This window comes from Paraprevotella xylaniphila YIT 11841 (genome assembly GCF_000205165.1).
GTDB classification, from domain to species: Bacteria; Bacteroidota; Bacteroidia; order Bacteroidales; family Bacteroidaceae; genus Paraprevotella; species Paraprevotella xylaniphila.
Map to the genome: position 1 here is coordinate 142,753 of NZ_GL883837.1, position 57,671 is coordinate 200,423.

The following is a 57,671-nucleotide window of genomic DNA, read 5'->3' on the forward strand; positions in this document are numbered from 1 at the left end:
ATGGCTGAAGCATTGTGCCTGAGCCGTTCAAGCCTGCTACGTAAAATCAAGACATTGTTCAACATGTCTCCGATAGACTTCATCCGGCTGATTCGCCTTAAGAAAGCAGCCGAGCTTATTCAGGACGGGAAATACCGGGTAGGAGAAATCAGTTACATGGTAGGATTCGGTTCACATTCCTATTTCAGCAAACTTTTCTTCAAACAGTTCGGCATGACACCCAAAGATTTCGAGCAACAAATCGCGAGCACGCGCAGCAAAGTCCGGAACGTACAAGAAATAAATATAGAAGATTTAATTCAAAATAATAGGGCAAATTCATAAAAGAAAGTGGAATGCGTCAAACGTAGTATTTTATGAAGTACTACTTTTGGTCGGATTATTTTTCATCCTTTACATTTGCATGGTTAACTTAATAGTTACGATGCAATCGATGGAAAATAATCCGACTTTTTTATAAGTAGTCACTAAATAAAATATTCACTGATCTATTATGAGAACAAAAGAACTATTCGGCCTGTTGCTGTGGAGCACGTTCGGCTCGTTGCAAGCTTTCGCACAAGTAAGCTATCTGCATAGCGATACTCAGAATGCTGCCTGGACCGTAATGCCCGAAGAAGAAGTAGGAAAAGACATGTTGCGCCTTACGCAGAACGGCTACCAAAATCCCAAGGCCGTCAAAGCAGTCGTGCCGGGCACGGTTTTTACGTCATACGTGACTGCCGGCCAAGAAAAAGACCCTAATTTCGGAGACAACATACAGAAAGTCGACCGAAAGAAATACGACCGCAGCTTCTGGTACCGTACGGAATTTAAGATTCCATCCGATTTCGACAAAGAAATCATCTGGTTAAACTTCGACGGAATTAACCGCAAAGGTCAAATTTACCTGAATGGAAACCATTTAGGAAACTTAGACGGTTTCATGCACCGCGGACATTTCAACGTAACCCAATTAGTAGACCGCAACGGTTCCAACACATTGGCCGTACTGGTGGATATTCCCCGTACTCCTTTGGCCAATCAGGGAAGCCCCAATTACCTTTCCAGCGGCGGATGGGACTGGATGCCTTACGTTCCAGGACTTAATTCCGGTATCACCGACAAGGTTTGGTTGGAAAATACGGGCAAAAGCACGATTACCGACCCTTGGATGAGGTCGAAACTCGTCTCCCGTTCCCTCGCAGAGCTTACCCTTCAGGCCGAAGTCACCAATAATGGCGGCTCACAAAGCAAAACTACGGTAAAAGGTACCATCACTCCGGGTAACATCACCTTCAGTCAGGAAGTAGATTTGCAAGCCGGAGAGACCAAAACCGTCAAATTCGACAAGCGCTATTTCCCGCAAATGGTAGTGAACAACCCTAAACTTTGGTGGCCCAACGGTTACGGAGAACCTCATCTCTATACCTGCCGTTTGGAAGTGGTCAATGACGGTAAGACCTCGGAAACCGAGGAATTCCGTTTCGGTATCCGTCAATATTCATACGACAAGAAAGGCGGAGTCTTCCATCTTTACATCAATGGCGTACCTGTTTTCGTCAAAGGCTCTGACTGGGGAATGAGCGAATACATGTTGAGAAGCAACCCTGAACATATCCGCACTTGGGTAAAATTGAACAAGGAAATGAACTTCAACATGATTCGCAACTGGTTGGGTTCTGTGACCGAGAAACAATTCTATGAAAGCTGCGACGAACTCGGCATCATGATTTGGGACGATTTCTGGATTAACTCCAATCCGAACCTGCCCTACGACCTGAATGCCTTCAACAACAACATGATGGAGAAAATCAAACGTTTCCGCAACCACCCCTCCATCGCGGTATGGTGCGGTGACAACGAAGGCACGCCCGAACCGCCCCTTACGGGATGGATGGCGGAAAACATACGCACGTTCGACGGCGGAGACCGTCATTTCCAACCTTGTTCCAACAACGGTGGCCTGAGCGGCAGCGGCCCTTGGGACGCAAAAGACCAACGTTGGTACTTCACAGCTTATCCGGACTGCAAATCGGGTAGCGGCTTCACACGCGGATGGGGCTTCCGCACGGAAATCGGTACAGCTGCAGTACCCAACTATGAAAGCCTCGTGAAATTCATGCCCGAAAAAGACTTGTGGCCCATCAACGACATGTGGAACCTCCACTACTTCGGCCAGATGGCTTTCAATGCCGGGCCGGAGCGCCATACGGCGGTCATCGAGAACAGCTACGGCGGCGCGAAGGATGCAAAGGAATTCTGTACGAAATCGCAATGGGTGAGTTACGAAAGCAACAAAGCCCTCTATGAAGGTTGGCTCGACCACATGTGGAACGATGCCACAGGAGTCATGCTCTGGATGAGCGGCGCGTCTTATCCCAGCATGGTTTGGCAGACTTATGACTACTATTATGACCTGACGGGAGCCTATTTCGGCTGTAAACAGGCTTGCGAACCGGTGCATATCTACTGGAATCCCGTGACGGAGGAAGTAAAGGTAGCCAATACCACGACCAAAGACTATGAAGGGCTGACAGCCGAGGCAACCGTGTACAACATGGACGGTAAACCTGTGGCCCGTTACAGTGAAAAAGCTACCGTCAACTCGACTTCCAACGCCGTAGCCCAATGCTTCAAGCTCAAATTCAATACAGACCGCGACATTTTGTCACTGAATTGCCCGGCATACGCCTCTTCAACCAACCAAGGCGAACCGGCTTTCGTGACCGACGGCAAAGCCGACACCCGTTGGGCTGCCGTCCGTGCCGATAACGAATGGATTTATGTAGACCTCGGCAGCGAAAAGATGGTAGGCGGCGTACGGTTGAACTGGGAAGCCGCATACGGAAAGTCTTATAAGATACAAGTTTCCAACGATGCCAAAAGTTGGACAGAAGTCTACAAGACAGAAGAAGGGCGCGAAGGCATCAACGAGGTGTTCTTCCCTGAAGAAATCAAAGCCCGCTATGTACGTATGCTAGGCATAGAACTGGGTTGGTGGTTCGGTTACTCTTTGTGGAGCATGGACGTATTGAGCGGCACGAAACCTTCTGAAGGGCTGAGCGACGTGCATTTCCTCCGCCTGACCCTGAAAGACAAAGAAGGAAAGGTGGTTTCCGAGAACAATTACTGGAGAGGTAATGAACGTACCAATTTCAATGCCCTCAACCAACTTCCGGGCGTGAAACTGAACGTGTCATCGAAACTGACCCGCAAAAACGGAGAAGCCACAATACAAGCCACCATCGGACTGCCTAAATCAGCCGATGCCGTAGCTTTCGGCGTGCGCGTGCAAGCCGTCCGCACCTCCGACGGCGAACGCTTGCTCCCGGCCTTGATGAACGACAACTACTTCACCTTGGTTCCGGGAGAAAAGAAGAACATCCAAATCACTTTTGACGAGTCGCTCCTACAGGGAGGCTCTTACAAGCTTATCGTTGCACCATACAACCAAAACCTATAAACTTTATCCGGCCGGAGGAGGTGTTTCCGCACGCCTCCCCCGACCGGATGTTTTTAAATGCTTTAAGACATGAAAATCAAAAACATTACACGTGACATGGGCTTCTGTGCCGTGTTAGCTTGTGCGAGTCTGCAAACGCCGGTTATGGCAAAAGTCACATTGCCCGCTTTCTTCACGAGCAACATGATCATCCAACAGAAAACCACCATGACTTTGTTCGGAAAAGCCAAGGCGAACAAGAAAGTAAGCGTGGAAACCAGTTGGAACAACCAACACTATGAAGCCCAAGCGGACGCAAAAGGCAACTGGCGTATCGAGATCGCAACTCCGGCAGCCGGAGGCCCTTACCGCATCACCCTGTCCGACGGTAAAAAGACCGTATTGGACAATGTTATGGCGGGCGAAGTCTGGTTCTGTTCCGGACAATCCAACATGGAAATGCCTTTAGCCGGATGGGGAAAAATCAAAAACTACGAACAAGAAATCGCAACGGCCGATTACCCCGGCATCCGCCTCTTCCAAGTCAAGAAACACACCTCGGTGGCACCGCTCGACGCCTATCAGGTAGAATCCACCATGGGCGGTTGGAAAGAATGCTCACCGTCCACGGTTCCGGAGTTTTCTGCCGTGGCTTACCTTTATGCCCGCGAACTGCACCGAAAACTGAACGTACCGGTCGGGGTCATCGACTGCACTTGGGGAGGGACACCTGCCGAAGCATGGACCTCGTCCGAATCGCTCAAACAAGTCATGGGTTATCAAAAGAAAGTCGGACAACTGGAAGCATTGGGCTTCGACCGCGACAAGATCATGGCCGAATACGGAAAAGAACAGGCACAATGGAAAGCCGAACTCAGCAAAGTGGACAAAGGCTTCCAAAATGGAAAGGAGTGCTGGATTGGCAGTGACTTGGATGACAACGACTGGCAACAAATGGAACTCCCGGGATATTGGGAAGGCAAAGGACTCCCCAATTTCGACGGAGTGGTGTGGTTCCGCAAGCAAATCGACATTCCATCCGAATGGACAGGTAAAGACTTGCAACTGAATCCCGGCATCATCGACGATGAAGACATCATCTATTGGAACGGCGAGCAAATCGCCAACGGCGCAGGCTACAACGTACAGCGCCATTACACCGTACCGGGCCGTCTGGTCAAGGCAGGCAAGAACACATTGGCCATCAAAGTCAACGACAACGGCGGTGAAGGCGGCATAGCCGGAAAAGCAGAGGACATGAACCTCAAACTGTCGGACAAGGACATGCTCTCTCTGGCCGGGAACTGGAAATACCGCGTAGGCTGTTCCTTGGCCGACATGCCTCCCGCTCCGATTTATCCTGAGCATTCCTCTTTCCCTTCCGTACTTTTCAACGGAATGGTACATCCCTGTCTGGAATATCCCATCAAAGGCGTCATCTGGTATCAGGGTTGCAACAACGTGGGACGTGCAGAAGAATATGAAAGCCTCTTCCAAACGCTGATTACAGACTGGCGCAAGCAGTTCGGACAACCCGACATGCCATTCTATTTTGTGCAACTGGCCAACTACTTGGACCGCAAGTTGGTACAGGCAGACTCGCCATGGGCCGCCCTTCGTGAAGCACAATCCAAAGCGCAGCATCTGGCCCACACCGGAATGGCAGGCAATATCGACATCGGCGAGGCGCATGACATCCATCCCAAAAACAAACAAGAAGTGGCCCGCCGTTTAGCCGCCATCTCCTTGGCCGACACCTACGGGCAGAAAATACCCGCGCAAGCACCGGTTTACGACAACTACACGGTGGGAAGCGACGGCAAGGTCCGTATTTCGTTCACAATCCCCGCCATCGGCGAACGCTTTGAGCAGAACAAAGACATCAAGGGCTTCACCATTGCCGGCCCCGACCATGTGTTCTACCCCGCCGAGGCCTATACGGACGGCGACGATGTGGTGGTCTACTCGCACTATGTCAAAGTGCCGGTAGCCGTCCGTTACGGATGGGCCGATAATCCGGAGTGCACATTGCGCACACCCGGCAATTTCCCCGTGGCTCCTTTCCGTACCGATAATTGGTAAAAACAATTTTATTCAAAACATAAACCATTTGATCATTTATGAAAATCAAATCATTCTTATCACTATGCCTGCTCGCAACGGCATCTACCGTCGCGGCAGACGAGTTCATCAAAATCAACACCGACCAGATCGGCATGGTGTTGCGCGTCAAAGACAACGGCCGCCTCTACCAGTCGTACTTGGGCAAACGGTTGGCCAACGACAACGACTTGCAACACCTTCCGCAAGGCAACGAGGTATACCTCACCCACGGCATGGAAGATTACTTTGAACCGGCCATCGAAGTACACCACAACGATGCCAACCCGTCGCTGCTACTCAAGCACGTGTCGCACGAGCAAAAGAACATACAGCCGGGTGTGGACGAGACGGTCATCACGATGCAAGACGACAAGTATCCCGTCACAGTGAAGCTCCACTATGTGTCCTATGCCAAAGAAAACATCATCAAGACTTTTACTGAAATCAGCCATCAGGAGAAGAAGCCTATCCAACTGGAACGCTATGCTTCCGCCATGCTGCACTTCAGCCGCCCGGCCTATTACCTCACGGAGTTTTCCGGCGACTGGATTTATGAGGCCACGATGAGCACCACACCGCTGAACTTCGGCAAGAAAGTGCTCGACACGAAACTGGGCGCACGTGCCAACATGTTCACGCCTCCCATGTTCATCCTCTCGTTGGACAAGGAATCAAACGAAACCGAAGGCGAAGTCATACTCGGCACGTTGGGCTGGACGGGTAACTTCCGTTTCACATTCGAGGTGGACAACAAGAAAGACCTTCGCGTCATTGCCGGTATCAACCCGTATTTCTCGGAATACTCTTTGCCCAAAGGCGAAACGTTCCGCACACCGGACTTTTATTTCACTTACAGCGACTGCGGACGCGGACAGGCCAGCCGCAATTTCCACGACTGGGCACGCAAATACCAACTTAAAGACGGACAAGAAGACCGCCTGACCCTGCTGAACAACTGGGAGGCCACTTACTTCGATTTCGACGAGGATAAGTTGGTGGAACTCATGGGCGATGCCGTGAAATTGGGCGTGGACATGTTCCTGCTCGACGACGGATGGTTCGGCAACAAATACGAACGCCACAGCGACACACAAGGCTTGGGTGACTGGGACGAAACGAAACACAAGCTCCCCCACGGCATCCAGAAGTTGGTGGACGAAGCTGCCAAACGCAACATCAAGTTCGGCATCTGGATTGAACCGGAAATGGTCAGCCCCAAGAGCGAACTTTACGAGAAGCATAAGGATTGGGTGATTCACTTGCCCAACCGCGACGAATATTACTTCCGCAACCAAATGGTTCTCGACCTGAGCAACCCCGAGGTGCAGGACTTCGTCTTCGGCGTAGTAGACGGCCTGATGACCAAATATCCGGGCATCGCTTATTTCAAGTGGGACTGCAACAGCCCGATTACCAACATCTACTCTCCGTATCTGAAAGACAAGCAGACTCATCTCTACGTAGACTACGTGCGCGGCCTGTACAAGGTGCTCGACCGCATCAAGGCCAAGTATCCGAAGTTGCCGATGATGCTTTGCTCAGGTGGTAGCGGCCGTATCGACTACGAGGCTCTGAAGTATTTCACGGAGTTCTGGGCCAGCGACAACACCGACCCCATCCAACGCCTGTTCATCCAATACGGCTATTCGTTCTTCTATCCGGCCAAGTCCATGAGCGCCCACGTCACCACATGGAACAAGAACGCGAGCATCAAGTTCCGCACGGACGTGGCCATGATGGGCAAGCTCGGCTTCGACATCAAGCTCAGCGACATGAGCAGTGACGACCTTACCTACTGTCAAGGTGCCGTGAAGAACTACAAACGACTGCGTCCGGCCATCATGGAAGGCGACCTCTACCGTCTCGTGTCTCCCTACGAAGGCCTGCGCACCCATGCGGCCAACCAATTCGTATGCAAGGACAAGGACAAAGCCGTGGTCTTTGCCTTCGATGTGTATCCGGGTTATGGCGAGAAGCTCCTCCCGGTACGCCTGCAAGGCTTGGATGCCAACAAGCAGTACCGCGTGAAGGAAATCAACATGATGCCGGGCCAGGGCTCTTCGCTTGAAGGTAATGACCGCGTATTCTCCGGTGATTACCTGATGAAAGTCGGGCTGAACCTTTTCACCGGCAACAAGCTTTACAGCCGCGTGGTGGAAATCACAGCCGAATAAACATTCAATCAAAAAGAAATGGAAATCAGAAGTTATATCATAGGGGTAGCCGCTGCGACATGCAGCGCGCTACCTTTTTCGCATTGTTTCGCATGGGAAGGCAACGTGCTGGTATCCACTCCGCACACATCCATGCTTCTCCATGCCGGTGAAGGCCAAGACCTGCGCTTCGCCTACTTCGGCGACCGCATCGAAGAGAGCCAGATACACCAGATTCACGACGCATGGGACGGGCTGAACCGCACGGCATACCCTACTTTCGGCCAACCGCCCCACCAGATTTTTGCTTTGCAAGCCGTACATGCCGACGGGAACTGGACCACGGACTTGACCGTGGAAAACGTGGAGACCTCAACCCTCGACAACGCCAAACTCACGGCCATCACGCTGAAGGACAAGGTTTATCCTTTCCAAGTGAAGCTCTACTACAAAGCTTACAACGACATCGACATGATTGAGACGTGGAGCGAGATTTCACACACTGAAAAGAAAACCGTGGTGCTGAAACGCTTCGACTCCGGACATTTCCTGATACGCCGCGGCGACGTATGGGTTTCGCACCTCCATGGCTCATGGGCTGCCGAAACTCATGTCACGACCGAACCGCTCACACCGGGCATCAAGATGATAGAGAATGTGGACGGGGCGCGCAACGGCCATCTGGATCACCCTGAGGTCATGTTCTCGCTCGACGGGAAACCGCACGAGAACGAAGGACGCGTCATCGGCGCCGCCCTTTGTTGGAGCGGAAATTACGCCATCCGCATGGTGACGGACAATAATTTCGTACACCGTGTCTTTGCGGGCATCGACAGCGAAAGCTCGGAATACAAACTGGCTCCGGAAGAGGTATTCACCACCCCGAAGCTCGCCCTCACTTACTCCGGCGAGGGGCTGAGCGGTGCCAGCCGTAACTTCCACCGTTGGGCACGCCACGCCGGTATGCTGCACCACGGTAATCAGGTACGCCCTGTGCTGCTCAACAGTTGGGAAGGCGTGTACCTCGATGTCAACGAACCGGCCATGGCCGAAATGATGAAGGACATTGCCACGTTGGGCGGCGAACTGTTCGTCATGGACGACGGGTGGTTCGGCGACAAGTACCGCCGCGTGCAGGACAACTCTTCGCTCGGTGATTGGGTGGTAGACCAAAAGAAACTGCCCCACGGTATCGAAGGGCTCATCCGGGAGGCCGACAAGAACGGCATCAAGTTCGGCATCTGGATAGAGCCGGAAGCCGTGAACAGCAAGAGCGAACTGTTCGAGAAACATCCTGATTGGGCCTTGCAAGTCAAGGAACGCCCCTTGCAATACGGGCGTGGCGGCACACAGATGCTTCTCGATGTGTGCAACCCCAAAGTGCAAGATTTCATGTTCGGCATCGTAGACAACCTTTTGAGCCGGCATCCTCAAATTGCTTACATCAAATGGGATGCCAACGTGGAACTGAAGAACTATGGTTCCACCTACCTGCCCAAGGACAAACAGTCGCACATATACATTGAATACCATCGCGGCTTGAACAAAGTGCTCGAACGCATCCGCGCCAAGTATCCCGACGTGCTGATTCAAGCCTGCGGAGGAGGCGGAGGACGCGCCAGTTACGGTGTCATGCCCTACTTCGACGAGTTCTGGGTGAGCGACAACACCGATGCCTTACAACGTATTTACATGCAGTGGGGCACCTCGTATTTCTACCCCTCCAACGCCATGGCACAGCACATCAGTGCCTCGCCCAACCACCAGACAGGACGTATCGTACCCATCAAGTTCCGTTGCGACGTGGCCATGAGCGGACGCTTAGGATTGGAGCTGCAGCCTTCCAAAATGACCAAAGAGGAATACCGGCAGGCATCGCAAGCCGTGAAGGACTACAAGTCAGTGCGCGAAGTCATCCAGTTGGGCAACCTCTACCGTCTGGTATCGCCTTACGACGACAAAGGTATCGCCTCACTGATGTACACTGACGATGCGAAAAACAAGGCGGTGTTCTTCGCCTATAAAATGGAACATTTCATGAACCAGGTTATACCCCGCGTCTGCCTGCGCGGCCTCGACCCGGCCAAGAACTACCGCGTACGCGAGTTGAATGTCAAGACCGGCGGACAGCCCTGTTTCTTGAACGACAAAGTATTCTCCGGCGCTTTGTTGATGAACACCGGCATCGAAATGCCTTTGGGAAGCGACTACGCCAGCTGCGTGTTGGAACTCATTGCTGAGTAGAACCCGCGATCTTTTTCGGATAGGAAACGCATTGAATCTGGAGTTTGTACCTTTTCTTAGAGTACAAACTCCTTTTTTATTGGCATAAATAGAAGAAGAGAGGAAAAATAACGGTATATTTGTAACATCATCGTAATACGTATGACATCTTGAGTTCATATCAAATGCCTACCTTTGCCCCCAAATCAACACATTATGAAGAAAATCGCCATTTTAGCCTTGGGCTTGTTGCCCGCCCTCCCTGCCGCAGCCGACGAAGGGAAAGAAGAAAAAGCCAAAACGGATTACCGCCCGGTTGTCCACGGCACACTGCGCGGAAAATACGAATACCAACCGGAAGAAAAGGCCGGACGCTTCCAAGTGCGTACCGCCCGGGTCAGCATCGAAGGTAAAGTAGCCCCCGTAGTGGCTTACAAAGCCGAAATCGACTTGTCCGACGAAGGCAAAATCAAAATGCTGGATGCCTACACCCGGCTCAGCCCGCTGAAAGGTTTCGATTTCACCATCGGGCAGATGCGCGTCCCGTTCACTATCGACGCCCATCGCTCGCCCCACCAACAATACTTCGCCAACCGTTCGTTCATAGCCAAGCAAGTGGGCAACGTGCGAGACGTGGGAGCCACGTTGGGCTATAAAATAGACGGCTCGCTGCCCCTCACCCTGCAGGCCGGAGTATTCAACGGCTCAGGACTGACCGACCAGAAGGATTTCTGGACCAACAACATCAACTATTCCGCCAAGGCACAATGGCAACTGCCCAAAGGCTTTTCAGTCACGCTGAGCGCACAGAAAATCAGGCCGGAACATATCTCGGTCAACATGTACGACGGCGGCATCACTTACAAGTCCGGAAGATGGACGGCAGAGGCGGAATACTTGTATAAACACTATACCAAAGATGCCTTCCGGGACGTGAACGCTTTCGACGGGTTCATTTGTTACGACCTGCCACTGAAAAAAATATTCAGCAAAATCTCATTCCTCGGACGCTTCGATTACATGGGCGACCACAGCGACGGAACGGCCGACGAAAACGGGCACCTCACACTGACCGACGCCGAACGTAAGCGCATCACCGGCGGCATCACGCTAAGCATCGCCAAACCATTCATCTCGGACATCCGTATCAATTATGAGAAATATTTCTACAATGACGGAGTCACCCCCAAAGTGTCCGAACAAGACAAGATAGTCATTGAATTCATGACTCGCTTCTAACTTATTATCAACATATTACAAAACCGGAATCGTTTGGCGCAGAATGAAAATTCATTCTGCGCCAAACGATTTTTCAATCTCCTGAGATTGATTTTCCGTTCTCAGCACATCTTTTTCCGAAACTCCTTACCTCTTGAAACGCACCTCATAAAGGTCGCGCCGGCGGTCTTTCAAATTCCTTACACCGCCATAAGTATGCAGCTCGCTCAGAAGGTCCAAATCGACATCGGACACAAGAATCATTTCCGTGTTCGGCGTGGCCTCCGCCCGGCGCCCGTCAGTGGGGAAAGCAAAATCGCACGGAGTGAACACGCCGGATTGCGCATACTGTATGTCCATGTTGTGCACGCGCGGCAGGTTGCCCACGCTACCGGCTATCACCACAAAGCATTCGTTCTCGATGGCACGGGCCTGCGCACATACCCTCACACGGGAATAAGCGTTCTGCGTGTCCGTCAGGTAAGGCACGAAGAGGATTTGCATTCCTTGGTCGGCCATGATGCGCGACAGTTCGGGGAACTCCACATCGTAACAAATCAGCACGCCGATCTTGGCACAATCCGTGTCGAAGGTCTTCAGCATGCTGCCCCCGGACAGCCCCCAACTCTTGGTCTCGTCGGGCGTGACATGTATCTTCTCGTACATCTCGTAACTGCCGTCGCGGCGGCACAGGAAGCCCACGTTATAAAGGTTGCCGTCGCGCTGCAAGGGCATGCTGCCGGTGATGATGTTGATGTTGTAGCTGATGGCCAACTGCAAGAAACGGTCGCGTATCTCGTCGGTGTAACCGGCCAGTCCCCGGATGGCCTGCGACTCGCTCAGGTTGTTGAATTCCGCCATCAACGGGGCGTTGAAATACTCCGGAAAAAGGATGAAATCGCTTTTGTACCCCGACACGGCATCCACGAAAAACTCTATCTGCTCGAACAGGTCGTCTATCGTCCGGTAACCGCGCATCTGCCATTGCACCAACCCCACCCTGACCGTCGTCTTGGCAGGCAACGGCTCAGCCGTCTCCGGTTGGTAATAGATATTGTCCCACTGGAGGAGGCAAGCGTAATGCTTGGACTCCTCGTCGTTGGGCAAATAGTTGGTCATGACCTTACGGACGTGGAAGTCGTTGGAAAGCTGGAAGGTCAGCACCGGGTCGTAAATCTCCCGTTTGCGCACCTGCTCGATATACTCCTTCGGACGCATCCTATCCGCGTATTTATGGTAGTTCGGGATACGGCCGCCGAACATGATGGCCTTCAGGTTCAGCTTCTCGCACAGTTCCTTGCGGTACTCGTACATACGGCGTGCCAGGCGCAAGCCGCGGTAGTCGGGATGGATGAACACCTCGATGCCGTAAAGGATATTCCCCTTGGGATTATGCGTGCAGAACGTCTCGTTTCCCGTCACTTTGGCATACGTATGGTCTCCTTTCACCAAATCGTAATCCACGATGATGGAAAGGGCGCAACCGACAATCTTGTCATCGGCTACCGTCACCACCTGCCCTTCTGGAAAGATGCGTAACAACGTCTCTATCTGTTCATGAGTCCAAAACACATCGCTGCCGTCCGAATACACACGGCGGAACGACTGCGCCAACTGCCCGTAATCCTCTATCTGGAGCGGACGCACCTGGATTTTACCGATATTCTGATTTTCCATTCCTATTATATAATAAAGATACTTCGAGAGTGCAAAGTTACGGCTAATTTGGATGCGCTGTCATTCCAGAGGAGTTAAATCCGCCCGAAAGGATGCAAAATCCGGGTATAGGGAAGGACATACGGTTTCATTTCTCCGAAAAAAAGGCGAACTTTGCGCCATGTTTACCGTCATTTTGATTTTATGGGGCAGCGCGGCGATAGGCTACGTGCTGCGCCGCCATCCGTTCAGAGCCGTAGGACGGCTTACCACTTGGTCCGTATGGTTGCTGTTGTTCCTGATGGGATGCGAAGTCGGAGCCAATCCGGACCTGATTTCCCAATTGGGCACCTTGGGCTTGGAAGCCCTCATCCTTACCGTGGCTTCCTTCGCGGGCTGCATGGGACTGTCATGGGCTTTTTGGGAGTACCTCCAAAAACATCCGAAAAACAAAAACACGGGTCTCTCAAATTCCCTGTCAGAAGCAAGTTCCTCTCCCATTTCCCCGAAGCCCTCCATCCGGCAACAGACGGGCGAAAGCATGGTCATCGTAGGGTTCTTTGCCTTTGGAGTTTCGGGCACCCGCTTAGGCTGGATTCCCGTCCTGCCACCGGAAGCGGGATTCTACGCCCTCTGCCTGCTGTTGGGGTGCGTAGGATTCAGCATCGGGCAAAATGACGAGATGCGCCACGGCCTGCGGAAAATAGACAAGCGGCAAGCCTTATTGCCGGTCGTAACAGCCATCGGGACCTGGTTGGGGGCGATTTCCACTGCCCTGCTCATCCAACGGCACACCCCGGCTGACTGGTTGGCAGCGGGGTCGGGATTCGGCTATTATTCACTTTCGAGCATCCTTATCACGGAAATGAGGGGAGCCGAACTGGGCACGATAGCCCTTATGTACAATATCTTCAGGGAACTGGCCGCACTCATCGGCGCCCCCCTGCTATATCGCATGTTCGGGCCATTGGCTCCCATCAGCCAAGGCGGTGCCACCACGGGCGACACGACGCTCCCCATCATCGCCGGATGCTGCGGCAACCAGTTTGTCCCGCTTTCCATTTTCCACGGTTTTGCCCTCGATTTCACCGTCCCGTTTTTAGTTCCCTTTTTCTGTTCGCTGTCTTAATCCTCCAAACACAAAGGCGGGACATACTTGGATGGTATGCCCCGCCTTTATGAGGATAAGCCTGAAACCGGACCGTAATTACTTCTTCAAAACTTTCACGACCTGCGTGCCTTCGTTTCCGGCAAATTGGAACACATAAATTCCTTTCTGCCATGAAGCTGCCGCAATATGGGCAGAACCGCCGGCAGACAAAGCGTAAGTACCCACGAGCTGTCCAGAAGTGGCATATACGTCCAAACGGTTGTACGAAGACGGATAAATCACGTCGAAACCTTCTCCCGCCGCCGTTACGTCCACCCGGCCGGAGGCATTGACTGCCTCTACGGACAAAGCGTCGTCGGCAGCACTGCGATCTCCTTGGTAAATCGTCAGGTCACGCGAAAAGCCCTTATTATCCGTCAGCGTCAGCGTGGCACGGCGGCCTTTCACATTCCATGGCTTGGCCTGTGCCGTCATGCTGATAGCAAACAAATTGGATTTGCCTTCAGCTTCCACCGGCTGAGTCACTGTGAACCAATCGCCATCCGAAGAATTAGACACGGTGGCCGATACCGTCACATCATTTGAAGCTCCACCCAACCAATCTAAAATCAAATATTTCTGAGTCTCACCGTCTATGCTAAAATCATAGTTTGTGTCTTGCACAAAATCGAGGCGCGCATTATCCTTGCACATAATCATATAAGGAGTAGCCACATACTGATGAATATCAAGAGAGCTAGCATAATTGAAATCCACCACTTCGTTACCATTCTGAAGTTGCAACACATATTGGCACATTTGACCGGCATATTCCCCTTTCTTCGGCACATAATAGGCCGTATTGCGCTCAGAATCCGTAAAGTCCATACGGTCCAACTGGGAAAGCAAAGCCCACTTCGTACCGTCCTGAGGCCCGTCTATCATAACATAGAAACTGCTGTTCACCAAACATTCCGGAGTTTCGGTATTCACGGCAACTTCCCAAACCCGCAAGGTAGTGGTGGAAAGGTCACGATCCAATTTAGCTTTCACGTCCTTGAACTCTTTTACCAAGACCCATTCATCCTTTTTTGAATCGTATTCGGCCCAACTCACAGTAAAACGTTTCTTACCTAAATCCACAGTTGTCGGAGTCAACACATAAAAATGAGTTCCCCACAAAACCACAGCCCCGTCCTTAGGCGCATCAAAAAGTTCCACATAAGCCGGTTGCGTATCCGTGTCCCATCCAAAAAGCATATTACCGTTTCCCCACGGATCCGTAGGACTAAGGGCAGAATAAAAGGTATTCACAAACGGCTCAGCATCTACATCCACATTGTAAACGTAAGCCATTCCCGAAAGAGCTACCATACCCGGAAGGAACTTGGTCTGGTCTACATAATCCTGACTATACCCCATTTGATAAACAGAATCCACACCATTCATCGTAGCCGTCAGTTTCGGTGTATTCAAATATACCCCGTTGTTAGCAAAATAAGGATGCATCAATACGGTATCTTCCGAGAACTTGTCCCCATCGAAGTCCCACTCAAAAGCACTAAAAGTACCTTCTTTGGAACGGTTGGCAAAATGGAGGTCACGGTCGGGATAACCCAAAATCCCCCTACGCGCATACACAACAGAGTCATCCTCCAATATAGTCAATGCAAATCCGGGCACCAAATTATAATAGCCTGCATCTACAGAATAAAACGCACCGGGCTTAGAGGGGGTATCACGCGTCATTACATTGTACACATCCACTGCCTCCTGCGTTTGCATCACACGAGGCGCAGCCAATCTGGCACCTTTCTGATTAATGGCATTCACCGGCGAAGCAGCCCGCAATGCTTTCAGACTGGACGAAGACAAGTGCTGCTTGTGTGAAATATGCTCTCCCGCTACTGGTAATTGCGCTGCAACCGACAAAGCACAAACTGCCAACGCTGCGGAAAATGTCCCCTTTAAAATCTTATTATTCATACCTTTTTGCTTTTTACTGATTCAATACAATCTTTCCGCTCACCTTGCCGTCCGCACCTTCAATGCAATAAAGCCACAACCCGGCAGAAAGGTTTTCTAATGAAATCTGCCCCTTGGCATTTTCCAATTCCTGCGACATTACCTTGCCACCATCCAGACCGTAAACGGAAAGTGTACGACCTGCCGGTGACGCGAAATTGTAAGAAATGACATTACCACTGACTTTCACAGCCTTTTTCTTATCTGCCTGCACACCGTCTACCGAAAGAAGTTCATCATCGTTGGTCATCACCAAAGTAAAATAAACTTTATCGGATTCTTTACCGGGCACCCATGCAGAAACCTGTACGCGTTTGGTAATTGTAATATCCGTTTCACCGACTTTCCCAAAATATTCAATCAACAAGTCTTCCTCTTTTCCTGCAAACAACTTACAACGGTCATCATTCTTCAAAACCGTATAATTGTTTTCCGCACTCGTATTGATACATCCCCCAAAAGCACAAAAATCGATGGTTGACTCATCCAAAGATTTCACTTCCACAGCAACATTTGTATTAGCATCCGAAGTCAAGTATATTGGTGGGAAAAAGGCATATTGATTATCGTATTCCAAATAATCTTTATCATAGTCACCAAAATAGACCGTAGCCCCGTTCCCTATCTCCTGCGCACCGTAAGTGAGCTTCAGCGTCTGCGCCTCTATTCCCATTACGGCAAACAGCGATGCACATAAAATCGTAGAAATTTTTTTCATAATCATTTCATTTTATCTATTAATACTTAATCACTTTACTTCACACTCTACTGCTTGTAATACCCCGTCAGCTTCCGTATATACAAAACCCACGACAGAAAGATTCTCGACGTTCCATTCAGACTTAATCTGAACGCCCCGCTCAAAATCCAAGAACATGTCTTTTTGTAAGGAGACTTCTTCTCCTCCTACACCATTCACAGCACCACGGTAAACATGATTATGCACATACTTCCGATCGGTCTGACGCCCGTTTCGCTGACGAGCCACAATACCATTCTCCGTCACCCAAAGCTGAAGTTTGGCATTCACAGTCACACCCGGCTCCAAATGGACGCGGATGGCTATACTATCCTTCCCTACCACAGAATCGGCCTCAATGGAGAGCTGTACCTGGGTATCTTCAGCCAATGCATCACGTACCGTCGTCGACCATTTGGAATAATCACAAAGTCCCCCTCTACGGTTCACAACTCCCGTTGGTAATGATACATTATCAGGATTGGCCCATTGCGACAAATAGACATTGCCATCCGGTAACATCAACCCGCCTCTCGGATCCCCCTCCGGAATTCCAAAAACACTTGTTGCATGTACAGCCACAGCCACGACAGCATCTCCATATTGCTCCTTCAGACTGGCTACCACTTCATGGGCCGTAGGACAATTGGAGCAGTCCTGCCCGGTGAAGTCCTCCAACAAAACGTTACGTTTCACTTCCACATCACCCATGGAAATAAAGCGGTCTTGCTCGTCCACTTCGTCACAACCGGCCAAAGTCGCCAAGGCTACGAAAGCCCCCCATATATAGTTTTTTACCTTCATGCGTTAAAAATTAAAGTTGTAAGACATCTGGAAACCGCGCGTGGCCGGTACATAACGGCAAACACCGCCGGAACAGTTGTAGCCCGCACGCGTGCGGCCATAACCGGCCATCAGGCGGTGCGCCTTGTAATTGAAGGTCACGGAACCCATATAATAATGCACGTTGCTCTCTCCGTTGTTCCACATGTCGCTCACGGTAAACATGAAATACGGCAAAACGGAAAGTTCCAACAGCCCGTAGGTCCAATCACCTTCATCCTGCTTCGTAGCCAGATACTGGGCCTCGGCACGCAAGGTCAGTTTATTGTTGAACTGGTATTTACCTTCCGCCACCGCAATATGCGATTTAATCATGCCGTTATCTTCCTGACGGATGACCGCATCATTGAAACGTTGGTTCATGTACATCAAATTCAACTTGAAGGCTTTGGTCAGCTTCTTCTCCATCTGCACGTTGATGTCTTGATAATAGGTTTCTCCCCCCACCTTGAAGAACTTGGACTTGTAGCCCTTCGTCCCGTAAAGGGAAGTACCCACGGCAGCATCCACATCTTCCTTGTCCAATGAACGCACATGGCTGAAATTCACTTTCAGCTTCGTGCCATACTTACCGCCCAACGGGGTACGGCGTGCAAAGTTATAGCCCACTTCTCCCTGAAACGCCCATTCGCCTCCCGCAGCCTGCGTGGCATAAGGATAAAGGGCTGCCAAAGCATAAGTATGTTGGTAGGCAAAAGCAGGCATATTATTGATAAACACCGAATTGCCGTTCATCGAACGTTGACTGCGATAGGCCATGTCCTCGCTACGCTTCACCTGCAACAGGGCACTCATGCCACGCCGGGAATAAGACCCCGACAACATGAGGGCATTGCCACGATGATAGATATACCCGTTGTCGAAAGACGGGTCCTGGCTTTTCCAGGCATATTCGGCCAACAAACTGTAATCGCCTTTTTGGAAACGTGAACGCACATCAAAGGCACTCACCATCTCTGGCAGGTTCAGACGGTAGTTCGTACCCGGCACGACGATGTCCTCGTCCTTTTCATGTTTCAGCACGTAAGAACCGCCCACCATCCAAGTGATGTTCTTGTCGCGCATCCGTGCCGAATATTGTTCCAAGTTCAATTCCAAATCGGCACCGCCGACCCATGAATCCTTGCTCCAATCCCAATAACGACGTTGCAGACCGCCCAACACTTTGAACGATACCCCCTTCAAACCGGTCACATTGACCCGTGCACCACGCAGGGAATTGTCGATACCCAAGCTACGTTCCTCATAGGTCCGGAACACAAAACCACTACCGAACTGGTCATAAAAGTCTCCGGCTGTAATATCCACCCCCTTCAACTTTCCTTTCACATAGATGTGGGGCACTCCCCATCCTTTGAAATCCGGCTCAAAACCGGGAAGAGGAAATTCCGTAAATTCCAACCGGGCACCCGCATCGACATACTTGCTCATCAGATTCAAGTCGGCATAAGTATTGGTCAGCCCCCAATCACTGTAAGTTCCGGTCCCGATTTTTTCATCTTCTTCCGGAATCAACACGTCGCTTTGCACGCTTCCGTGCAAAACGACCTTACGTCCACTTTCCTGCGCATTCGCAACAAAGGCCAACAGCCCTGCTCCACACAGCGCCATTGGCTTTAAGCTTATTTTCATTATACCTTATTATATATTATAACAGATTATTTCCCGGCAATCAGCTCACGTATCTTTTCTATCAAATGACTTTCGGCACCTTCTGTATAACCGCTACGTGATTCGGCAATATTACCCTTACCATCAATGATGAACACGTGGGGAATCATCTGTACCCCCATGGCACGACGAAACTCGCTATTGGGATCAAGCAACACCTCGTATTCCCATCCTTCGCCATCCACCAATGGTTTTACCTTATTAATATTTTGGGCCTGATCGATAGAGACAGCAATGACCTTCATACCAGTCTCATCCTGCCAATCGGCATACTGCTCGCTAATGGCTTTCAGCTCCCGATTACAAGGCTTACACCATGTAGCAAAAAAACTAATCACAAAAGGTTTTCCGTCATTACTTAACTTGGAAGTATCCACGGTCTTGCCTTCCAAATCTTTTAACTGGACAGAAGGCAACTGCGCACGAACCGCTGCCGCTACAAGCAGTAGGGTGCACAAGCTAAAGAATCTTACTAAAATCTTCATCTATACAAGTTTTGATTGCAAAAATACTATTTTTTCTCAAAAAAAGCATTCTTTTAGCAAAAAAACTTTCCTAATTTTAAGAAAAATAGTTTTTTTATATATCTTTGCAGCCGGAAATCAGTTTTTTATTTCGAAAATATTTTTTATTTTAATAATTATCTATAACCAAACATGAAGAAAGGTCTATTAAAAATTGCCCTCTCAGTATTAGGAGCGGCGTTTTTTCTTTGCGCGAAAGCGCAAGGGGTTCCAGGAGCCTCCATTCATCCGTTTGTATTTGAAGATGTATCCATCCTTACTAACATTTCAAACAACGGGAAATGGGCTACCGCTCATGGTACAGAGGAAAGCAAAACGATGTTTCCCAAACTTATCGACTTAAGCTCTAACCAAGTCACGGAACTGCTTACCGGCGAAGACTACTCCAACTTGACAAGCGCGGCCTATGACGTGACAGACGACGGTAGCATGGTGGCAGGAAGCTATGACGGCCAACCGGCTATCTATATCACAGCCCAAAAACGTTGGAGCATGTTGGCCGTACCCGACAGCTGTGTAGGTGGAGAAGTCACAGCCATCACCCCCGATGGCCATTACGCCGTGGGAAGGGGCCTATACGCAGATACTTACATGGAAGCTGTCGTCATGTGGGATTTACAACAGGACGGCCTGCTTCTCGATTTATCCGGCATTCCATTTGAAGACATGGTAGGCGAAAATAACAACCAACGCCGTCTGATAGGTGTAACCCCTGATGGAAATAAAGTATTAGGCTGCATATCATACAGCTACGTAAGCCCTGCCGGCATCTTCTTTTTTGTATATGACCGCCAAACCAAGAAGTGCCAGCCTATCGGTTTCGATACCACAACAGAAACAACAGAAGAAGGCCCTCAAACGGTTTGGACACCGCGTGCCGAAGGACTTTATTTTATCAACTCAGCCAATCTCAGTGCTAACGGACGATATATCACAGGCGAAGCGTACATGGAAAATGATGCAGCCAAAGGTTACGTTTACGACATAGAAACGGATAAATTCACCCTATACAGCGATGCACAAGATGACATGCCCGGTTTTACAGCATGCAGTAATGGAATCGTGTTGGGTGCAACCCCTCCGACCAATCCTTATCGTGACTGGAGCGTGCGCGTGGGAGAATATTGGTATCCCATTTCTTTGATTCTCTCTCAACGTTATGGCATCAACTTCTCTACGGAGACTAATTTTTCTAATACAGGAACACCGATAGCCACTAGCCTGGATGGCAAAAAAATCGTTGTATTCGTAGCTCCACAAAAAGAAAATTATATTTTGGAATTACCGGAGACCTTGGATGCAGCAACCACAGATATTGACTTATTAGGTAACTACATCGTCAATCCGAAGGCCGGAAGTGAATTCTCGTCTCTTAAAACCGTCACGTTTACATTCCCCTATGAAATAGAACTATTAGGAGACAAAAGCAATGTGACCTTTACGGACGAAAACGGGAAAAAAACGGGTACGATCTTAAGTCTTAAAACGGATGACAAGGATTTGAATATCAGCTTCCGCAGCACAAACCTGCAAGCAGGAGTGAAATATACCCTGACCCTTTCTGCCGGTACTATCGCCATCAAAGGCGACACGGAACGTAAAAACAAAGAGCTCTCCGTCACTTATACAGGACGTGATAATGTTCCGGTAAAAATGGTATCTGCCACTCCGTATGAAAACACGGAAGTAAAACAGCTGAATTACACCAACAATCCTATAACCATAACGTTCGACACCCAATTATCCCTCAATGAGGACGCTATCGGTTACCTTTACAAAGACGACGAAACGACCCCGGACGGCACCTTACGTTTAGGAGTCACAGACAATAAATTATATGTGTTCCCTGTCACAGCCCGCAATTTGTTTAAGGGACACAACTACAAAGTGACGGTTCCTCGCAACGCGGTATATGACATCATGGGCAATAATGGTAATGACTCCATCACCTTGCACTACATCGGCGGATTCGAACGCGAAGTAAGTTATGACAACGATACACTCTTCGTAGAGGATTTCAACAACGGGTTCACTAAGACCATGTTGTATGAAGGAGACCATAATAAACCCACGGAGGAAATGCAAAAAATGGATTTCAACGATAGCGATAACTATCCTTGGACCATGGTACGCGATGAAGATGATCCCAATAACTATGCCGCTGCTTCCACTTCGTTGTATGACCCCGTCGGGAGGTCTGACGACTGGATGGTCACAGCGCATATCTATATCCCGGACGACAGATGTTATTTGCAATTTGATGCCCAAAGTTTCCGGGAGAATAAAAAAGATAGCCTTTATGTATTGGTTTGGGTAACTGAAGATGAGTTTTCTTCAATGAACAGCGAACGTATCGCCAAGTTCAAAGCCGAATGCGACACCATATATGCCGGCATCGAAACTCCGGGAGACTATGAAGACTTCCTTGCCGGAGACTGGACGGAACACACGGCAAGCCTACAACCTTATGCCGGCAAAAACATCTACATCGCTTTTGTCAACAGCAATGAAAACCAAAGTTGTGTATTCGTAGACAACCTTTTGGTGAGACAAGACCAACAGTTCCAAATCAGCGTGACCACAGACCAAACGGTGGTAAAAGCCAAAGAGATAAAAATCAGTGGACAAATCAGAATCACGACACCAGACCACACTTACTCGACCTTGGAACTAACCTTGAAAGATTCTCAGGGAAACATGGTAGACCAAATTAGCGAAAGCAACCTGGAACTGAAAGAAAATGATAAGTATGACTTCTCCTTCGACAAGCCATTACCCTTGGTTATCGGCCAAGAAAACGAATATACTATCCTTGTCCAATTGGATGAAGAACAAAGTGAACCTCACTATTCAGTAAAGAACCTGTCTTTCCAGACCGTTAAACGGGTTGTATTGGAAGAAGGTACCGGACAGGATTGTCCGAACTGTCCGCAAGGCATTCTGGCCATTGAAAATCTGGAAGATGTTTACGGCGACTTGTTCATCCCTGTAAGCCTTCATACTTATTCCGGTGACCCTTATGGAACTGGCTTTGAAAGCTATGCCGCATTCCTGAACATCACAGGATACCCTTCGGGCACCGTCAATCGTACCAATCAAGTCCCTGTGGGAGCCATGACTTCGGATGAGAATGGAAATGCCACCTTCACCTCTACGGCACATCCTTGTTGGTTAGACTATGTAGCTGCAGAAATGGAAATAAGCGCCGATGCAAACTTCGACATCGCAAAGGCTAAGGTAGAGGCAGACAGTACGATTAACATGACTTATAAATACCAATATGCCCTAAACGTGAAAGGACAAAACGTAAACCTCTTTACTGTAATATTAGAAGATAGCCTGATTGGCAAGCAAAGAAACTCTTATGGTTCCAACAGCGACCCACTTTTAGGCGAATGGGGCCAGGGAGGTAAATACTCTGCCGCCACCGTACGTAATTATCCTTTCGTAGATGTAGTGAGAGGCGTAGTCGGTGATACATTCTACGGCACTGCCGGTTATATCCAACCGAATGTCGAGGCCGGTAAGGAATATACGGCCGAAGCCACTTTCAAGCTTCCTGCAAAAGTCCTGAAAGCTAAAAACTGTAAGATCGTAACCATGATGATAGACGCCAACAGCGGCAAAGTCATCAATTCGGCGCGCGCCAAATTGGATGTATCGGATTTTGCTAATGCCATAGCTGACATACAAGCAGAAAAACCGAATGTCGAAATTGCAGTTGTAAACGGTGGCGTAGAGATTACCACAGATGCCCCGGCACAAATTAATTTGTATAGCCTGAACGGCACTTTAATCGGAACAGCCAAAAGCCAAGGCTTTGTCTCATTAAGCACAAACGGATACCGTGGCCTTACTTTGGTGAAAGTGACTACCGGACATCAAACTTTAGTGAAAAAAGTCATCGTGAAGTAAACTGCTTCCTTACCCTCCACATTGTACCATGCCCGTTCCTTTGGGCATGGTACTTTAGTGTTTCAGAACGAACGACAATAATTTATTAATAACAACTCTTTAAATGATGAAACAAAAACTTCTCATGCTCTGTATGCTGTTCTGCATAATGGCGGGCGCGTCTTATGCACAAACCCAAACAGCATCGGGCATCGTTTATTCTGCTGAAGACGGCCTACCGCTCATCGGCGCAAACGTGAAAGTACAAGGCACGACCATGGGTGCATCGGCCGACTTCGATGGAAAGTTCACCATCAAGAACATCCCGGCCACAGCCAAATTCCTTGAAATCTCCAGTATCGGTTTCAAGAAACAGACAGTGCCCATTAAAACGAACCTTAAAATCACCCTCCAACCGGACAATAAGGAGCTCGGTGAAGTGGTAGTGACCGGATTACAGAAAATGGACAAGCGCCTCTTCTCCGGTGCCACCGTAAAGTTGGATGCCGATAAAATGAAAATAGACGGTATGGCCGACATCAGCCGTTCATTGGAAGGACGAGCCGCCGGCGTATCTGTACAAAATGTCAGCGGTACATTCGGTACAGCGCCGAAAATCCGTGTCCGTGGAGCCACCTCCATTTATGGCAGTAGCAAACCGTTATGGGTTGTGGACGGTGTCATCATGGAAGATGCCATTGAAGTAAGCGCGGACGCTTTGGCCACCGGTGACGTGGAAACCATGATCAGCTCTTCCATCGCAGGCTTGAACGCCGATGACATCGAAAGTTTCCAAATTCTGAAAGATGGTTCTGCAACCTCCATTTACGGTGCACGAGCCATGGCTGGTGTGATTGTTGTCACCACCAAAAAAGGAAAAGCCGGACAAAGCAAGATCAACTATACTGGTGAAATCACCATGCGCATGAAGCCGAGTTACAAGAACTTCAACATCATGAATTCGCAAGACCAGATGTCAGTATACAAGGAAATGGCCGACAAGGGGTGGTTAAACTTCTCCGGCACTGGAGACAATGGTATGTACAACGCACCAAACAGTGGTGTATACGGTAAAATGTGGCACCTAATCAACTCTTACGACGCAGCTACCGGACAATTCGGATTGTCTAATACCCCGGAAGCGCGTAACGCTTACCTACGCGCTGCAGAAATGCGTAATACGGACTGGTTCGACGAATTGTTTAGTAACAATGTCATGCACAACCACTCCGTAAGCGTGTCTTCCGGTACGGATAAGGCTTCCTATTATGCCTCTTTGAGTGTCATGAGCGACCCGGGATGGTACAAACAAAGTAAAGTGAACCGTTATACAGCCAACTTAAACACCTCCTTCAATCTCAGCAAACAGCTCACACTGAACTTGCTGTCCAATGCCTCCTACCGTAAGCAACGTGCCCCGGGCACATCTAGCCAAAGCACGGACATCGCCAACGGTGAAGTGAGCCGCGAATTTGACATCAACCCTTACTCATTCGCATTAAATACTTCCCGCACACTCGACCCGAATGAATATTACACGCGTAACTATGCAGACTTCAATATCTTCCATGAATTGGACAATAACTATATCGAGTTGAACATCGTAGATTTAAAATTCCAAGGAGAATTGAAATGGAAACCGATTTCCGAACTGGAATTCAGTGCACTCGGTGCCATGAAATACAGCACCATTGCCAACGAACAGTTCGTCAAAGATGATGCCAACCAAGCCAATGCTTACCGAGCCATGGGCAATGCCATCATCCGCGACCAAAACGACAAACTGTACACAGACCCCGATAACCCTTATTCTTTACCGATGTCAGTCCTGCCAGAAGGTGGTTTCTATAAACGTACCGACTACAAGACGAAAGGATTCGATTTCCGAGCTTCCGCATCGTGGAACCGCCTTTGGAAAGAAGATCATCTAACCAATATCTACGCAGGTATGGAAACCAACGCTACGGATTACAACCAATCTTATTTCCACGGATGGGGTATGCAATATTCCATGGGTGAAACTCCATTCTATATTTACCAATTCCTGAAACAGCTCATCGAACAAGGTTCGAGCTACTACGGCATGGGAAACAACCGTCTGCGCAGTGCAGCCTTCTTCATGAACGCCAACTATGCATTCCAATCCCGCTATTCCGTAAATGGAACGGTACGTTATGAAGGTACAAATAAATTAGGGAAGAGCCGTAGCGCCCGTTGGCTTCCTACATGGAACATCTCCGGGCGATGGAACCTCGACGAAGAAAAGTTCTTCGAGCCTATCAAAGACATAATATCTCATGCAGCGTTCAAGGTTTCATACTCTCTGACAGGCGACCGAGGTCCCTCAAGCATATCTAACTCTAAAGCAATTATCTCAAGCTATACCCCGTTCCGCCCGTTCACGTCTATACAGGAAAGCGGTATGCAACTTTATCAATTAGAGAACAGCGAACTGACGTATGAAAAGAAAACTGAGTTGAACTTAGGATTGGATTTGGGCTTCTTAGATAATCGCATTAATCTGGCCATGGACTGGTACACTCGTGACAACCACGACTTGATTGGCTCTATCAACACACAAGGCGTGGGTGGAGAAACTAAAAAATGGGCCAACGTGGCTTCCATGAAATCCCATGGCTTCGAAATGAGTATCTCGACCGTGAATATCAAAAACAAAAACTTCTCCTGGAACACCGACTTCATTTTCTCGACTTACAAAAACGAAGTGACTGAATTGGATGCACTGGCCACCATGATGGACTATGTGAGTGGTACCGGTTTCACGATGCCCGGTTATCCAGTACGTTCCCTGTTCTCTATTCCGTTTGCCGGTCTGGACAGCAACGGTATACCGACATTCTACAACGAAAACGGAGAAATTACTAGCACGGACATCAGCTTCCAGTACAGTGATGACTTCTCTTGGCTAAAATATGAAGGCTCTACCGACCCGACCGTAATGGGTAGCTTGGGCAATACTTTCAATTACAAAGGCTTCCGCCTGAACGTGTTCCTGACTTATTCCGGTGGCAACGTGGTCCGTCTTGATCCGGTATTCAGTGCCAACTATAGCGATTTGACAGCCACGACGCGTGAATTTAAAAACCGTTGGACCTTGCCGGGTGACGAGCACAAAACCAATATACCGGCCATCCTGAGCTATCGCCAGTATTACGAAAATACGGATTTAAGATATGCTTATAACGCTTATAATTACTCCACAGAACGAGTAGCAAAAGGCGGTTTCATCCGTCTGAAAGAGATTTCTTTGTCCTATGACTTTCCCAAGAAATGGATAGAACCGTTAAAACTGTCCAACCTCTCTCTGAAGTTACAGGCTACCAACCTCTGCCTTCTCTATGCGGACAAGAAACTGAACGGACAAGACCCTGAGTTTGTCAACTCAGGCGGTGTAGCTTCTCCTGTACCCCGCCAGTTTACCATGACACTGAGATTAGGTTTATAATCATATACGAACTTAAAAAGAATGATGATGAATTTCAAATATACAGCAATTGCCTTTACCGCATTATCGCTGACCGTATCTTCCTGTAACGACTTTTTGGACGAAATGCCCGATAACCGTACGGAATTAGATACCCCGGAAAAAATTACCAAACTGTTAGTTACAGCCTATCCGACCACAAGTTGGAACTTATTGGCCGAATTTTCGTCGGACAACACGGACGACAATGGTCCCAAATATCAAATCTTCGACCGTTTAAGCCGAGAAATCTACGAATGGAAAGATACCAAAGAAACAGGTAACGACTCGCCTGTAACTTATTGGTCATCCTGTTATAAAGCCATAGCCACGGCCAACCAAGCTTTAGAAGCTATCGACAAGCTGCAGGCAGAAGGAATCAGCCCCAGTTTGTTGTCTGCACAGCGAGGCGAAGCCCTACTTTGCCGAGCATACGGACATTTCATGCTCAGTTATATCTTCTGTGAAGCATGGAGCGAAAGTAATAAAAACACCGCTTTAGGTATCCCTTACAGCACACTGCCGGAAACAACTGTCAATCCGCAATATGACCGCGAAACCATCGGCAAGACATACGAGCATATTGCAGCTGACCTTGAAGCCGGATTGCCATTGATTGATGACAATAACTACTCGGTAGCCAAGTACCACTTCAACAGCAAGGCAGCTTATGCCTTTGCCGCACGTTTTTACTTGTACTATTGCCAATATGACAAGGCGATAGAATATGCCACCAAAGTCTTAGGCAACGACCCTGCATTAGTAATGCGTGATTGGGGAACCCTCGGAAGTTTGTCGTTGAATGATGACCTGCAACCCGATGCCTATGTAGATGCTAGTAACCGGGCAAACTTGCTGTTGTATACAGCCCGTTCTTATTGGGGATTGTACAACGGCCCTCTTACCACAACCAACCGGTACACACACAACCCGACAATCTCTAAAAACGAAACAAGCGAATCCACAGGTATTTGGGGAGATTGTAGCACTACACTCAAACAAATCGCAGCCAACTATACTTCTATCCCCAAAGTGGTATTCCGTAAATACCCTTTTTTCTACTTCGAGGTCGTAGATCCGAGTGCCAACACAGGTTACTACAACATTGTACAGGCAGCCTTCACCACAGACGAAGCCTTGCTGATACGTGCTGAAGCCTATACCATGAAAAAAGAGTATGACAAAGCTATTGCCGACATGCAGATTTGGGAGAATAGCTATACGACGTCTAAAGTGGCGCTTACAGAGCAAGGCATTAATGACTTCTACGGTAAACTGGATTACTATACTCCGCAGAAGCCTACCGTCAAAAAAGAATTGCATCCTGATTTTACAATAGAACCGGGCACACAAGAAAACATGCTTCATTTCATCCTCCATGCCCGCCGTATCCTGACACTTCACGAAGGCTTGCGTTGGGGGGACATCAAACGATACGGCATTACGATTTATCGTAGAACGGTAGAGAAGCAAATCATTACCGTAACCGATGAAATGAAAGTTGACGACCCACGTCGCGCTTTACAAATCCCGAATACAGTAATCGGTGCCGGCCTAACCCCTAACCCGAGAAATAAATAATTCATATATTTAAATAAGGAAAAAATGAAAAAATATATAGGTTATCTATTAGTGTTCGCTTTGAGCCTGACTGCCATATCATGTAATGATGACAAGATAGAAGACCAAAGCATATTCGATACTGAAGCACCCGCACGCAACGAGTTTGACAAATGGTTGATGAAGAACTATGTAACCCCCTATAATATAGAAATAAAATATAAATGGGAAGACATAGAAACCGATATGAGCTATGACCTCGCACCTGCCGGGTTGAACCAATCCAAAATAATGGCTCAAATCATCAAATATGTATGGTTGGAAGCATACGATGAAATCGCAGGCATCAATTTCATGAGGACTTACGTCCCCAAACAAATCCTTTTCGTCGGCTCTGCCGCATACGACGCAGACACACAGACCAGTACTTTGGGAACAGCGGAAGGCGGCTTAAAGGTAATCCTCTATAACATCAACACGATAGAGAACAACATAGACGACCCGGAAGTGCTGAACGCATATTACTTCCACACCATGCACCACGAATTCTCTCATATCTTGCACCAGACCAAGCCTTACAGCACGGACTTTGAAAAGATTACTCCATCCGAATACGTAGGTGCCCAATGGAACGAGCAGGCTGACAGTACAGCTAACCGGAAAGGGTTCGTGACCCCTTACGCCATGGACCAACCGGATGAAGACTTTGCAGAAATCATCTCTACTTATATTACAAATGACCAGACATATTGGGAGAGCCTATTGCAACAAAGCGGCGAAAAAGGCGCAAAGCTAATCAACCAAAAGTTTGAAATTGTAAAGAGCTATTTGCAAAACTCTTGGAACATCGACATCGACGAACTCAGAAGTGTCGTACTACGTAGAACCTCAGAGATAAAAGACCTTGATTTGGAAAACCTATAATGAGTAAACAAAATGAAAAGATTTAGCATATTGAGTTTGATTTGCTTGGCGGCATTCACACTGCAATCCTGCCTGTTCAGCGAAGATGACATCTTCGAAGACTCATCCACCAACCGCACCAACCAGGCACTGGACAATTATCAGGCATTGCTCACCAGTGCCACGAACGGATGGAAACTGGAATATTATCCAGGCGGTAAAAGCCATGACATCGGCGGTGTGACGATGCTCATGAAATTTGAAGGCGAAGACGTGACTATCATGTCCGACACCAAGGTACAAGGTTTCAACGATAAAACAGAAACACAGGCCGGAGAACGGGTCACGTCTAAATTCACGCTCATTGCAGACCAAGGTCCCGTTTTGTCTTTCTCTACCTACAACGTGCTCATACATTATTGGAGCGAACCCAAAGGAGGCCTTGACGTAGACGGATATGCCGGAGATTTTGAATTCGTTATCACTGACGCTAGGGAAAATGAGGTTACACTAAAAGGAAAGAAGCATGGCACTATCATGCACATGACCAAATTGGCTAATGATGTCGATTGGGACGCTTATATCGCAGCTTGCAATAAAATACGTACCGAAAGCGAAGAATACGGCACATTAGTTGGTTTTAAAGGGGAAACAACTTTCACCCCATCTGCTTTCTCGCAAGAGAATGTTATCACATTCAGCGAAACGGCAAGCAATGGAGAAACAACGAAACGCAAAGTTTCCTTTGCATACACAGACAAAGGTATTCGACTGTACAGCCCTACTACCGTCAATGGAGTGGAATGCGATAATTTCGTATGGGACAATGAAACCAAATCTTTCACTAGCACAAGTGACAACTCTGTCGAACTGAAATATGTGAGACCAACAGATTATGTTCCTATAGAATTTTATACTGAACACCAATGGACTTTGGAATATACTTACAACTTTGGTCAAAAGGATACTGTTGAAACCGTAAGTTTTACCCGGTTGGAAAATACAGACACTCTCCAAACCCAAATCAGCGCATTAAACCTGAAATTTAAGGTAAAGGCTGTATATAACCGTACTACGGGTATGATTGAGTTTCGCACGCAATATTTGGACATGGTCGTATTGTCGACGGAAGAAGAGGGTGAAATGGATGCGTACATTCATTTGTGCCCTTGGGATGAAAATGCCGGTAACATGTACCTAATGCCTAAGGCCGGTATCGTCAGCTACACCACCCAAATGACACCACGTATTCTTGAATTCACGGACAATGGCCGTATCTCTGAATCATCTATCAATGGCTTTGTGTTCTACGCATTCAAGGGTGAAGACCGAGCTAGCGAACAACTCGGTGTGTTGAACACATACAGCGAAATAAAACTTAAACAAAAAGATTAAAGATTAGAAGAAGATGAAAAAAACAAGCATCATATTATGTGCGCTTGCAACCGGTTTCTTTACCGGTTGCAGCGATGACGACGAAGCCGTAAAGCCACAAGTAACAGTCGTAGACATCAACTTCAAAGCTGCAGCCTCAGAAGGTTATATTTTACTGAATGGGCAACATGCAACAGCCGTATCTTCAGACAATTGGTGCAGATTGAAACAAGATGGCGATACTATTTTCGTGACAGTAGAAGACAATACGGATATCGAAGGACGCAATGCAATCGTAACTATAACATACGCTGACGGCACACAAAAGCAAATTCCTATCAACCAACAAGGGGGATTCTTTCGTGTAGAAGCAACTGAAGGCCTCCATGCAACAGATTCCATAAATGCCGTTTCCCTTTCAGTTACTTCGGCTTTTGAGTACACAGTTAATATAAGTTCAGACTGGGTTAGTTACGAAAAAAATGAAGAGGGTATCACATTCACATTCAAAAAGAACCTGAGTGGCTTCCCACGTCATACATCCGTGAACATCGACTGTGAGAAAATGAACAAACAGTTCACCACCTCTCTTTACCAATACAGCGTAGACGACCTGATGGGAGAGTGGACTGCCCATTTTATTAACAGTAGAAACCAACCTACCACATGCAATGTGACACTAGACAGGAATACAAATGGAACAATTTCCGTAACAGGCATGCCTGAGAATCTGGTATTGAAAGCCCAACAAACCGACGAACATTCTTTTGCATTTAAAATGGGAGAAGATTTAGGTTTCTTTCAGGATAGCTACAAGATTTACTTGAACGGTATCAGTTCCGATGGAACCATTTATTCCTTCGATACGGAAAAGCGTAAAATCAGCTACACAAGTTCATTAAAATGTACTCCTGAGGGTTACGAATGTAATTTTACAGCGGACTCCACTTTCACCGATGGAATAGAAATGGACGGAGTAGTAGTCACAGCCTATGACCAAGCCGGCAATAAACAAGGGACAGTAGAAGCTTTCCGTCAATTACAATTGAAACGATAAATCTCCTTTCAATGACAATGAAAAGCATGGCGTCCTGATTCCAGGACGCCATGCTTTTTACCACTCACAATGTTACTTAAGTAACCTCTTAATCATACGACCATCTGCCCCACGATAAAGATATACTCCTTTACGCATGGGCTTTTCTACTTGTACTCCATCCATCCGATACCAAACTCCCGATGTAGTATAACCAACTTTCTCATCCATAGGCACACTCGGTATTATCGTAATCACATGTTCCTCACTTCCCCCCATAAAATCAAAAGAAACAGTCTGGGATACCTCGTCATATACAATATCAGTAATAGGCTTCCCTAACGTCCCGGCAAGCCCAAAAGACATTTCCGTAGCCGGAATAGAAGTATCCGTAAGTTCATCGTTACCGTTCCACGGATAAGTATCTCCTATCAAACTGGCTTCATATTCTGCCTCATTCTTTCCACTCACCAACAAAGGACGGGCGTTATCTGCCGGAATAACTTTCACCCGGAAGGCCGATGAAGAGACGTTATTTACTGTATTATTCTCCCACACCGTAGGATCTGGCAAACAAACATAAGTCACCAACAGACCTTTTCCTAAACAACTTTTATTCCATCCACGATCATCTATCGTTTCCAACACCAAATACTCATTTCCCTTAGCTGAAGGAGAAGAATTCACAACCTTAAAAGCCATTCCTCCCCAATCCGTAGAAGGCATGCTCTTCACAGTCGTAGCCTCATCCAACTCCTGCAAATCAATCCATCCCATATGGGCCTTTTCCAATGCACGATAGCCCACAGGACGGCGTCCGTCGAGTGCATAACTACCATAGTCCATCAAAGACCATGACCCCATAGCAAACTCCGATACCACAACTCCGTCCGTACGGTAAAAATCCGGCAGACCTAACTGGTGGCTAAATTCATGACAGAATGTCCCTATTCCATCTAACTGCCCATTCAACATTTCGTTAGTACAAGAATAAGAGTTAAACTTCAAGCCTGCAACTTCCGGACTCGTATAACCACGCTCAGAGAGGGATGATGTATGCGGCCATACCAAATCTGTCTGAGCAGGAAGGGCATGCTGTCCTTCTCCTGCATAAAGTACATAAAGCGCATCTACCAGACCGTCGGAATTACTATCAAATTCAGCCCAGTCTTCCACTTCACCGGTTCCTATCGCCTTTTGGATGGCCTCCGTAATCATCTCCCCAACGTGCTCATCCTTCATCGTTTTTCCATCTGCACCATAATAAGCAGCCTTCTCGTCCAACGTGACAGGACCGATTACGACAAATTCCGGCGTAAACTTACCGTCACTCTGGTCTGCAAAATACTGAAATGCTGTACCACTCCCGGATTCTACTTCTTCAATCGTGGCAGGTTTCGAAAGACGTGCCGTATAACTCGCTTTCGGATCCGTTTCACTCATGAGCTTGTCCTTGAACTGTACCAATACCACCGGAATCTTAGGAGATCCAGTACGCACGGGCATCTCACCGATTTTCCTTACCAACGGGTGTCCCGCCTGAACCCCGCCTACCATTGCGCCCCAAAACAAAGCCGCATACAAAAGTCTTTTTAAATTCATTCGTTATTATTATGATTAATACATTCCTATTTTTCTTTGCAAAAATAAGAAAATCCTCCTACATAAGGAAGTTACTACATAGATTTCAGAAAACAGAATGGGAAGTTCTGCCTTTCGACAAAACTCCCCATCGTATCCTTAATTATAGAAAGTGATTACTTAATCACCACCTTCTTTCCATTCACGACATAAATTCCTTTTCTTAAAGCCTTCAATGCATCACGGTCTGCATTATAAAGCACACGTACACCATTAAGATTGTACACCGTTACTTTTGTCCCAATTTCAGCCAATACTGAATTTACTCCGACTGTCACCCCATTCTCGTCTATAACTATCGTATAAGTTAATTCCGGATTACAAGCCCCTTCTGTAGAACCGGGAATCCAAGAACCATTTCCAAACAATTCTGCCGGAATAAACAACGTATAAGTACCTTTCTCTGTGAGAGGATTCTCCAATGCGATACTAAAATCTTCAAAAGCTGCTGCATAACTTACCGATTTTCCACCCACAACTTCTTCCTGAGTATTCGAATTATAAATCTTGATTTTCTCTGTGTCAAAATTCTCATCCAAAGTCACCCATTCTGGTGTCTTTATCGTAAAACCTATCACTGTACTTCCTTCTGTCTCGGCTACAACTTCGCTCGGAACATAATCTTTCGCAACTTCCCCTATAATCATATAATCCACAAGGGTTGCCTTACTTAAAATAGATGTCTGATTTCCTAAAACGAATGCCTCTGCCGGAAGATTCACCATATAAGCTCCGGGGAGCTTCACTTCATTATCAAAAACCACCTTTATTTCTGTCGGTATGTAATCCGGATTTTCCTTCTCATCTTCCGGAATAACAGGCTCCATACTTACCGCTGTAGCTACTACGTTCCGCATTCTATCCCATATCTGTATTTTCTCCTTGTTGTCTGCATTCACGCGAATACCCTCAGAACAACCAACTAATACCTCTTTAATATTTTCCACTGTAGAACCGCTCACTGGAGTGAGTATCAAATCCGGTACATTTACCAAGTTTCCTACTGTTGTGAAAACAGCAGAAAAATCTGCGGAGTAATCCCCGCCGTCAGCTGCTTCAAGGCCAACAAAGCTGACCTTTACCTCCGAATTGGCATCGGCATCACTTTTCGGTACACATACTCTTAATATACAGGCACCTTCTTCTTCAGAATCCGCTTTTTTCTTAATATCTTTCTCTACAATAGAATTAACTTGACCATTTACCATAAAATCAAACTGCACTCCAGTGTAATGCAAGTATTCATCACCACGAACCCAAATTGTTAATGAGTCTAATCCGTCAATAGAATTACTTCCTGCCAAGTCATCAAAAGCCACAGCTATATCCACCTTTACTTCCTCATAGGCATATTGAAACGTACAAGAACCTACTGAGGATTGAGCACCAGAATAAACAGGTTGTCCGTCAGCTGCATACACCCCTGCAATTTTCAAAGAAATAGTTCCAAAGGCAGCGCCGGAATAGTTCGGCAGCATATCTTTATGCCGACGCGATTTTCCGCTCAAATCTACAGTTACAGTATTTTCACCTAAGAATTGCGCATCTAAGGTTTCTTGATAAAAACCATTCTCCGCTTCTATATCCCCATATATTAATGTTGCAACCGGTTTCTTCTCTGTATCCAAAGCACCATCAAAATTCAACTGTACAACATTCTCGTCCCCAGACATAACATAAGAATGAAATATATCCATTCCATTTCCAGGCGTATTTACAGAACTGTTTAGAACCACAGGTTTTGCTGCTGCTTTTAAAGTCAAGGAGCAAGTCCCGTCTTCTCCATAAATATCACTTTCTTTATTCGCATTCCGTACTCCCTTCAAAGTTAAGAGCATATCATCTCCTTCCTTTAGGATTCCATCATTGTATGCCTCCATCATAATGGCAGATAGGTCAAATTGTACAGAAGACGATGTCGAAACCGCATCAATAGACTTTTCTTTTCCTCCAATTGTAAGAGTAGCCCCATCCATTTTAACATCCCTATTGAAAGTGAAACTTACTGTAGCATTGGAAACAAACAATGTCTCACCCTCTGTTGGAGAAACTCGTTGTAACTTCAAAGCAACAGCTTCCTTTCCAAATTCCACAGAAATGGTTCGTGCGCTCAACATAAAAGAACGGTGAAAATAATAAGTAATCCCGGCTTTTACTTCCAATTCGCAAACCCCATTATTGTAAACAAGACGTGGCTCCACCATCGTTTGATATGTATTATCCGTATATAAATCCAAAGGATCGGTACTATCAAATGTCAAAGTCAATACTCCGTCCGAAGGAGCCGTAAACGTAGCATACAAATCTTTAAAATAACTTCCCGAAACATCATATTCTTCTCCACCTTCAAAGATCAAAGGATCATCAGCTGACAATCCGGGGGCAGCTTTCAATCCTCCAACACCCACCATACACACTGCCACAAAAAGAACCATCCTCATCAGATAGTCTTTCATTTCCAAAGTAAACATCTTCCTCATACTGATATTTTTAATTAATAATTATAGATTATACTCTTCTTATTGATATATCGCAACAACCTTTTTCTAAATCCCGATATTTAGACTTTCAACTTTATGGCTGTAAATTTATATATAAAAACACTAAAACAAAAGAAAAATGGAAAGAAATTTATCAAAAGACAAACTAACAGTATAAATATGCAATAAAAATACAAATTTTTAAAGAAGAAGACGAATTAGAAGCGATTTACAAGTTTCTTTTTGGTATCTACGGAATGAAATCAATTTCCAAAAAACACCCGTTTAACCTCCCCAAATCCCCACCACCGTCAATCATCATTAAACTCCTACACCAAAAGAAAAACGGAAATGATTTCTTATCCTTCTCAAAACCATCTCCGCTTCTTCTCTCAGTTCTTAACTTCAAACCACAAAACTTACTTTTGAGTCTCTTTCCTCCTTTTCCAAACCTCACGTCCCAACAAAAAAAGCATACCCAACATCAACAGAACCAAAGAGACATTGGCCACCGTCTCTGTCACGTGCAGGCTCTTCGGGTCAAACTTGAAAGCCACCGTATGCTTTCCGGGAGCCACCTTGATGGCACGTAGGATATAATCGGCACAAGCGATTTCCACCGGTTCACCGTCCACTGTGGCTTGCCATCCGGGATAATAAATCTCAGAAAAGACAACGACTCCTCCTTTCGACGAATTGACTTCATACACCAAAGCATTGGCATCGTATGAGGTTAGCCTCACCGTTGCTGCAGAATCCACCGGTTGGCTTCCTTCTGCCACACCCAATATACCCTTATATTTACCGGCAACCAACGCTATCCCTTTCGGATTTACTCGATGTAAACCTAAAATTTCATCATCGGCACTGGTCACGTAACGAACCTCCTTCACAAACCACCCGTTGCCGTTTGCATGAGGATTGGGCACAGGGAAAGTCTGCCCGCCTTCTTGCCCCATAATGGCATACTTCACGTTAAGCATATTCAACACCGGAAATATCGTATCCCCGTCCACTTTTGACAAATCGCCACGAACAGCAGCCACGGCACGAGCGAATTTTCCCATCTCTGGTGCGATATGCTCCTCTATCATTTCTTGATAACGACGAAGTTTTGCCGCATGGTAACCACCGATACTTTTATGATAATAAGAAGTCTTGTTTTCATTGAAAGGACTTCCGGCCAGGTTCATCACACGGTAATCCTTGTCCTTATCGCGCAGGATAAACTCATCCGCCGGTGTCTTAGGCACCACATTCGTGGCAGCCGACACCGGCTCGCTGAACATCCCGTCATTCAAATAACGCTTGTCTACCTGCCACAAATCAAACAAACACAACACGAACACGGCACTGACCAACACGCCGCCACTGACTTTTTTGGCATTATAAGCCAAAAGCAATAATAAACCTATCGCTATGATAATGAAGCTACGCCAGGCATCGGCTACCACTACGGCCTTACGCATCTCATGCAAATTACCCAATATGCCGCCTAACATGTCGCCGGGAATATACCCTTTGGCCGTAGCATCCTGCAACATGGACATTTCTGCCGTAGAAATATAATTGCCGAAAAATACATCAGGCATCAAAGCGAACAAGAGCGCAAAGCCTCCCGTCAAGGCAAAACTGGCATATACATATTTAAGTTTCGCCTTCAGCAATTCTGGCTGTTCCAACAAGGCCTTCAGCCCCAACATAGCCAACAACGGGATGGTGAACTCAGCCACAACCAGAATGGAAGCCACAGCACGGAACTTGTCATACAACGGGACATAATCAAGGAAGAGATTCGTAAGCCCCATGAAATTACGCCCCCATGAAAGCATCACGGAAAGCACCGTCAAAGCCAACAGGCACCATTTCATGGGACCTTTCAGTACGAAAAGGGACAAGACGAACAGCATCATCACGAAAGCACCCACATACACCGGCCCGCTCGTACCTGGCTGTTCCCCCCAATATTGTGTCAGGGCTTGATAAACAGGTGTATATTGCGGATTGGCTTTCTCCATGGCTTTCTCACTGGCAGTCAATGGTAGAGAAGCACCTCCTTTTACGTTAGGGACAAGCAACGACCATGTCTCCCCGATGCCATAACTCCATTGCGTAATATAATCACGCTCCAACCCGTCTTTTGTCTGGTTGCCGGGGTCCTGCTTGTTTTTATATGCCAATTCACTCTTTCCTCGCATGCTTTCCTTACTATATTGGTAGGTATGGTACAAGTTGGATGAATTGATAGCCACTCCAAGGAGCCCGGCCACAATCAACATTCCGGTAGCCTTGCACCAACCGGCCATTTTCTTTTCTTTCACAGCCTGGACCAGATAGGCCAAAGCCATCAATCCCATTACCGGCAAAAAGTAGTAACTCATCTGCACATGGTTGGACATGATTTGCAAAGCCAAAAAGAAAGCCGTTACCACCCCACCCCACAAATATTTACCACGGTAACATAACACCAAACCAGCTATCGTGGGCGGAATATAAGCCAAAGCCATTACTTTCCAAATGTGTCCGGCACCTATTATAATAAAGAAATAAGAAGAAAAGGCCCACAGTATGGCACCCAACGCAGCCATCCATACCTTGAAGTCAAACGCGCGCAGCAGGATATAGAAGCCCAACAACATGACGAAAACATACATGGCCACACCGGTCAGTCCTAACTGGTAGACTTTCTGCAAACCGACCAAAGTGTCGGTAGAATCATAACTCGGTGCCATTTGATAAGTTGGCATTCCGGAAAACAAGGCATTCGTCCAACGTGTCCGCTCCCCGGTACGTTGATAATACTCTTGCATTTCCACTCCCGCACCGACACCTCCACTATGGTCGTGCCCTGTAAGAACCAACCCCTCTGTCACGGGTTGGAAAAAATACAAAAAGCCTATCGCGATGAACAACACCACAGCCAACGCGTCCGGCAAATAATTCTTTATTTTATTCATTTCCTATATTATAATATAAAATTAAATTTCTGGTTCGCGTGCGAAAGTAATAAAAAAAACCGCCTTCCACAAGGGAAAGCGGTTAAAATCTTCAGTGCGGCATGCGAATTACTTACGCAAGCCCAAAGCCTTGACGATGGCGCGGTATCTTTCGATATCACGAGCCTTCAGGTAGTTCAACAAAGCGCGACGCTTACCTACCATGATAGTCAAAGCTCTTTCAGTACTATAATCTTTACGGTTCTGCTTCATGTGCTCCGTCAAGTGGGAAATACGGTATGAAAACAATGCAATCTGGCTCTCTGCCGAACCAGTATCAGTGTTAGACTTCCCGTACTGTCCAAAGATTTCTTGCTTCTTAGCTGAGTCTAAATACATAAAATTAAGTTTTTAAAACCATTAATACTCTTAGCGGTTGCAAAGGTACTACATTTTCCCTTTACGCCAAAAGTTTCTTTCATTTTTTTGCCCCTATTCCGCACTTTTCCAATTATTTGTAGTAACTTTGCCACATTATTTTAGGTAAAAAGTATGCAGAACATTAGAAACATTGCTATTATTGCCCACGTAGACCACGGAAAGACTACGTTGGTGGACAAGATGCTGTTGGCGGGCAACCTGTTCCGCGAAAATCAACAGACAGGCGAATTGATGTTGGATAACAACGAACTGGAACGTGAACGCGGTATCACCATTCTATCCAAGAATGTTTCCATTAATTATAAAGGTACGAAAATCAATATAATCGACACTCCGGGACACTCCGATTTCGGCGGAGAGGTAGAGCGCGTGTTAAACATGGCCGACGGCTGCATCCTCTTGGTGGACGCTTTTGAAGGCCCGATGCCTCAGACACGTTTCGTGTTGCAAAAGGCACTCGAAATCGGACTGAAGCCCATCGTGGTCATCAACAAAGTAGACAAGCCGAACTGCCGTCCCGAAGAAGTATACGAAATGGTATTCGACCTCATGTGCGACCTGAACGCCACGGAAGACCAACTTGACTTCCCCGTCATCTACGGCTCTGCCAAAAACAACTGGATGGGCGAGGACTGGAAAACCCCGACAGGCAACATCTTCTACCTGCTCGACCAAATCGTAGAACACATTCCGGCACCCGTACAGTTAGAAGGCACGCCCCAGATGCTCATCACTTCATTGGACTATTCCAACTATACAGGGCGTATCGCTGTGGGACGCGTACACCGGGGCACCCTGAAAGAGGGCATGAACATCACCATCTGCCACCGTGACGGAAGCCGTGAAAAGACCAAAATCAAAGAACTGCATACGTTTACCGGCATGGGACGGCAAAAAGCCACCGAAGTGTCATCGGGCGACATCTGTGCCATCGTAGGTTTGGAGAATTTTGAAATCGGTGACACCATCTGTGACTACGAAAACCCGGAACCGCTACCCACCATCACCATCGACGAACCGACGATGAGCATGCTCTTCACCATCAACGACTCGCCGTTCTTCGGCAAAGAAGGCAAGTTCTGCACTAGCCGCCACATCAACGAACGGTTGGAAAAAGAACTGGAGAAGAACCTCGCCCTGCGCGTTTCCATGCCGGACGGGTACACCGACCGTTGGATTGTAGCCGGACGCGGCGTGCTCCATCTCTCTGTGCTCATCGAAACGATGCGACGCGAAGGATACGAATTGCAAGTAGGGCAACCCCAAGTCATCTACAAGGAATTCGACGGACAGCGTTGCGAACCTATCGAGGAACTGACCATCAACGTGCCCGAAGAGTTCTCCAGCAAGATGATTGACATGGTGACCCGCCGCAAAGGTGAAATGACCTCAATGGAAACACGGGGCGACCGCGTGGACATCGAATTCGATATTCCCTCGCGCGGCATCATCGGGCTGCGTACCAACGTGCTCACGGCCAGTCAGGGCGAAGCTATTATGGCCCACCGTTTTAAAGAATACCAACCATATAAAGGCGACATCAGCCGTCGCAGCAACGGGGTTATGATTGCCCTCGAAAGCGGAACGGCTTTCGCCTACGCCATCAACAACCTGCAAGACCGAGGCAAGTTCTTCATCGAACCGCAGGACGCAGTCTATGCAGGACAAATCGTAGGAGAACACATCCACGAGAAAGACTTGGTGGTGAATGTGACCAAAAGCAAGCAGCTGACCAACATGCGCGCTTCGGGTTCCGACGAAAAGGCCCGCATCGTGCCGGCCACCATCCTCTCTTTGGAAGAAGCTTTGGAATATATCCGTGAAGACGAATACGTGGAAGTAACGCCCAAGAGCATGCGCATGCGCAAGATTATCCTTGACCACACGGAACGCAAACGCGCCAACCGCGACTGAGACCTCATCCGGCAATATCCGCATACCCAAGGCCGCCCCGAAAAGGCGGCCTTTCTTATTCCATCCTGCAGAAAATACGATTGGTTTACAAAATGTCCGAGCTAAAGGTTATTTCGGAACTTTCCGCACGCAGTTTAACATAAATTACGCTGTACGCCGTACTCTTCTATGACTTTATTCCATACTTTTACATTTAAATCATAAAAACCATAAGTCATGAAAAGACTATTTACTTCCTGGACGCTCCTATGCGTCCTCATCCAATTATGGGCACAAGCTCCGTCCGGCTATTACACGGATGCCACAGGCAGTAAAGGGAAATCCCTGAAAACGGCGTTGTACCAGATTATCACCGACCATACGGCGCGAAGCTACAAGCAACTGTGGACCGACATGCAAAGTACCGACCGGCGAGAAGACGGAAAAGTATGGGACATGTACTCTTCTACCACAGATTTCACTTTTACCAGTGACCAATGCGGCACTTACAAGAATGAAGGAGATTGTTACAACAGAGAACACTCATTCCCCAAAAGTTGGTTTAACGACGCCAGTCCGATGTACACCGACTTGTTCCATCTGTATCCTACAGACGGCTATGTGAACAACCGACGTGGCAACTACCCTTTCGGCGAGACCAATGGAGAACAATATAAATCCAATGGCGGATACAGCAAGCTTGGCAAATGCACGTCTCCGGGTTACAGCGGCACCGTGTTTGAACCCGACGATGAATATAAGGGCGACTTCGCACGTTCCTACTTCTATATGGCCACCTGTTATGAAGACCGCATCGCCACATGGAACAGCGACATGTTGGCTCACAACAGCTATCCGGCCTATGCCAAATGGGCACTCGACATGCTGCTGCGTTGGGCCACCGAAGACCCCGTAAGCCCTAAAGAGATTGCCCGCAACAATGCGGTGTATAAAATACAGAAGAACCGCAACCCCTATATCGACTTCCCCGGACTGGAACAATATGTATGGGGCAGCAAAACCGGCATTCCCTTCGACCCCGACAATTACGACGGTGGAGGCGAAGTGACTCCTCCGAATCCTGATGACGTGGCCACTCCCACCTTCACGCCGTCTGCAGGCAGCGTGGACAAAGGCACTACGGTTACGATAAGTACCACCACTCCGGCTGCTTACATAGTCTATTCCCTCAATGGCGGAAGCCTGCGCACGGAAGAATCGCCCGCCTATGTGGAAATCACGGAACCGACCACCATCGAGGCTTATGCCATGAAAGAGGACAAGATTAGCGAAACGGTAAGCGCGACCTACACGATTGTCAGCACCCTTCCGGACGAAGGCATACAGACGTTCAAAAAAGTAAATTCGACAGACGCACTTGAAATAGGCAAACGTTACCTGATAGTGTGCGAAGACAAGAACAAGGCCATGGGAGCCATTCAAAATGATTTCAGGAGTTGTGAGGACGTTACCATCGAAACAGGCCAAATCCGCACGGAAGTAAACGGCAACGGACAGCCGTTCCAAGTCATCCTCGGCGGACAGGAAGGTGCCTACACCCTGTATGATGCCACCGCAAAAGCTTACCTGTCGCTGACTTCAGACAAAAACAAGCTGCACAACTCAGACGAAGCCGGCAGCAAAAACGCACAGTGGACCATCACCGTAAGCGGCGGACTGGCTTCCATACAAAACAACGCCTATAAGAGCCGCACCATCCAATACAACGCTTCATCGCCCCGTTTCGCCTGCTACGACACCAACGGGCAACAACCCGTAGCACTTACGTGAACACGACCTCGGGCAGCGGCATCAAGGAAGTAGTAGCAACGGAAGATTCCCTTGTGGACGTGTACACCATCAACGGGCAGCTCGTGCGACAAAACGTACAAGCATCACAAGCCCTGAACGGGTTGAAAAAAGGCATGTACGTCATCAAAGGAAACAAAGTATTAGTGAGATAAATTTCCTGCACCAACCCCATAAACAAATTCTGCCATGTACCATGAAAGGGCATGGCAGAATTTGTTTTTACCCTATATAGACTGTTGCCATAACTTTCTTTTCTCCCTATGTCAGTTACACCCGAAAAGCTATGAAATTCTCATTTAGCATAATTCAGAAACAAACAAATAGCCACAAATATCGACAAAGTCCTATTATTTGCCGGTTTTATACAAATGCCCCATAAATAAAACCTCTAACTTTGTCTTGAAAATACGACCCTAATTTTAATATCTTTCATGTATGGCTAACATCAAGACCACCGTGGGTATATCTATATTAGCAATATCCACAATCTCCATGACAAGCATCACCACGGGACACACTCCCGATGAATCTCCATGTTTCACACCAACTTACGCAGAGAAAGAAAACCTCGTTCCGCATCCTGAATGCGACAACCTTAATGGCTTCGGTGGTTGGGGGACAAAAACTATCAACACAGAGCCGAAGTATGTATATTGCGGAGATAAAAGTATCGCTGTCGCTTCACCGTGGGGAGGAACACTCGAACTAAACAACCTGAAAGGCAACACTGTTTACAGGTTCTTGGCACGTACGTATGCTCCTACCGGGACATCTGCCATAATCAACGCATTCAACCATTCATACGGCAATGAAGACATTGAATTGTGGATTTCAGAAAAAACAAACCAATGGGAAACCGTGGATATTACATTTAAGACATCCGACACTAATGCCACCGGCCTTTATTTTGTAGGTGCCACCGGTAACGGTAATGTTTACATTGACAATTACGAAGCCTATATCGTGAAAGAACCCATTATCCGGATTCAATACGTGGACGAAAAAGGCAATTCATTAAAAGAAGAACGGACAATTACCGGAGAATGGGGACCTGACCCGTCCAAATACCTACGAATCGGGCAAGAATTCATTGCAGAAAAAGACAAACAAGTCATTATAAAAGAAGGTATAAAGTACCATTATAACACTGCATCTAATTCAGACCGCATTATCATTGAAGAAGGTGAGAACATCCTGAGATTGCAATTTACACAGTCTACCGGACAGAGCAACAACGCCAATCTGATGTCAATCACCATTCCCGACGGGCAAATGGAACCTGAATTTTCTTACGATATAACAGAGTATAACGTATTACTGGCCGGAAACACCTCCATACGACCTATATGCGAGAAGCAAGAACCTGAACAGGAAATCACAGGAGATGATACCGTAAACCTGACATCCGGTACGGGACAATCAGAGATTGTCGTAACGGCAGAAGACGATACTTCCTCAAAAACGTATATCATCAACTACAAAGTCATACCAACTGACGATTCTTTCACGCAAACCTATCCAGACAGAAAAAACCTCATCGAAGACCCTTATTGCAGGGACTTAAACAAGTTCGGCGGATGGGGAGCCAAAACAATCAACACCAACTTAAAATATATCCGTAACGGAAAAACAAGTATTGCCGTAAGCGCCCCTTTTAAAGGGACACTGGAAATACATAACCTCCAACCCAATACGGTTTACAGACTCATCGCCCAGGTTTATGCAACAAAAGACGTTACTGCACAATTTGGTTGGTTCAACCATGGATTAGGAAACGGAGACATCTATTTCAACTCCAATACAGGCTACGAAAAGTGGCAAAAAGCAGACTTCACATTAAAGACCTCTGATGCCGGTGGCAATATATTCTTCACCGGCAACCACGCTGACGGTTTAGCTTATATCGACAATTATGAGTTATACACAGTAGAAGAGCCGTCCTTGAAAATACATTTCATAGACACCAACGGCAACACTATCAAGAACGACACGGCCATCATGGGAAACTGGATTTCCATGGAACCTTCACAATACCTTATGATTGGACATGAATTCATCGCACAAGGCAAAGAATACGATTCTTTTGTATCGAACGGAGTTTATTACGAGTTAGACCGCGAAAATGGAAACAACAGAATAATATTGGAAGAGGGAGAAAACGAACTTACCTTACGATATAACCCCATAACCATCCCCCCTTCGACTTATCTCTATGTAGCCCCCGATGGCAACGACACCTCACAAGGCACAGAACTAAATCCTTTCGCCACTATAGGGAATGCACTTGCACACGCAAGAAAATTAAGACAAAAAGACTCTCCAGTAGGCGAAATCCATATCATACTAAAAGGAGGTACATACAGTCTGGATAAGACCATAACCTTGACGCATGAGGATTCCGGGAAACCATATTCTCCGACTATTATTGAAGCGGCTGAAGGAGAAAGTCCAGTCATAAGCGGAGGCGCAGAAATCAAAGGATGGAACAATGCAGGCATCGTAGACATGCTTCCTGAAATAGCACAACAAAACATATGGACGGCCTCTACGCCAAGAATAAACGGCAATCCATTGGATTTCCGTCAACTCTATGTAAACGGTGTCAAAATGAAAAAAGCAAGCACTTTCGACGACCTCTCCATGGCACGCCTCATTTCTGTTGACAAAAGTGCCGGTGAACTTGTAATTCCACGTCCTACGGAGTTCAATGAAATCCCCGAAAATCTGGAAATGACTATTATTCAAGACTGGGTAATAAACTACATGAGGGTAGAAAACATCAAACACAATAATGACTACCAAAGCACCCTGACATTCAAACAGCCCGAGAGTGAAATTGAATTTAAACGCCCCTGGCCGATACTTAAGGCAGAAGAAAACAGTTTCTCGAACCACTGCTACTACTTCTCCAACGCCTTGGAACTGCTGAACCGCCCACAAGAATGGTTCAACGATCGCGTCAATGGCAAAGTTTATTACTGGCCACGCTTCAATGAAAAGGTCGACGCCATAAAGGCTATCGCCCCAATCCATGAAACTTTAGTGAATATTGAAGGAACTCTTGACAACCTTGTCAGCAACATCACGTTTAAAGGCATCACGTTCGAACATACCACATGGATGCGCCCTTCGACTTCCGGACAGATATCACTGCAAGCTGGGCAATACCTGATTGACGCATATTCAGACCCAAGCACAGCGGCGGGCAACGTGGCATACGTAGGTCGGCCCTCAGCCGGCATCAGCGTAAAGAACGCCCGTGGCATTAACTTCGAAGACTGTTTGTTCCAACACATGGCATCTACAGCCGTAGACTTTGAGAGCGGAACCAAACAAGTGAAAGTAGAAGGATGCGCCTTTAACGATATTGGAGGAACCGCCATACAAGCCGGCTTCTTCGGAAGTGAAACGTTTGAAGCCCACCAACCTTACAACCCCAAAGATTTCAGGGAGGTATGCGACTCTATCTACATCAGCAACAACTATATCGTGAACACAGCCAATGAAGACTGGGGATGCCTTGGCATTTGTGTAGGTTTCGCTGCCAATGTAAATATCTGCCATAACGAGCTCCGTGACCTACCATACTCGGCCATCAGCATGGGATGGGGATGGAACAAGGCACTCAGCTGCATGCATGGCAACCACATAACCGCCAACCATATCAACGGGTTTGCCACCCAAATGCGTGATGCCGGTGCCATTTACACACTATCTGCACAACCCAATTCATCCATCCAGAGAAACAGGATAGAAAGAGTTGGCGACCCTCTATTCGACCCTGTCATGTGGGACATGCGCCATTCACAATTCGACATCTATACCGATGAAGGAACTGATTATTTTACGGTAAAAGACAACTGGTGCTCCCGTGGTGAAATTTCAAAGAACAAAAACGGGAACCACAACACATGGGGAGAAAACAGCCCCAAAGTGGATGAAAGCATTAAACTCACAGCTGGCCTAGAGGACAAATTCACATATATACGGGATAAAGTAAAAACATACGATTATGCACCATTGGACTCCATTTCGGAACCCAACAAAGCAGAACGCATCGACTACATTGCCCCAAATGAAGGATTCAAAACTGGAACTGCCATTGCCGTTGATCTAAACAACGACAACTTGCCCGACATTGTGTACGGAGGAGGAGAAAGTTTCCAAGTGCAAACGGCTGGTGTTCGCATAAACACAGGAAACTATGGATTCGCTGCAACCCAAGGACTAAAGAGGCTGCACCTGAACAATCTAGCCGCCAGCGACCTGAATGGTGACAACTACATAGATTTGATACAAGCAGGATGGGACTTTTGGAACAGCTACAATGCCATACTGTTTAACGATGGAACCGGGCGACTGGAAGAAACAGAACTCCGAAAAGAAAAGAACACTTCGCCCGCCTGTGGTATCGCAGACATAAACAATGACGGCTTAAACGACATCTTTTTCATAGGAAACGAGGCAGACAATGACTTCTATTTACAAGAGGCCGACCGTTCATTCGCAGACCCGGTTTCCAAACTCACCCTACCCGGAGGTTTCTCAGACCCGAACATGATTCATGCAGACTTCAACAATGACCAAAATGTAGATATCTGCCTTTTGTCGGACAAGTCGGGAGGCGCGTACACCAAAATATGGTATAACGACGGAAAAGGTAATTTCACTGAAAGGAACGTCGGATTCACGGAAAAAGGCACACGTGGCAGCATGGCTTATGCCGATGTCAACGGCGACGGATACATAGACATTGCCATAGGCGGATTGGCACTTGGAGAACAATGGGATACTCCGGCTGAACAAGGCGGAAAAACGGTGACCTTATATCTGAACGACAAACAAGGCGGATTTACCAAGCATCAAGAATTCAGCGAGTACATGTTAGACAACGTCACACAGCCCTTACGTTTCTGCGATTGGGACAACGACGGGCATTCAGACCTCATCATTACGGGTTGGAATATCTCTCAGGGAAACATTTCCCAGACTGATATCTATCTGAATGACGGCAAGGGAAACTTTATATTGGCAGACATCGACCTGCCCGGTGTAAGTGAAGGTTCCATTGAAGTAGCAGACTTTACCGGCAATGGAAAGAACGACATACTTATCAGCGGCAATTGCAATGGCGGATTCAACGGGCATACTTCAGACCGGCGCATAGCCACGTTGTGCAAGAACACGACAAACAACGCCAACACGGCCCCCAAAGCCCCATCCGGACTCTCTGCCACAATAAGCAAGGATAAAGTAGAACTAAAATGGAATACAGGCTCAGACAAAGAAAGCCCCCAAAACTCTTTATCATACAACTTCTACATCAGAGACCTCAATACAGGCCGATACCTCACCTCTCCCGATGCAGACATTACCACAGGGACACGTCGCGTCAGCAGGATGGGCAACGCTTGGACAAACCACGGATGGAAGCTGCAAGGTCTTCCCGTTGGCAAGTATGCTTGGAGTGTGCAAACCATTGATGCTGGCTACAAAGGTTCGGAATTCGCTCCCGAACAGACTTTCACCATTGAAGACCCGAACGCAATAAAAGGAACAACAAATTCTGCGGACAAGCTTAAGGTTACAGCTATAGCACACGGCGTGAATGTGAAAGTACAAAGCCCACAAAAAGTCACGGTAACTAACATTGAGGGAAAATGTATCTTCTCGAAATTCCTGCAAACAAGAAGCATCGACATACCCTTGCCTCCAGGCTTCTATTTGGTTAATTCCGAAAAAGTCATCGTGAACAGAGGCTTATAATATGACAGAAATTCTTAATAACAACCAGTGAACCGGTGAAGTAAACGACTTTTCCATACCCAATCACAAACAGCTACATCCCGCCACGCCCCCGATAAGAACGTGGCGGGATGCGTATTAGAATGCAGCCCTATCATCTCATTGCGCGTACAAAACGACTTCGCCCTCGCGCAAAGAAGCTTGCACGTCAATCAGCCGTTGGTTGCGGCTACCGCGAAACAACGCGTCACGGTCGCGTAAGGATTCCACGTATGGCCCGTCCACCAACACATCAATGTATTGCAGCAATTCAGCCTGCCGCCGGTCGTGCAGCAACCGTTCGAACTTATAACCGGTATAACACCAGATGTTTTTTCCGGTCTCCCGTTTCACGGCTTCTGCCAGTTCGGCAAATCCTTCCGGTTGGAACATCGGGTCGCCACCGCTGAACGTCACGTCCGCAAACTCATCGGCCCGGATGACCTGCATGATTTCCTCCGTCGTCATCAGGATTCCGGCCCCGATGTCCCACGACTGCGGATTATGGCAGCCGGGACAGGCATTGGGACACCCGGCGGCATACACCGTCGTACGGAATCCCGGTCCGTCCACCGTTGTGTCCTCAACAATCTTTATGACTGAAATCATCGTCGTTTATCGGTTTTCATGCACCACACGGTCATTCAGTTCGGCCAACTTGGCCTTGTTCCAACGGTCGGTCGTCCCGACCAAGTAACCGGTAATGCGTTGCAGGCGGTCTATATGCCCACTGCCGCATTTGGGACACACTTTCATCTCCGGTTCGGCATTCTCGTACCCGCAAGCCATGCAACGGTTACGGTTGTGGTTTACCGACCCGTAGCCGATATTATACTTGTCCATCATGTCCACCACGCGCATGATGGCTTCCGGATTATGGGTGGCATCCCCGTCGATTTCCACGTAGAAAATATGACCGCCCCGCGTCAGGTCGTGATACGGTGCCTCAACTTCGGCCTTATGACGGGCACTGCACTTGTAATACACCGGCACATGGTTGGAATTGGTATAATACTCACGGTCGGTAATACCCGGTAAAACGCCGAACTGCTTGCGGTCGCCCCGGGTGAACCTTCCGGCCAATCCTTCAGCCGGAGTGGCCAACACGCTGTAATTATGTTGGTAGAGTTCCGAGAACTCGTTAGCACGGTCGCGCATATAGGTCACGATCTTCAGGCCGAGCTGCTGTGCCTCTTCCGACTCTCCATGATGCTTGCCGGTCAAAGCGACCAAGCATTCGGCCAAACCGATGAAACCGATGCCTAACGTCCCCTGGTTAATCACCGGAGCTATCGTATCGTTGGGCTTCAGCTTCTCGCATCCCAACCAAAGCGCACTCATCACCAACGGGAATTGCTTGGCAAAGGCTGTCTTCTGGAACTCCATACGCTCATGCAACTGACGGGCCGTGATTTCCAACATGTGGTCGAGCTTGGCAAAGAAACGAGCGATACGTTCTTCTTCATCTACAATCTCCATGCACTCGATGGCCAGACGCACGATGTTGATGGTTGAAAAAGAAATATTTCCCCGTCCGATAGAAGTCTTCGGCCCGAAACGGTTTTCAAAGACGCGGGTACGGCAACCCATCGTAGCCGTTTCATACAGGTAACGTTTCGGGTCGTCGGCACGCCACAGTTCATGCCGGTTGAACGTGGCATCCAAATTAATAAAGTTCGGGAAAAAACGACGGGCTGTCACCTTGCAGGCATATTGATAAAGGTCGTAATTGCGGTCGGTAGGCAAATAACTCACACCCCGCTTCTTTTTCCAGATTTGAATCGGAAAGATGGCAGTTTCGCCGTTGCCCACCCCTTCGTAAGTACTACGCAGGATTTCGCGGATGATGCAACGCCCCTCGGCCGAGGTATCCGTACCGTAGTTCACGGAACTGAACACCACCTGATTCCCCCCACGGGAATGGATGGTATTCATATTGTGGATAAAGGCTTCCATAGCCTGATGCACCCGGGCCACAGTCTTGTTCATCGCATGCTGGAGGATACGTGCGTCGCCGGTCAGGCCATCCAGAGGACGAGTGACAAAGTCGTCCACTTCCTTATGATATAAAAGAGAGTAGTCTTCGGCGTTCAACTCCTCCAAGACCTTCACTTCTTCGACGAAACTGGCACGCACGAAAGGAGCCAGATAAAAATCAAGCGCAGGAATAGCCTGGCCGCCGTGCATCTCATTCTGTGCCGTTTCCATGGAAATACAGGCCAAAATACTGGCCGTCTCGATACGTTTGGCCGGACGGGACTCCCCGTGTCCGGCAGAGAAACCATGCTTCAAGATGTGGTCGAGCGGATGCTGCACGCACGTCAAGCTTTTGGTGGGATAATAATCCTTGTCATGGATATGCAGATAGTTGTGCTTGACCGCCTCTTTCACCTCTTCACTCAGCAGGTAGTCGTCTACGAAAGGCTTGGTGGTCTCGCTGGCAAACTTCATCATCATGCCGGCCGGCGTATCGGCATTCATGTTGGCATTCTCGCGAGTCACGTCGTTAGACTTGATATTGATGATTTCCTGAAATATGTCACGTGTCTTGGCCTTGCGGGCAATGCTGCGTTGGTTACGGTAAGCGATATATTTCTGCGCCACATCCTTACGGCGGCTTTTCATCAATTCCATTTCCACGGCATCCTGAATCTCCTCCACCGTCATTTGTGCCTTGCCACGGTTCGTCACGTGTTCGCATATCAAATGAATCAGCTCTTCATTCTCACCGGCCTCGGTGTGTACCATGGCCTTGCGTATGGCATCCCCGATTTTCCGGGCATTGAAACCCACGATGCGCCCGTCCCTTTTAACAACTGTCTGTATCATATTGCATTTATTTTCCGGGCCGAAAAAGTCCCGGCCTCCTTTTTCTAAAAGAAGCCCTGTTTCTCCGGCATCTAAAATTTTGTATCTTTCTTATTACGTTCCCACCGTCATCCCCTTGTCCCCGGAGTCCGTACGGCTATGTCACAGGCAGGTCTTCTGACTTACTCGCGTTTCATGTCCTTCCCGCTTCGCCCGACGAAACAGTGGATGCAGCATGTCATGAAACGTATAAAAGAGTTCACAGCAGCGGGTCTGTCGGGGACTCTCACCCCGTTCCCTTTTCACCCTGTCGGCCGACTGGCAAACAGGGCACCTGAACAACGGCAAAGGTACACCTTTTCCTTTTTTCGTGCAAGTGTTCCCGCTGTTTTTATTTTAAAGTTTCCAGATTTTACAATCCACAAAACAATTAAAATACTTATAATCATTAGATTATAAATACAATTTACCAAAATGAAAAAGCCAAAAGTTTCCCAAAATAAAAAACATGTATGCAACAGGATCAAATCAGGTCTTCGGAAAGGACAAGCCTTATGTCACAAACCGAAAGAAAACCTAAGCCCGAATTCCAAATTAAAATTCAATGGTTTCTCCTTATAGATATTGGAAACAGAACTTCCATTATCAAAATAGTAGCTCACTCCCGGCTCCACATACAAACCTACCACTGACGACAAGTTAAGCTGCATCCCGGCGGCTGCATTTACAGAATATTGCCAAGGTTTTTCCCGTACATCCTTATGTGTAGATGACTTTATCCGACCTTTCCACGTATAATCCGTTTCCGTATCTCCATCCACGCACTTCTCGGCCATTCCTCCGGCCGACAGATACAAATCCATCCACCGTTTCTTCCACAAACTGGCCTTAAAGTTCAAGGGAATCCCTACGTATTGCAGGGATTGCCGGACCTCATAACTATAATCTTCTCCAGAAGAAGAAAGACTTGACGAAAGATAAGTATAAGAAAGGCCGCTTTCTATACCGAACCTTTCGTTTACGGCATAACAGGCAGACACGCCGAACCTGACGGGCTGCTTGTGTTTCATCGGGACAACGCCATCCACATACCGATGGGCAGACCTTATGGCCGTCACCGGAAATTTTCCACATTCCATCGCCTCGGGGTGTCCCCAAGAGGGGATAGTTCCCATCAGGACAACTCCTCCGTTCCCATAATTCATTACCGATTTTCCTGGAGTATTGGATGCAAAAAGACTCACAGCCAACCAATGCGACCTTTCTTTCTTGACCTTTCCGACGTTTGGAACCAACTCAGGATAACGGCCTATTCCATCTGGATAAGGCTTTCCCGAATTTCCATGGCTATCTTCAGGAATCGTTTTTTCTCTTTCAGCCAAAAGTTCTTTTCTCTCTTCAGCTAAAGCCTTCCAACCTTCTTCCGATACGGCAGGCCGGTCGCAAGCCACTATATCTTTCCCGGACGGTTTACGACGGCATGGTTCCTTTTCCACGCGCTGCACTTTTGCCCAAAAGGCATCCGTCGGCCCAAGAAGAACGCCTTCGGTTGGAATGCGATTGTCTGCAAAAGACATAAAAACCGGCTGACACACATTCCTTCCCAAAGGCACAACTATCGCCAACGCTGCCGCAATCCCGGCCAAGCGCAGCCATACGGTACTCCTCCCACGAGAGGAGGAGACGGACAGGCGTTGCTCTTCCAAAGCCTTGTTTATCCCGTCCCACAGCCCGTCGGGAGGGGTGACCTCGTAACCGTCCAGTTTCTTTTGCCATTCATTCAACCATTTATCTTCCATTGACCTGAGCTTTATATCTTTGAACTTCCTTTGCCAACACCGCCTTTGCCCGATGCAGTTGCGAAGCCGATGTACTCTCTTTTATATTCAGCATCGCGGCAATCTCCTTATGGCTCTTCCTTTCGAACACATACAAATTGAAAACAGCCCTATACCCTGCCGGTAAACGGCAAATCATTTCCTGAAGAACTTCAGACGGAATGTCCCCCGCATCCGGCTCATCCTCGACCGTGTCCGGTACGTCCCATCCGTCGCCAAGGGATTCCAACTGCCGGTCGCGCTTCAAGAATTTCAATGACTCGTTCACCACAATACGTACCATCCATCCCCGGAGAGAACCTTCACCCCTCCACTCGAAACCGTGAATGGAAGTGAATATCTTCACGAAACAATCCTGAAGGACATCTCTCACATCGTCCATACAAGCCACATAACGGGAACACACGGCTGTGAGGCAACCTGCATAGCGACAATATAATAATTTCATCGCTACACGGTCGCCCCGCTGTATACCTCGAACCAAATCCTGTTCGCCTTCGTCTCCGATACGCGTCATGCTGAACGAACGGTTATCTGTCCCCTAATACTATCGTAACGCACCTCCTCTTTGCATTTGTTCTATTTGTTTTGCCACGTTTCCTGTCTTTTTACGGGTACAATAATCAAACTCTGCCGTCCTCCTTCCCCGGAACGACCGCCAAACCAACGTCAGCTTGACCGTGCGCCCTCCCGTATCGGGAAGCTTCCCTAAATCAAAGGCCACTAGCGCATCGCTCCGCCAACTCCCCGCATCCCCGCAAGCATCGTGACGAAACTCCACCTCATAGGGATTCTCCGGATTGCCCCCGGTCAATAAATTCACCTTATGGGGAATCCCCCTGCTGCCCCACAAAGTAGAGAAACGCAGAGTCAGATAACCGTCTTCCGCCACAGTCACCCAATCGTCTACTATCTCCACAGGGTCATTCCCGTATAGCGAATCGTTCACCAAAGCAGCATCCGGAACCGTTTTTTTCGTCAGGATGCTGTCCATCCAGTTTACATAGACTGCACGCGCACGGGAATGCCTGTCTTCGTCTACGTCCGTAAAATGCACCAAAGCCCGCACCTCCTTTTCTCCGAAAGGGGAAGAAGACAGGTTGACTGGCCAAAGCGTTGTCTCATCATCCAACTGCAAGAAACAGGAATCCGTACCGCCCTTGACCGTCACCAAAGCATTCGGACTGAGATAAGGATACCATACATAAACCTCACCATCGTCATCCGAACAAGACTGAAACAAAACCGGAGCCAATAACAGGAAGGCCAACAACCATAAGACATGTACTTTCTTCATTTTTCATCCAATTTAAAAATCCGACATTCTATTTATCAAACTGCGAACCGACCAAATCCTTGCTCATTCCGATGAAAAATAACGTTAAAAACCAACCATAAAAAATAGGGATGTACCATTTTCATCTGATACATCCCCTGATATTCCCAATACAAGAATTACTTGTTCTTATAATTCCTCAAACCAGTCTGCAAGAAATCTATATATTTGTTGACATCCTCGTCGTACGAATATGACTTGTTCAACGGTTTGCCTTCATTGTCGAGCAACACATAGAACGGTTGGGCATTGGCCCCGAACTTACTGCGCTGCAGGTAGCTCCATTTGTCACCTACCGTACGCAAAGTACGTTCCTGCCCGTTCTCAGTCACCTTGATAGGTTCCGGCAACTTAGTCTTTTCATCCACATACAGCGTGATCAGCACGTAATCATTCTGCATGATATCCGCCACCTTCTGGTCGGCCCACACAGCCAACTCCATCTTGCGGCAATTCACGCAACCATATCCGGTAAAGTCTATCATCACGGGCTTACCTTGCTGGCGCGCATATTCCATCCCGGCATCATAATCCATGAACTGGGCTTTCACCTCGTTCTCATAAAGGTTGAAGTCTTGCGTGTTCATCGGAGGCGAAAAGGCACTGATAGCCTTCAGCGGTGCTCCCCACAAACCGGGCACCATGTAGATGGCAAAAGCGAAGGAAACCAAAGCCATGAAGAAACGGGTGACCGAAGTACGGTGATTGACCACTACATTACCAGACTCGTCATATTCGTCTTCATCATGCGGGAAACGCAACCAACCTATAAGATAAGCACCCAACAAAGCAAAAATCACTATCCACAGACTCAGGAAAGCCTCACGGTCGAGGATATGCCATCCGTAGGCCAAATCGGCCACCGACAGGAACTTCAAGGCAAAAGCCAATTCCAAGAAACCGAGCGTCACCTTCACACAATTCATCCAATTACCGGATTTCGGCATCGTCTTCAGCCAGGCCGGGAACATGGCAAACAACGTGAAAGGCAAAGCCAAGGCAATGGCAAAACCCAACATGCCGACGGTCGGGGCAAGGATACTGCCCGACGTGGACACTTCTACCAACAGGAAACCGATAATCGGCCCCGTACAGGAAAAAGAAACCAAAGCAAGGGTAAAAGCCATCAGGAAAATGCTCAACAAGCCTGTTGTAGATTCGGCCTTACTGTCTACCGCATTACTCCATGAAGAAGGCAACGTAATTTCAAAAGCACCGAAGAAACTGGCGGCAAACACCAACAACATCAGGCAGAAGAAGATGTTGAATACCGCATTCGTGGACAGGGCATTCAAGGCACTGGCACCGAAAATACCGGTAATCACTAAGCCCAAAAGCACATAAATGACCACTATGCTCACGCCATACGTCGCCGCATCGCGGATACCTTTGCGTTTGTCTCCCGAACGTTTCAGGAAGAAACTCACGGTCATCGGGATAATCGGCCATACACAAGGGGTAAGCAAAGCGACCAAGCCACCAAGGAATCCCAACAGGAATATCTTCCACCAAGCCTGGTCGGCTGCATTGGAGGCGTCTTCACCGAAAGCAGCCAACTCATCAATGACAGGTGTCCAATAATCGCTTGCCGCCACAACGGCATTACCACCGGCCACTGCAGAAGGCACGGAGTCCGCCACGGACAAGCCCGTGGCAACCGTATCAATCCCACCGATGACAGGCGCATCTGTTTTTTCCTCCTTCTCCACCACCGATGCGTCCGCAACTTTCTCTTTCTGTTTCTGAGGCTCTGCCACAGCATTTCCGGCCGCAGGCTTTCCGCTTCCGGAGAAAGCAAACTCCACATTAGTCGGAGGCATGCAATTCTCATCGTTACAAGCCCCATAGTTCAGATACCCTTTCACGGAATAAGTAGCGTCCGTAATACGCATTTTCTGCACGAAAACAGCCGTATTCTCCATATAGCTGACTTCCATCCCGAAAAGATTGTCATATGCCTTATGCACTTTTCCACGTGCCGTCAGCTTACCTGCCGGCTCCACACCTTTCTGTTCATCGAAATTAATAGTTGCCGGAGTCGGGCCGCCATCCGGAATGTCCGTAGAATAAACATGCCAACCCGCTTCCGCCTTTCCGGTAAAAACAATCTCGAATTCAGATTCAGATAGTTTCTTTTGGGAAACAGAAAAACTTACCGGATCGTGAAACTGTGCCCAAAGCGGCAAGACCATGATCCATAATAACAGCAATGAGCTTATTTTCTTCACCATAAAAAATAAAGTTTAAAGCGCAAAGATAGGAAAAGTAGAAAGAGTTAAAAAAAACATCCTGGGAAAACCGTACGAATTTTCACATTTTTTCCGTTCTTATAACACTCGCGTGCAAAATAAAAAAGTCTGCCCAGAATATTCAGGCAGACTTTCTATGTTAAGCGTTACTGTAAAATTACAACTTCGGACCTGCTACAACCAAAGCCTTGCCGGCTTCGTTACCCGTGAACTTCGCAAAGTTCTTGATGAAGCGGGCTGCCAAATCCTCGGCCTTCTTCGTCCACTCTGCAGCGTCAGCGTAAGTGTCACGAGGATCGAGGATCTTCGAATCAACACCCGGCAACTCCGTAGGAACAACGAAATCGAAGTAAGGAATAGTCTTCGTGGGAGCCTTGTCGATAGAACCGTCCAAGATGGCATCGATGATACCACGGGTATCGCGGATGGAAATGCGCTTGCCCGTACCGTTCCAACCCGTGTTCACCAGGTATGCCTTAGCACCCACCTTGTTCATCTTCTTCACGAGCTCTTCAGCATATTTCGTAGGATGC

General features: G+C 47.7%; 34 protein-coding genes and 1 riboswitch (2 of these 35 only partly in view). Of the genes, 17 read left to right on the plus strand and 17 right to left on the minus strand.

Translation table 11 applies throughout. The features are described 5' to 3' along the window. The 6 genes from HMPREF9442_RS06225 to HMPREF9442_RS06250 all read left to right on the plus strand — a co-directional run. Positions 1-324, plus strand: partial view of a two-component regulator propeller domain-containing protein gene (locus HMPREF9442_RS06225; RefSeq protein WP_253271047.1) — the final stretch only. 3,750 nt of this gene lie to the left of the window's left edge; the window shows 324 of its 4,074 coding nt (coding positions 3,751-4,074); its start codon lies off the left edge, out of view; its stop codon occupies positions 322-324. 169 nt (positions 325-493) lie between these two features. Continuing rightward, positions 494-3,445, plus strand: coding sequence for a discoidin domain-containing protein (locus tag HMPREF9442_RS06230; RefSeq protein WP_008626533.1), 2,952 nt, complete (start codon positions 494-496; stop codon positions 3,443-3,445). Between the two features lie 69 nt (positions 3,446-3,514). Continuing rightward, positions 3,515-5,506, plus strand: coding sequence for a sialate O-acetylesterase (locus HMPREF9442_RS06235; protein ID WP_008626534.1), 1,992 nt, complete (start codon positions 3,515-3,517; stop codon positions 5,504-5,506). Positions 5,507-5,544: 38 nt separating this feature from the next. Next, complete coding sequence (locus HMPREF9442_RS06240; RefSeq protein WP_008626535.1) at positions 5,545-7,701, plus strand: alpha-galactosidase; 2,157 nt, start codon at positions 5,545-5,547, stop codon at positions 7,699-7,701. 18 nt (positions 7,702-7,719) lie between these two features. After that, positions 7,720-9,924, plus strand: coding sequence for an alpha-galactosidase (locus HMPREF9442_RS06245; RefSeq protein WP_040602718.1), 2,205 nt, complete (start codon positions 7,720-7,722; stop codon positions 9,922-9,924). Between the two features lie 195 nt (positions 9,925-10,119). Then, on the plus strand, positions 10,120-11,142 hold the full coding sequence (locus HMPREF9442_RS06250; RefSeq protein WP_008626537.1) for a porin: 1,023 nt from the start codon (positions 10,120-10,122) through the stop codon (positions 11,140-11,142). Positions 11,143-11,268: 126 nt separating this feature from the next. Here HMPREF9442_RS06250 and HMPREF9442_RS06255 read toward each other — a convergent pair whose 3' ends face one another. Continuing rightward, positions 11,269-12,798, minus strand: a complete 1,530-nt coding sequence (locus tag HMPREF9442_RS06255; RefSeq protein WP_008626538.1) for a carbon-nitrogen hydrolase family protein — start codon at positions 12,796-12,798, stop codon at positions 11,269-11,271. 160 nt (positions 12,799-12,958) lie between these two features. On the opposite strand from HMPREF9442_RS06255, the gene HMPREF9442_RS06260 reads away from it, so the two are divergent. After that, positions 12,959-13,906 carry a LysO family transporter gene (locus tag HMPREF9442_RS06260; protein WP_008626540.1) on the plus strand — a complete coding sequence of 316 codons (948 nt, stop codon included), beginning with the start codon at positions 12,959-12,961 and terminating at the stop codon, positions 13,904-13,906. A gap of 78 nt (positions 13,907-13,984) precedes the next feature. Here the strand turns inward: HMPREF9442_RS06260 and HMPREF9442_RS06265 are convergent, their stop codons facing one another. The 5 genes from HMPREF9442_RS06265 to HMPREF9442_RS06285 are packed head-to-tail and all read right to left on the minus strand — an operon-like array spanning position 13,985 to position 19,630. Continuing rightward, the gene (locus HMPREF9442_RS06265; protein WP_008626541.1) at positions 13,985-15,853 is read right to left on the minus strand and encodes a T9SS type A sorting domain-containing protein; all 1,869 of its coding nucleotides are present in this window, start codon (positions 15,851-15,853) and stop codon (positions 13,985-13,987) included. Positions 15,854-15,866: 13 nt separating this feature from the next. Next, positions 15,867-16,610 (minus strand): T9SS type A sorting domain-containing protein, encoded by a 744-nt coding sequence (locus HMPREF9442_RS06270; RefSeq protein ID WP_157183529.1) that lies wholly within the window; start codon positions 16,608-16,610, stop codon positions 15,867-15,869. 30 nt (positions 16,611-16,640) lie between these two features. Beyond that, positions 16,641-17,435 (minus strand): Omp28 family outer membrane lipoprotein, encoded by a 795-nt coding sequence (locus HMPREF9442_RS06275; protein WP_008626543.1) that lies wholly within the window; start codon positions 17,433-17,435, stop codon positions 16,641-16,643. Between the two features lie 3 nt (positions 17,436-17,438). Beyond that, positions 17,439-19,085 (minus strand): DUF6029 family protein, encoded by a 1,647-nt coding sequence (locus HMPREF9442_RS06280; RefSeq protein ID WP_253271048.1) that lies wholly within the window; start codon positions 19,083-19,085, stop codon positions 17,439-17,441. 47 nt (positions 19,086-19,132) lie between these two features. Continuing rightward, the gene (locus HMPREF9442_RS06285) at positions 19,133-19,630 is read right to left on the minus strand and encodes a TlpA family protein disulfide reductase (RefSeq protein WP_008626546.1); all 498 of its coding nucleotides are present in this window, start codon (positions 19,628-19,630) and stop codon (positions 19,133-19,135) included. Between the two features lie 357 nt (positions 19,631-19,987). Here HMPREF9442_RS06285 and HMPREF9442_RS06290 point away from each other — a divergent pair, with 357 nt between their 5' ends. From HMPREF9442_RS06290 to HMPREF9442_RS06315, 6 genes are all read left to right on the plus strand, one after another. Beyond that, positions 19,988-23,584 carry a choice-of-anchor J domain-containing protein gene (locus HMPREF9442_RS06290; RefSeq protein WP_050795496.1) on the plus strand — a complete coding sequence of 1,199 codons (3,597 nt, stop codon included), beginning with the start codon at positions 19,988-19,990 and terminating at the stop codon, positions 23,582-23,584. A 106-nt stretch (positions 23,585-23,690) separates the two neighbouring features. Next, a complete protein-coding gene (locus tag HMPREF9442_RS06295) occupies positions 23,691-27,029 on the plus strand; it encodes a SusC/RagA family TonB-linked outer membrane protein (RefSeq protein ID WP_040602732.1) in 3,339 nt (1,112 codons plus the stop codon). Positions 27,030-27,056: 27 nt separating this feature from the next. After that, positions 27,057-28,628, plus strand: a complete 1,572-nt coding sequence (locus HMPREF9442_RS06300) for a RagB/SusD family nutrient uptake outer membrane protein (RefSeq protein ID WP_040602733.1) — start codon at positions 27,057-27,059, stop codon at positions 28,626-28,628. 24 nt (positions 28,629-28,652) lie between these two features. Next, a complete protein-coding gene (locus HMPREF9442_RS06305; protein WP_008626550.1) occupies positions 28,653-29,531 on the plus strand; it encodes a zinc-binding metallopeptidase in 879 nt (292 codons plus the stop codon). Between the two features lie 12 nt (positions 29,532-29,543). Then, the gene (locus HMPREF9442_RS06310; RefSeq protein WP_008626551.1) at positions 29,544-30,905 is read left to right on the plus strand and encodes a DUF4302 domain-containing protein; all 1,362 of its coding nucleotides are present in this window, start codon (positions 29,544-29,546) and stop codon (positions 30,903-30,905) included. A 13-nt stretch (positions 30,906-30,918) separates the two neighbouring features. Beyond that, the gene (locus HMPREF9442_RS06315; RefSeq protein ID WP_008626552.1) at positions 30,919-31,941 is read left to right on the plus strand and encodes a BACON domain-containing protein; all 1,023 of its coding nucleotides are present in this window, start codon (positions 30,919-30,921) and stop codon (positions 31,939-31,941) included. A 72-nt stretch (positions 31,942-32,013) separates the two neighbouring features. On the opposite strand, the gene HMPREF9442_RS06320 is transcribed toward HMPREF9442_RS06315, so the two are convergent. The 4 genes from HMPREF9442_RS06320 to rpsO all read right to left on the minus strand — a co-directional run bounded on the left by HMPREF9442_RS06320 (position 32,014) and on the right by rpsO (position 39,376). Further along, on the minus strand, positions 32,014-33,522 hold the full coding sequence (locus HMPREF9442_RS06320) for a M6 family metalloprotease domain-containing protein (protein WP_008626554.1): 1,509 nt from the start codon (positions 33,520-33,522) through the stop codon (positions 32,014-32,016). A gap of 155 nt (positions 33,523-33,677) precedes the next feature. After that, on the minus strand, positions 33,678-36,041 hold the full coding sequence (locus HMPREF9442_RS06325) for a hypothetical protein (RefSeq protein WP_008626555.1): 2,364 nt from the start codon (positions 36,039-36,041) through the stop codon (positions 33,678-33,680). A 419-nt stretch (positions 36,042-36,460) separates the two neighbouring features. Continuing rightward, complete coding sequence (locus tag HMPREF9442_RS06330; RefSeq protein ID WP_008626565.1) at positions 36,461-38,998, minus strand: YfhO family protein; 2,538 nt, start codon at positions 38,996-38,998, stop codon at positions 36,461-36,463. A gap of 108 nt (positions 38,999-39,106) precedes the next feature. Then, the gene (gene rpsO, locus HMPREF9442_RS06335; RefSeq protein WP_008626566.1) at positions 39,107-39,376 is read right to left on the minus strand and encodes a 30S ribosomal protein S15; all 270 of its coding nucleotides are present in this window, start codon (positions 39,374-39,376) and stop codon (positions 39,107-39,109) included. Positions 39,377-39,529: 153 nt separating this feature from the next. Here rpsO and typA point away from each other — a divergent pair, with 153 nt between their 5' ends. From typA to HMPREF9442_RS15330, 4 genes are all read left to right on the plus strand, one after another. Next, positions 39,530-41,332 (plus strand): translational GTPase TypA, encoded by a 1,803-nt coding sequence (typA, locus tag HMPREF9442_RS06340; protein WP_008626569.1) that lies wholly within the window; start codon positions 39,530-39,532, stop codon positions 41,330-41,332. A 216-nt stretch (positions 41,333-41,548) separates the two neighbouring features. Further along, positions 41,549-43,102 (plus strand): endonuclease, encoded by a 1,554-nt coding sequence (locus HMPREF9442_RS06345; protein ID WP_008626571.1) that lies wholly within the window; start codon positions 41,549-41,551, stop codon positions 43,100-43,102. Next, complete coding sequence (locus HMPREF9442_RS16715) at positions 43,099-43,275, plus strand: T9SS type A sorting domain-containing protein (protein ID WP_008626573.1); 177 nt, start codon at positions 43,099-43,101, stop codon at positions 43,273-43,275. The genes HMPREF9442_RS06345 and HMPREF9442_RS16715 overlap by 4 nt, the downstream gene beginning before the upstream one ends. A gap of 283 nt (positions 43,276-43,558) precedes the next feature. Further along, positions 43,559-48,889 (plus strand): FG-GAP repeat domain-containing protein, encoded by a 5,331-nt coding sequence (locus HMPREF9442_RS15330; protein WP_008626575.1) that lies wholly within the window; start codon positions 43,559-43,561, stop codon positions 48,887-48,889. Positions 48,890-49,027: 138 nt separating this feature from the next. Here the strand turns inward: HMPREF9442_RS15330 and nrdG are convergent, their stop codons facing one another. The 7 genes from nrdG to pckA all read right to left on the minus strand — a co-directional run. After that, a complete protein-coding gene (nrdG, locus tag HMPREF9442_RS06355) occupies positions 49,028-49,516 on the minus strand; it encodes an anaerobic ribonucleoside-triphosphate reductase activating protein (protein ID WP_008626577.1) in 489 nt (162 codons plus the stop codon). A gap of 6 nt (positions 49,517-49,522) precedes the next feature. Beyond that, complete coding sequence (locus tag HMPREF9442_RS06360) at positions 49,523-51,736, minus strand: anaerobic ribonucleoside triphosphate reductase (RefSeq protein WP_008626579.1); 2,214 nt, start codon at positions 51,734-51,736, stop codon at positions 49,523-49,525. A gap of 129 nt (positions 51,737-51,865) precedes the next feature. Beyond that, positions 51,866-52,068, minus strand: a riboswitch (cobalamin riboswitch). Between the two features lie 204 nt (positions 52,069-52,272). Further along, complete coding sequence (locus tag HMPREF9442_RS06370; protein ID WP_008626582.1) at positions 52,273-53,514, minus strand: putative outer membrane beta-barrel protein; 1,242 nt, start codon at positions 53,512-53,514, stop codon at positions 52,273-52,275. Continuing rightward, positions 53,504-54,070, minus strand: a complete 567-nt coding sequence (locus tag HMPREF9442_RS06375; RefSeq protein WP_008626584.1) for an RNA polymerase sigma factor — start codon at positions 54,068-54,070, stop codon at positions 53,504-53,506. Before HMPREF9442_RS06375 ends, HMPREF9442_RS06370 begins: the two co-directional genes overlap by 11 nt. Before the next feature lie 30 nt (positions 54,071-54,100). Then, positions 54,101-54,850, minus strand: a complete 750-nt coding sequence (locus HMPREF9442_RS06380; RefSeq protein ID WP_008626586.1) for a NigD1/NigD2 family lipoprotein — start codon at positions 54,848-54,850, stop codon at positions 54,101-54,103. 158 nt (positions 54,851-55,008) lie between these two features. Further along, a complete protein-coding gene (locus tag HMPREF9442_RS06385; protein WP_008626590.1) occupies positions 55,009-57,120 on the minus strand; it encodes a protein-disulfide reductase DsbD family protein in 2,112 nt (703 codons plus the stop codon). A 175-nt stretch (positions 57,121-57,295) separates the two neighbouring features. Further along, a protein-coding gene (gene pckA / locus HMPREF9442_RS06390; protein WP_008626591.1) for a phosphoenolpyruvate carboxykinase (ATP) crosses the window boundary here: on the minus strand, positions 57,296-57,671 show its final stretch. 1,229 nt of this gene lie beyond the right edge of the window; the window shows 376 of its 1,605 coding nt (coding positions 1,230-1,605); the start codon falls outside the window, past its right edge; it ends in the stop codon at positions 57,296-57,298.

What these genes read in the sequence shown, in the direction of transcription:
- HMPREF9442_RS06385 (WP_008626590.1), bottom strand. Translation starts at nt 57,120, where the DNA reads ATGGTGAAGAAAATAAGCTCATTGCTGTTATTATGGATCATGGTCTTG.
- HMPREF9442_RS06370 (WP_008626582.1), bottom strand. Translation starts at nt 53,514, where the DNA reads ATGGAAGATAAATGGTTGAATGAATGGCAAAAGAAACTGGACGGTTAC.
- HMPREF9442_RS06285 (WP_008626546.1), bottom strand. Translation starts at nt 19,630, where the DNA reads ATGAAGATTTTAGTAAGATTCTTTAGCTTGTGCACCCTACTGCTTGTA.
- HMPREF9442_RS06275 (WP_008626543.1), bottom strand. Translation starts at nt 17,435, where the DNA reads ATGAAGGTAAAAAACTATATATGGGGGGCTTTCGTAGCCTTGGCGACT.
- HMPREF9442_RS06270 (WP_157183529.1), bottom strand. Translation starts at nt 16,610, where the DNA reads ATGAAAAAAATTTCTACGATTTTATGTGCATCGCTGTTTGCCGTAATG.
- HMPREF9442_RS06320 (WP_008626554.1), bottom strand. Translation starts at nt 33,522, where the DNA reads ATGAATTTAAAAAGACTTTTGTATGCGGCTTTGTTTTGGGGCGCAATG.
- HMPREF9442_RS06260 (WP_008626540.1), top strand. Translation starts at nt 12,959, where the DNA reads ATGTTTACCGTCATTTTGATTTTATGGGGCAGCGCGGCGATAGGCTAC.
- HMPREF9442_RS06330 (WP_008626565.1), bottom strand. Translation starts at nt 38,998, where the DNA reads ATGAATAAAATAAAGAATTATTTGCCGGACGCGTTGGCTGTGGTGTTG.
- HMPREF9442_RS06380 (WP_008626586.1), bottom strand. Translation starts at nt 54,850, where the DNA reads ATGAAGAAAGTACATGTCTTATGGTTGTTGGCCTTCCTGTTATTGGCT.
- HMPREF9442_RS06325 (WP_008626555.1), bottom strand. Translation starts at nt 36,041, where the DNA reads ATGAGGAAGATGTTTACTTTGGAAATGAAAGACTATCTGATGAGGATG.
- HMPREF9442_RS06360 (WP_008626579.1), bottom strand. Translation starts at nt 51,736, where the DNA reads ATGATACAGACAGTTGTTAAAAGGGACGGGCGCATCGTGGGTTTCAAT.
- typA (WP_008626569.1), top strand. Translation starts at nt 39,530, where the DNA reads ATGCAGAACATTAGAAACATTGCTATTATTGCCCACGTAGACCACGGA.
- HMPREF9442_RS06240 (WP_008626535.1), top strand. Translation starts at nt 5,545, where the DNA reads ATGAAAATCAAATCATTCTTATCACTATGCCTGCTCGCAACGGCATCT.
- HMPREF9442_RS06235 (WP_008626534.1), top strand. Translation starts at nt 3,515, where the DNA reads ATGAAAATCAAAAACATTACACGTGACATGGGCTTCTGTGCCGTGTTA.
- HMPREF9442_RS06295 (WP_040602732.1), top strand. Translation starts at nt 23,691, where the DNA reads ATGAAACAAAAACTTCTCATGCTCTGTATGCTGTTCTGCATAATGGCG.
- HMPREF9442_RS06245 (WP_040602718.1), top strand. Translation starts at nt 7,720, where the DNA reads ATGGAAATCAGAAGTTATATCATAGGGGTAGCCGCTGCGACATGCAGC.
- HMPREF9442_RS06290 (WP_050795496.1), top strand. Translation starts at nt 19,988, where the DNA reads ATGTTTCCCAAACTTATCGACTTAAGCTCTAACCAAGTCACGGAACTG.
- HMPREF9442_RS06300 (WP_040602733.1), top strand. Translation starts at nt 27,057, where the DNA reads ATGAATTTCAAATATACAGCAATTGCCTTTACCGCATTATCGCTGACC.
- HMPREF9442_RS06305 (WP_008626550.1), top strand. Translation starts at nt 28,653, where the DNA reads ATGAAAAAATATATAGGTTATCTATTAGTGTTCGCTTTGAGCCTGACT.
- HMPREF9442_RS15330 (WP_008626575.1), top strand. Translation starts at nt 43,559, where the DNA reads ATGGCTAACATCAAGACCACCGTGGGTATATCTATATTAGCAATATCC.
- HMPREF9442_RS06315 (WP_008626552.1), top strand. Translation starts at nt 30,919, where the DNA reads ATGAAAAAAACAAGCATCATATTATGTGCGCTTGCAACCGGTTTCTTT.
- HMPREF9442_RS06280 (WP_253271048.1), bottom strand. Translation starts at nt 19,085, where the DNA reads ATGGCGCTGTGTGGAGCAGGGCTGTTGGCCTTTGTTGCGAATGCGCAG.
- HMPREF9442_RS06310 (WP_008626551.1), top strand. Translation starts at nt 29,544, where the DNA reads ATGAAAAGATTTAGCATATTGAGTTTGATTTGCTTGGCGGCATTCACA.
- HMPREF9442_RS06250 (WP_008626537.1), top strand. Translation starts at nt 10,120, where the DNA reads ATGAAGAAAATCGCCATTTTAGCCTTGGGCTTGTTGCCCGCCCTCCCT.
- HMPREF9442_RS06265 (WP_008626541.1), bottom strand. Translation starts at nt 15,853, where the DNA reads ATGAATAATAAGATTTTAAAGGGGACATTTTCCGCAGCGTTGGCAGTT.
- HMPREF9442_RS06375 (WP_008626584.1), bottom strand. Translation starts at nt 54,070, where the DNA reads ATGACGCGTATCGGAGACGAAGGCGAACAGGATTTGGTTCGAGGTATA.
- HMPREF9442_RS06255 (WP_008626538.1), bottom strand. Translation starts at nt 12,798, where the DNA reads ATGGAAAATCAGAATATCGGTAAAATCCAGGTGCGTCCGCTCCAGATA.
- HMPREF9442_RS06345 (WP_008626571.1), top strand. Translation starts at nt 41,549, where the DNA reads ATGAAAAGACTATTTACTTCCTGGACGCTCCTATGCGTCCTCATCCAA.
- HMPREF9442_RS06230 (WP_008626533.1), top strand. Translation starts at nt 494, where the DNA reads ATGAGAACAAAAGAACTATTCGGCCTGTTGCTGTGGAGCACGTTCGGC.
- rpsO (WP_008626566.1), bottom strand. Translation starts at nt 39,376, where the DNA reads ATGTATTTAGACTCAGCTAAGAAGCAAGAAATCTTTGGACAGTACGGG.
- nrdG (WP_008626577.1), bottom strand. Translation starts at nt 49,516, where the DNA reads ATGATTTCAGTCATAAAGATTGTTGAGGACACAACGGTGGACGGACCG.